Source organism: Luteimonas sp. FCS-9, assembly GCF_001014645.1.
Taxonomy (GTDB): Bacteria; Pseudomonadota; Gammaproteobacteria; order Xanthomonadales; family Xanthomonadaceae; genus Luteimonas.
Genome location: NZ_LASZ01000032.1, coordinates 1 through 42593, shown reverse-complemented (window position 1 = coordinate 42593; position 42593 = coordinate 1). Strand labels below are relative to the sequence as shown.

39 protein-coding genes and 5 tRNA genes are annotated in these 42593 nt (G+C 69.8%); 12 read left to right on the top strand and 32 right to left on the bottom strand.

Annotated elements, in window-relative coordinates; all coding sequences use genetic code 11:
* The 26 genes from WQ56_RS17020 to WQ56_RS16895 form a co-directional block, all read right to left on the bottom strand.
* On the bottom strand, positions 1-803 hold an 803-nt coding region (locus WQ56_RS17020; protein ID WP_047138330.1), incomplete at its 3' end, for an elongation factor Tu.
* Between the two features lie 96 nt (positions 804-899).
* Positions 900-2993, bottom strand: a complete 2094-nt coding sequence (gene fusA / locus WQ56_RS17015) for an elongation factor G (protein WP_047138329.1) — start codon at positions 2991-2993, stop codon at positions 900-902.
* A gap of 183 nt (positions 2994-3176) precedes the next feature.
* On the bottom strand, positions 3177-3644 hold the full coding sequence (gene rpsG, locus WQ56_RS17010) for a 30S ribosomal protein S7 (protein ID WP_047138328.1): 468 nt from the start codon (positions 3642-3644) through the stop codon (positions 3177-3179).
* A 10-nt stretch (positions 3645-3654) separates the two neighbouring features.
* Positions 3655-4029 (bottom strand): 30S ribosomal protein S12, encoded by a 375-nt coding sequence (rpsL, locus tag WQ56_RS17005; RefSeq protein WP_024891235.1) that lies wholly within the window; start codon positions 4027-4029, stop codon positions 3655-3657.
* A gap of 253 nt (positions 4030-4282) precedes the next feature.
* Positions 4283-8560, bottom strand: a complete 4278-nt coding sequence (rpoC, locus tag WQ56_RS17000) for a DNA-directed RNA polymerase subunit beta' (RefSeq protein ID WP_082132503.1) — start codon at positions 8558-8560, stop codon at positions 4283-4285.
* A gap of 136 nt (positions 8561-8696) precedes the next feature.
* Positions 8697-12872 carry a DNA-directed RNA polymerase subunit beta gene (gene rpoB / locus WQ56_RS16995; RefSeq protein ID WP_047138327.1) on the bottom strand — a complete coding sequence of 1392 codons (4176 nt, stop codon included), beginning with the start codon at positions 12870-12872 and terminating at the stop codon, positions 8697-8699.
* 243 nt (positions 12873-13115) lie between these two features.
* Positions 13116-13490, bottom strand: coding sequence for a 50S ribosomal protein L7/L12 (gene rplL, locus WQ56_RS16990; protein WP_047138326.1), 375 nt, complete (start codon positions 13488-13490; stop codon positions 13116-13118).
* 57 nt (positions 13491-13547) lie between these two features.
* Entirely contained in the window at positions 13548-14093 is a 546-nt protein-coding gene (gene rplJ, locus WQ56_RS16985) for a 50S ribosomal protein L10 (protein ID WP_047138325.1), read from the bottom strand.
* 376 nt (positions 14094-14469) lie between these two features.
* Positions 14470-15171 carry a 50S ribosomal protein L1 gene (rplA, locus tag WQ56_RS16980; RefSeq protein WP_047138324.1) on the bottom strand — a complete coding sequence of 234 codons (702 nt, stop codon included), beginning with the start codon at positions 15169-15171 and terminating at the stop codon, positions 14470-14472.
* Between the two features lie 4 nt (positions 15172-15175).
* On the bottom strand, positions 15176-15604 hold the full coding sequence (gene rplK / locus WQ56_RS16975) for a 50S ribosomal protein L11 (RefSeq protein WP_047138323.1): 429 nt from the start codon (positions 15602-15604) through the stop codon (positions 15176-15178).
* A 200-nt stretch (positions 15605-15804) separates the two neighbouring features.
* Positions 15805-16377, bottom strand: a complete 573-nt coding sequence (gene nusG / locus WQ56_RS16970; RefSeq protein ID WP_047138322.1) for a transcription termination/antitermination protein NusG — start codon at positions 16375-16377, stop codon at positions 15805-15807.
* 16 nt (positions 16378-16393) lie between these two features.
* Positions 16394-16762 (bottom strand): preprotein translocase subunit SecE, encoded by a 369-nt coding sequence (gene secE / locus WQ56_RS16965; RefSeq protein WP_197076517.1) that lies wholly within the window; start codon positions 16760-16762, stop codon positions 16394-16396.
* A 101-nt stretch (positions 16763-16863) separates the two neighbouring features.
* Positions 16864-16939: transfer RNA gene (locus WQ56_RS16960), tRNA-Trp, on the bottom strand.
* 140 nt (positions 16940-17079) lie between these two features.
* Entirely contained in the window at positions 17080-18270 is a 1191-nt protein-coding gene (gene tuf, locus WQ56_RS16955; RefSeq protein WP_047137646.1) for an elongation factor Tu, read from the bottom strand.
* Positions 18271-18367: 97 nt separating this feature from the next.
* Positions 18368-18443, bottom strand: a tRNA-Thr gene (locus WQ56_RS16950).
* A 37-nt stretch (positions 18444-18480) separates the two neighbouring features.
* Positions 18481-18554: transfer RNA gene (locus WQ56_RS16945), tRNA-Gly, on the bottom strand.
* Positions 18555-18613: 59 nt separating this feature from the next.
* Positions 18614-18699, bottom strand: a tRNA-Tyr gene (locus WQ56_RS16940).
* A 139-nt stretch (positions 18700-18838) separates the two neighbouring features.
* The gene (locus WQ56_RS16935; RefSeq protein WP_082132501.1) at positions 18839-19906 is read right to left on the bottom strand and encodes an isoaspartyl peptidase/L-asparaginase; all 1068 of its coding nucleotides are present in this window, start codon (positions 19904-19906) and stop codon (positions 18839-18841) included.
* Between the two features lie 254 nt (positions 19907-20160).
* Positions 20161-21252: a redox-regulated ATPase YchF gene (gene ychF / locus WQ56_RS16930; RefSeq protein WP_047138320.1), complete on the bottom strand. Its 1092-nt coding sequence runs from the start codon at positions 21250-21252 to the stop codon at positions 20161-20163.
* 73 nt (positions 21253-21325) lie between these two features.
* The gene (gene pth, locus WQ56_RS16925; RefSeq protein ID WP_047138319.1) at positions 21326-21910 is read right to left on the bottom strand and encodes an aminoacyl-tRNA hydrolase; all 585 of its coding nucleotides are present in this window, start codon (positions 21908-21910) and stop codon (positions 21326-21328) included.
* A gap of 52 nt (positions 21911-21962) precedes the next feature.
* On the bottom strand, positions 21963-22616 hold the full coding sequence (locus tag WQ56_RS16920; RefSeq protein WP_047138318.1) for a 50S ribosomal protein L25/general stress protein Ctc: 654 nt from the start codon (positions 22614-22616) through the stop codon (positions 21963-21965).
* Between the two features lie 150 nt (positions 22617-22766).
* A complete protein-coding gene (locus WQ56_RS16915) occupies positions 22767-23726 on the bottom strand; it encodes a ribose-phosphate diphosphokinase (RefSeq protein ID WP_047138317.1) in 960 nt (319 codons plus the stop codon).
* Between the two features lie 60 nt (positions 23727-23786).
* Positions 23787-23862: transfer RNA gene (locus WQ56_RS16910), tRNA-Gln, on the bottom strand.
* Positions 23863-23910: 48 nt separating this feature from the next.
* Positions 23911-24780, bottom strand: a complete 870-nt coding sequence (gene ispE, locus WQ56_RS16905; RefSeq protein WP_197076518.1) for a 4-(cytidine 5'-diphospho)-2-C-methyl-D-erythritol kinase — start codon at positions 24778-24780, stop codon at positions 23911-23913.
* 5 nt (positions 24781-24785) lie between these two features.
* On the bottom strand, positions 24786-25454 hold the full coding sequence (gene lolB, locus WQ56_RS16900) for a lipoprotein insertase outer membrane protein LolB (protein ID WP_047138315.1): 669 nt from the start codon (positions 25452-25454) through the stop codon (positions 24786-24788).
* On the bottom strand, positions 25451-27148 hold the full coding sequence (locus WQ56_RS16895; RefSeq protein WP_047138314.1) for a tetratricopeptide repeat protein: 1698 nt from the start codon (positions 27146-27148) through the stop codon (positions 25451-25453). Before WQ56_RS16895 ends, lolB begins: the two co-directional genes overlap by 4 nt.
* A 93-nt stretch (positions 27149-27241) precedes the next feature.
* Between WQ56_RS16895 and hemA the strand changes: the two genes are divergently transcribed.
* From hemA to moaB, 4 genes are all read left to right on the top strand, one after another.
* Positions 27242-28540: a glutamyl-tRNA reductase gene (gene hemA / locus WQ56_RS16890; protein WP_047138313.1), complete on the top strand. Its 1299-nt coding sequence runs from the start codon at positions 27242-27244 to the stop codon at positions 28538-28540.
* The gene (gene prfA, locus WQ56_RS16885; protein WP_047138312.1) at positions 28518-29600 is read left to right on the top strand and encodes a peptide chain release factor 1; all 1083 of its coding nucleotides are present in this window, start codon (positions 28518-28520) and stop codon (positions 29598-29600) included. Before hemA ends, prfA begins: the two co-directional genes overlap by 23 nt.
* A gap of 46 nt (positions 29601-29646) precedes the next feature.
* Positions 29647-30063 carry a hypothetical protein gene (locus WQ56_RS16880; RefSeq protein WP_047138311.1) on the top strand — a complete coding sequence of 139 codons (417 nt, stop codon included), beginning with the start codon at positions 29647-29649 and terminating at the stop codon, positions 30061-30063.
* A 588-nt stretch (positions 30064-30651) separates the two neighbouring features.
* A complete protein-coding gene (gene moaB, locus WQ56_RS16875) occupies positions 30652-31170 on the top strand; it encodes a molybdenum cofactor biosynthesis protein B (protein ID WP_047138310.1) in 519 nt (172 codons plus the stop codon).
* A 33-nt stretch (positions 31171-31203) separates the two neighbouring features.
* Here moaB and hda read toward each other — a convergent pair whose 3' ends face one another.
* From hda to WQ56_RS16860, 3 genes are read right to left on the bottom strand one after another with little or no spacing between them, the layout of a single operon-like run.
* Positions 31204-31908 (bottom strand): DnaA regulatory inactivator Hda, encoded by a 705-nt coding sequence (gene hda, locus WQ56_RS16870; RefSeq protein ID WP_047138309.1) that lies wholly within the window; start codon positions 31906-31908, stop codon positions 31204-31206.
* Positions 31905-33080, bottom strand: a complete 1176-nt coding sequence (locus WQ56_RS16865; RefSeq protein ID WP_047138308.1) for an AI-2E family transporter — start codon at positions 33078-33080, stop codon at positions 31905-31907. Before WQ56_RS16865 ends, hda begins: the two co-directional genes overlap by 4 nt.
* A 20-nt stretch (positions 33081-33100) precedes the next feature.
* Positions 33101-34186, bottom strand: coding sequence for a DUF2066 domain-containing protein (locus WQ56_RS16860; RefSeq protein WP_156170609.1), 1086 nt, complete (start codon positions 34184-34186; stop codon positions 33101-33103).
* A 148-nt stretch (positions 34187-34334) separates the two neighbouring features.
* Here WQ56_RS16860 and purM point away from each other — a divergent pair, with 148 nt between their 5' ends.
* From purM to WQ56_RS16835, 5 genes are read left to right on the top strand one after another with little or no spacing between them, the layout of a single operon-like run.
* Positions 34335-35378: a phosphoribosylformylglycinamidine cyclo-ligase gene (gene purM, locus WQ56_RS16855; protein WP_231583452.1), complete on the top strand. Its 1044-nt coding sequence runs from the start codon at positions 34335-34337 to the stop codon at positions 35376-35378.
* Positions 35379-35387: 9 nt separating this feature from the next.
* Positions 35388-35846, top strand: coding sequence for a hypothetical protein (locus tag WQ56_RS16850; protein ID WP_047138306.1), 459 nt, complete (start codon positions 35388-35390; stop codon positions 35844-35846).
* Positions 35843-36499 (top strand): phosphoribosylglycinamide formyltransferase, encoded by a 657-nt coding sequence (purN, locus tag WQ56_RS16845; protein ID WP_047138305.1) that lies wholly within the window; start codon positions 35843-35845, stop codon positions 36497-36499. Before WQ56_RS16850 ends, purN begins: the two co-directional genes overlap by 4 nt.
* Before the next feature lie 10 nt (positions 36500-36509).
* A complete protein-coding gene (locus WQ56_RS16840; protein WP_052773076.1) occupies positions 36510-37226 on the top strand; it encodes a DUF3108 domain-containing protein in 717 nt (238 codons plus the stop codon).
* Entirely contained in the window at positions 37227-37943 is a 717-nt protein-coding gene (locus WQ56_RS16835) for a DUF3108 domain-containing protein (protein WP_047138304.1), read from the top strand. It abuts the gene before it with no gap.
* Between the two features lie 364 nt (positions 37944-38307).
* Here the strand turns inward: WQ56_RS16835 and WQ56_RS16830 are convergent, their stop codons facing one another.
* The 3 genes from WQ56_RS16830 to WQ56_RS16820 are packed head-to-tail and all read right to left on the bottom strand — an operon-like array spanning position 38308 to position 40117.
* The gene (locus tag WQ56_RS16830) at positions 38308-38607 is read right to left on the bottom strand and encodes a hypothetical protein (RefSeq protein ID WP_047138303.1); all 300 of its coding nucleotides are present in this window, start codon (positions 38605-38607) and stop codon (positions 38308-38310) included.
* 2 nt (positions 38608-38609) lie between these two features.
* Entirely contained in the window at positions 38610-39869 is a 1260-nt protein-coding gene (gene murA / locus WQ56_RS16825) for a UDP-N-acetylglucosamine 1-carboxyvinyltransferase (protein WP_047138302.1), read from the bottom strand.
* Positions 39869-40117, bottom strand: a complete 249-nt coding sequence (locus WQ56_RS16820) for a BolA/IbaG family iron-sulfur metabolism protein (RefSeq protein WP_047138301.1) — start codon at positions 40115-40117, stop codon at positions 39869-39871. The genes murA and WQ56_RS16820 overlap by 1 nt, the downstream gene beginning before the upstream one ends.
* 236 nt (positions 40118-40353) lie before the next feature.
* Between WQ56_RS16820 and WQ56_RS16815 the strand changes: the two genes are divergently transcribed.
* The 3 genes from WQ56_RS16815 to lptC are packed head-to-tail and all read left to right on the top strand — an operon-like array spanning position 40354 to position 42439.
* Complete coding sequence (locus tag WQ56_RS16815) at positions 40354-41292, top strand: KpsF/GutQ family sugar-phosphate isomerase (protein ID WP_231583453.1); 939 nt, start codon at positions 40354-40356, stop codon at positions 41290-41292.
* Between the two features lie 35 nt (positions 41293-41327).
* Positions 41328-41879, top strand: coding sequence for an HAD family hydrolase (locus WQ56_RS16810; RefSeq protein WP_047138299.1), 552 nt, complete (start codon positions 41328-41330; stop codon positions 41877-41879).
* Positions 41876-42439 carry an LPS export ABC transporter periplasmic protein LptC gene (gene lptC / locus WQ56_RS16805; protein ID WP_047138298.1) on the top strand — a complete coding sequence of 188 codons (564 nt, stop codon included), beginning with the start codon at positions 41876-41878 and terminating at the stop codon, positions 42437-42439. Before WQ56_RS16810 ends, lptC begins: the two co-directional genes overlap by 4 nt.
* Positions 42440-42593: the final 154 nt, after the last annotated feature.

The following is a 42593-nucleotide window of genomic DNA, read 5'->3' as shown; positions in this document are numbered from 1 at the left end:
AGCAGCTTGCGGAACATCTCCACGCCCGTGACCGTCGTCTTCTGCGTGGCGCGGATGCCCACGATCTCGATTTCGTCGCCGACCTTGATGATGCCGCGCTCGATACGGCCCGTGACCACCGTGCCGCGACCCGAGATCGAGAACACGTCCTCGACCGGCATCAGGAACGTCTTGTCCACGTCGCGCTCCGGCTCCGGGATCCAGGTGTCCAGCGCCTCGACCAGCTTCAGGATCGCAGGCACGCCGATCTCCGACTGGTCGCCTTCCAGCGCCAGGCGCGCCGAACCCGAGATGATCGGGGTGTCGTCGCCCGGGAACTCGTACTTGCTCAGCAGCTCGCGCACTTCCATCTCGACCAGCTCGAGCAGCTCGGCGTCGTCCACCATGTCGGCCTTGTTCAGGAACACGACGATGTACGGCACGCCCACCTGACGCGACAGCAGGATGTGCTCGCGCGTCTGCGGCATCGGGCCGTCAGCGGCCGAGCACACCAGGATCGCGCCGTCCATCTGCGCCGCACCGGTGATCATGTTCTTCACGTAGTCCGCGTGGCCCGGGCAGTCGACGTGCGCGTAGTGGCGCGTCGGGCTCTCGTATTCCACGTGCGCGGTCGAGATCGTGATGCCGCGCGCCTTCTCTTCCGGCGCCGCGTCGATCGCGTCGTAGGCCTTGAACTCGCCGCCGAAACGCTCGGCGCCGATCTTCGTCAGCGCCGCCGTCAGCGTCGTCTTGCCGTGGTCGACGTGACCAATCGTGCCGACGTTGACGTGCGGCTTGGTGCGCTCGAACTTACCCTTTGCCATGGTGATAACTCCGTAATTCGTGATTGGTGATTGGTGATCGGTGAAAAGCGGGACCCGTGCTCTTTCGCATCACGGATCCCGCATCACCAATCACGCTTACTTCTTGGTGACGGTCTCGGCGATGTTCGCCGGCGCTTCCGCGTAGTGGTCGAACTCCATCGTGAAGGTCGCGCGGCCCTGCGACATCGAGCGCAGCTGCGTGGCGTAGCCGAACATCTCGCCCAGCGGGATCATCGCGTTGATGATCTTGCCCGACGGGCTGTCGTCCTGGCCCTGCAGGATGCCGCGGCGACGGCTGACGTCGCCCATCACGTCGCCGAGGTAGTCCTCGGGGCTGACGACCTCGACCTTCATGATCGGCTCGAGCAGCACCGGGCTGGCCTTGTTGAAGCCTTCCTTGAAGCCCATCGAGCCGGCGATCTTGAACGCCATTTCGGACGAGTCGACCTCGTGGTACGAGCCATCGACCAGCCGGACCTTGACGTCGACGATCGGGTAGCCGGCCATGATGCCGTTGGCCAGCACTTCCTGGATGCCCTTGTCGACGGCCGGGATGTACTCCTTGGGCACGACGCCGCCGACGATCGCGTTCTCGAACTCGTAGCCGGTGCCCGGCTCCTGCGGCGAGATCTCGAGCCAGACGTGACCGAACTGGCCCTTGCCGCCCGACTGGCGCACGAACTTGCCTTCGGACTTGACCGACTTGCGGATCGTCTCGCGGTAGGCGACCTGCGGCTTGCCGACGTTGGCCTCGACGTTGAACTCGCGCTTCATGCGGTCGACGATGATGTCCAGGTGCAGCTCGCCCATGCCCGAGATGATCGTCTGGCCCGACTCCTCGTCGGTGCGCACGCGGAAGGACGGATCCTCCTGCGCCAGGCGACCCAGCGCCAGGCCCATCTTCTCCTGGTCGGACTTGGTCTTGGGCTCGACCGCCATCGAGATCACCGGCTCGGGGAAGCTCATGCGCTCGAGCACGATCGGCGAATCCTGCGCGCACAGCGTGTCGCCGGTGGTGACGTCCTTCAGGCCCACGGCGGCGGCGATGTCGCCGGCCAGCACTTCCTTGATCTCCTCGCGGTTGTTGGAGTGCATCTGCAGCAGACGGCCGATGCGCTCCTTCTTGCCCTTGACCGAGTTGAGCACCTGGTCACCGGCGTTGAGCGTGCCCGAGTAGACGCGGAAAAACGTCAGCGAACCCACGAACGGGTCGGTCATGATCTTGAACGCCAGCGCCGAGAACGGGGCCTTGTCGCTCGACTCGCGCGACAGCTCCTTGGTCTCGTCGTCGACGTCCAGGCCCTTGACCGCCGGCACGTCGACCGGCGACGGCAGCAGCTTGATGACGCCGTCGAGCATCGCCTGGACGCCCTTGTTCTTGAACGCGGTGCCGCAGAACATCGGCACGATCTCGGTGCGGAGCGTACGCTCGCGCAGGCCGCTGACGATCTCGTCCTCGGAGAGCTCGCCGCTCTCGAGGTACTTGTCCATCAGCTCCTCGCTGGCCTCGGCGGCGGACTCGACCATGAAGGCGCGCGCCTCCTCGGCCTGGGCCTGCAGCTCGGCCGGGATGTCGCGGTACTCGAAGTTCAGGCCCTGGGAGGCGGTATCCCAGTGGATCGCCTTCATCTTCAGCAGGTCGACCACGCCCTCGAAGCCGTCCTCGGCGCCGATCGGCACCTGCATCGGCACCGGGGCCGCGCCCAGGCGCGCCTTCAGCTGGTCGCGGACCTTGAGGAAGTTCGCGCCGGTGCGGTCCATCTTGTTGACGAACGCGATGCGCGGCACGTGGTACTTGTTGGCCTGGCGCCACACGGTCTCGGACTGCGGCTGCACGCCGCCGACCGCGCACAGCACGAACACTGCGCCGTCGAGCACGCGCAGGCTGCGCTCGACCTCGATCGTGAAGTCGACGTGTCCGGGGGTGTCGATGATGTTGAAGCGATGCTCGGGGAAGGACTTGTCCATGCCCTTCCAGAACGCGGTCGTGGCCGCGGACTGGATCGTGATGCCGCGCTCCTGCTCCTGCTCCATCCAGTCCATCGTCGCGGCGCCGTCGTGCACCTCGCCGATCTTGTGGCTCTTGCCGGTGTAGAACAGGATGCGCTCGGAGGTGGTCGTCTTGCCGGCATCGATGTGGGCCATGATGCCGAAGTTGCGGTAGCGTTCGATGGGAGTCGTGCGAGCCACGTCAGTATTCTCGTTTGGATGGAAGGTCCCGGCAGGGCCTGGGCGCCTTCGCGATGGAATCGCTTGAATGGACGAATGCCGCCTTGCGGCGGCTTGTCGGTCCTGCGTGCGGTCGATGACCGCCTGGAGGCACCATGGATGGTGCCGGCGGGCCCCGGAATCAACCGGAGCCCGCAGGTCCGCTTACCAGCGGTAGTGCGCGAACGCCTTGTTGGCGTCGGCCATGCGGTGCGTCTCTTCACGCTTCTTGATCGCGCCGCCGCGGTTCTCGGAGGCGTCGATCAGCTCGGCGGCCAGCTTGCGCGGCATGCTGTTCTCGCCGCGCTTGCGCGCCGACTCGATCAGCCAGCGCATCGCCAGCGCCATGCGACGCGAGGCGCGCACTTCGACCGGCACCTGGTACGTGGCACCGCCGACGCGGCGGGACTTGACCTCGACGGCCGGCGACACGTTGCCCAGCGCCTTCTCGACCAGCTCGAGCGCGTCGGGGTTCTTCTCGCCGATGACGTCCATCGCACCGTAGACGATCTTCTCGGCGACCGACTTCTTGCCGCTCTTCATGACCATGTTGATGAAGCGGGCGATCGTCTCGCTGCCGTGCTTCGGGTCGGGCAGCACCGAGCGCTGCGGGGTGTTTCCTTTACGCGACATTCTCTATTCCTCAGCCCTTCGGACGCTTCGCGCCGTACTTCGAACGTGCCTGCTTGCGCTTCGCGACGCCGGCGGCGTCGAGCGAACCGCGAACGGTGTGGTAGCGGACACCCGGGAGATCCTTGACGCGACCGCCGCGGATCAGCACCACCGAGTGCTCCTGCAGGTTGTGGCCTTCGCCACCGATGTACGAGATGACCTCGTAGCCATTGGTCAGGCGGACCTTGGCGACCTTGCGCAGCGCCGAGTTCGGCTTCTTCGGGGTCGTGGTGTAGACACGGGTGCAGACGCCGCGGCGCTGCGGGCAGTTCGCCAGCGCGGGCGAAGTGCTCTTGTAGGTTTCGGGGCTGCGCGGCTTCCGCACCAGCTGGTTGATCGTTGCCATCAGGTCTCGGGTCTATGGTTCGGGCCGGAGCCCGGTGAAAACGAAGACAGACGGGATCGCCGCCTGTCAGACGAAAAAGTATAGCCCGCGCTGACGAATACCGTCAACGCGGGTCATACCGCCACCGACAGCTCCACCTGGGAACTGCCCGGCATACAACGTCTCCCGTCCGTCCTGGACCGAATACGAGCCGCGTCCTGCGCCTCATTTCGGAGTCTGGGCGGCCCCGCAGGGCCGCCAAAGGGTGCCTATCTTAGCCTGCCTTCTCGTCGCTGTCAGCCACCTGCGACGTCGGCGCGTCCTCGAGCATGACCTGCTCGGGCGGCAGCGTCGCCGGCGTAGCGGCCTCGACGGCCTCCTCGGCCACCGAACCGCCCGACAGCGTGTCCATCTCGGACTCGGTCAGGCCCGACGCCGCGCGGCGACGCTGGGTGTGGTACGCCAGGCCGGTACCGGCCGGGATCAGGCGACCGACGATCACGTTCTCCTTGAGGCCGCGCAGGCTGTCGCGCGTGCCGCGGACGGCCGCCTCGGTCAACACGCGGGTGGTCTCCTGGAACGAGGCGGCCGAGATGAACGACTCGGTCGCCAGCGAGGCCTTGGTGATGCCCAGCAGGACCGGATCGAACTTCGCCGGCAGCTCGTTGCGCGCGAGCAGCTTGGCGTTGTCCTCGATGACGCGCTGGCGCTCGGCCTGCTCGCCGTTGAGGAAGCGGCTGTCGCCGGCGTCGGTGATCTCGACCTTGCGCAGCATCTGGCGAACGATCACCTCGATGTGCTTGTCGTTGATCTTCACGCCCTGCAGCCGGTAGACGTCCTGGATCTCCTTGGTCAGGTACGACGCCAGCTCCTCGACGCCCTTCAGGCGCAGGATGTCCTGCGGGCTCGGCTCGCCGTCGACGACCGTCTCGCCCTTCTCCACGTGCTCGCCCTCGAACACGATGATCTGGCGGTACTTGGGGATCAGCTCCTCGTGGTCCTCGCCGTCGGCGCCCTTGATGATCAGGCGCTGCTTGCCCTTGGTGTCCTTGCCGAAGCTGACGATGCCCGACTTCTCGGCGAGGATCGCCGGGTCCTTCGGCTTGCGGGCCTCGAACAGGTCGGCCACGCGCGGCAGACCACCGGTGATGTCGCGGGTCTTGGACGCTTCCTGCGGCACCTTGGTCACCACGTCGCCCACGCCGACGGCGTCGCCGTCCTGCAGGTTGACGATCGAGCGCGGCGGCAGCAGGTACTGCGCCGGCAGGTCGGTGCCCGGGATGTTGAGGTCGTTGCCGGCCTTGTCGACGATCCGCACGATCGGACGCAGGTCCTTGCCCTGCGAGCCGCGGCGCTTGGGATCGGTGATCTCGCGCGAGGCCAGACCGGTCAACTCGTCGGTCTTCTCGATGACGGTCACGCCCTCGACGAAGTCCACGAAGCGGATGAAGCCCGCCACTTCCGAGACGATCGGGTGGTTGTGCGGATCCCAGTTCGCGACGGTCTGTCCGGCCTTGATCGCATCGCCGTCGTTGACGGTGATCATCGCGCCGTAGGGCAGCTTGTAGCGCTCGCGCTCGCGGCCGTGGCCGTCGAGCACCGACAGCTCGCCCGAGCGCGAGACCGCGACCAGGCTGCCGCTCTCGTGGGTCACGAACTTGAGGTTGTTGAACTTGATCGAGCCGGTGGTCTTGACCGTCACGTTGTCGATGGCGGCCGCACGCGACGCCGCGCCACCGATGTGGAACGTACGCATCGTCAGCTGCGTGCCGGGCTCGCCGATCGACTGCGCGGCGACCACGCCCACGGCCTCGCCCTGGTTGACCAGGTGGCCACGGCCCAGGTCGCGGCCGTAGCAGCTCGAGCACACGCCGAACGCGCTTTCGCAGGTGATCGTGGAGCGGACCTTGATCGACTGGACGCCGGCCTCCTCGAGGCGCACGACCCACTGCTCGTCGAGCAGCGTGTTGCGCGTGACGATCGGATCCTCGTCGTTGCCCGGCAGGAACACGTCCTCGGCCACGACGCGGCCCAGCACGCGGTCGCGCAGCGGCTCGACCACGTCGCCGCCTTCGACGATCGGGGTCATGGTCAGGCCGTCGAGCGTGCCGCAGTCGACCTCGGTGATCACCACGTCCTGAGCCACGTCGACCAGGCGACGGGTCAGGTAGCCGGAGTTCGCGGTCTTGAGCGCGGTGTCGGCCAGACCCTTACGGGCACCGTGGGTGGAGTTGAAGTACTCCTGCACGTTCAGGCCTTCGCGGAAGTTCGCGATGATCGGCGTCTCGATGATCGAGCCGTCCGGCTTGGCCATCAGGCCGCGCATGCCCGCCAGCTGGCGGATCTGCGCCTGCGAACCACGCGCGCCCGAGTCGGCCATGATGTAGAGCGAGTTCATCGACTTCTGCGCGACCGTCTCGCCCTTGGCGTTGGTCACGTGGTCAGTACCGATCGCGTCCATCATCGCCTTGGCGATGCGCTCGTTGGTGCGCGACCAGATGTCGACGACCTTGTTGTAGCGCTCGCCGGCGGTGACCAGGCCCGACTGGTACTGCTGCTGGATCTCCAGCACCTCGGTCTCGGCCTCGGCCAGGATGCCCTTCTTCTCGCCCGGGATCGTCATGTCGTTGATGCCGATCGACACGCCGGCGCGGGTGGCGTTGCCGAAGCCGGTGTACATCAGCTTGTCGGCGAACACGACCGTGTCCTTGAGGCCCAGGCGGCGGTAGCAGGCGTTGATCAGACGGCTGATGTTCTTCTTGTTGAGCTCGACGTTGGCCAGCTCGAACGGCAGGCCGTCGGGCATGATCTCGAGCAGCAGCGCGCGGCCGACGGTGGTGTCGACGATCGAGGTGACCTTCTCGCGCGAGCCGTCCTCGCCGATCACGGTCTGGCTGATGCGGACCTTGATCTTGGCGTGCAGGCCGGCGGCCTTGTTGTCGAACGCGCGGCGCACCTCGGCGATGTTGGCGAACACCATGCCCTCGCCCGGGATGTTCTCCAGCGCGCGGGTCATGTAGTACAGGCCGAGCACGACGTCCTGCGACGGCACGATGATCGGCTCGCCGTTGGCCGGCGAGAGGATGTTGTTGGACGCCATCATCAGCGCGCGCGCCTCCAGCTGGGCCTCGAGGCTCAGCGGGACGTGCACGGCCATCTGGTCGCCGTCGAAGTCGGCGTTGAACGCGGTGCACACCAGCGGGTGCAGCTGGATCGCCTTGCCCTCGATCAGCACCGGCTCGAACGCCTGGATGCCCAGACGGTGCAGCGTCGGCGCGCGGTTGAGCATGACCGGGTGCTCGCGGATGACCTCCTCGAGGATGTCCCAGACTTCCGCCTCTTCACGCTCGACCAGCTTCTTGGCGGCCTTGATCGTCGTGGCCAGGCCACGGCGCTGCAGCTTGGCGAAGATGAAGGGCTTGAACAGCTCGAGCGCCATCTTCTTCGGCAGGCCGCACTCGTGCAGGCGCAGCGTCGGGCCGACCACGATGACCGAACGGCCCGAGTAGTCGACGCGCTTGCCGAGCAGGTTCTGGCGGAACCGGCCCTGCTTGCCCTTGATCATGTCGGCCAGCGACTTGAGCGGGCGCTTGTTGGTGCCGGTGATGGCGCGGCCGCGACGGCCGTTGTCCATCAGCGCGTCCACCGACTCCTGCAGCATGCGCTTCTCGTTGCGCACGATGATGTCGGGCGCATTGAGTTCGAGCAGGCGACGCAGGCGGTTGTTGCGGTTGATGACGCGGCGGTACAGGTCGTTGAGGTCCGAGGTCGCGAAGCGGCCGCCGTCCAGCGGCACCAGCGGACGCAGATCCGGCGGCAGCACCGGCAGCACGGTCATGATCATCCACTCGGGGCGGTTGCCCGAGTCGATGAAGGCCTCGACCAGCTTGATGCGCTTGGTCAGACGCTTGAGCTTGGTCTCCGAGCCGGTCGCGGCGATCTCTTCCTTCAGGCGGGCCATCTCGGCCTGCAGGTCGATCGTGCGCAGCAGGTCGAACACCGCCTCGGCGCCCATCGCGGCGTCGAAGTCGTCGCCGTGCTCCTGGCGCATCTGCAGGAACTGCTCTTCGTTGAGCAACTGGCCGCGCTCGAGCGGGGTCAGACCCGGCTCGGTGACGACGAACGCCTCGAAGTACAGGATGCGCTCGATGTCGCGCAGGGTCATGTCCAGCATCAGGCCGATGCGCGAGGGCAGCGACTTGAGGAACCAGATGTGGGCGACCGGCGAGGCCAGATCGATGTGGCCCATGCGCTCACGGCGCACCTTGGCCAGCGTGACCTCGGTGCCGCACTTCTCGCACACCACGCCGCGGTGCTTCATGCGCTTGTACTTGCCGCACAGGCACTCGTAGTCCTTGATCGGACCGAAGATCGCCGCGCAGAACAGGCCGTCGCGCTCGGGCTTGAACGTGCGGTAGTTGATCGTCTCGGGCTTCTTCACTTCGCCGAACGACCAGGAACGGATCAGGTCCGGCGAGGCCAGCGCGATCTTGATCGCGTCGAAGTCCGGGATCTGGCGCTGCTGGTTGAAGAGGTTAAGCAGGTCTTTCATTTGAAATCTCCGGGAATCGGGAGTCGAGAATCGGGAATGGTCAGAAGCGGGGAATCGGGTGTCTTCGGGGTTCGTCGGCCGGCGCGGTGCGCGCGCTTCGACGATTCCCTACGCCCGGTTCCCCATTCCCGGCTCCTCAGTGCTCCTCGAGCTCCATGTTGATGGCCAGCGAGCGGATTTCCTTGACCAGCACGTTGAACGACTCGGGCATGCCGGCGACCATCTCGTGCTCGCCGTCGACGATGTTCTTGTACATCTGGTTGCGGCCCTGCACGTCGTCGGACTTCACTGTCAGCATCTCCTGCAGGGTGTAGGCCGCGCCGTAGGCTTCCAGCGCCCAGACTTCCATCTCGCCGAACCGCTGACCGCCGAACTGCGCCTTGCCGCCCAGCGGCTGCTGGGTGACGAGCGAGTACGGGCCGGTCGAGCGGGCATGCATCTTGTCGTCGACCAGGTGGTTGAGCTTGAGCATGTGCATGTAGCCCACGGTCACCTCGCGCTCGAACGCTTCGCCGGTGCGGCCGTCGAACAGGCGGGTCTGGCCGCTGGTCGGCAGGTCCGCCAGCTCCAGCATCGCCTTGATCTCCGACTCGGCGGCGCCGTCGAACACCGGCGTCGCCATCGGCACGCCGTCGGTCAGGTTGCCGGCCAGCGTCAGCAGTTCCTCGTCGCTGAACTGCGACAGGTCGACGCGCTGCGCGGCCACCGACTTGTCGTGGTTGTAGATCTGGTCGAGGAAGCTACGCAGCTCGTTGACCTTGGCCTGCGCATCGAGCATCCGCTGGATCTTCTCGCCGAGCCCCTTGGCCGCCAGGCCCAGGTGGACTTCGAGGATCTGGCCGATGTTCATGCGCGACGGCACGCCCAGCGGGTTCAACACGATGTCGACGGTGTTGCCGTTGGCCATGTAGGGCATGTCCTGCACCGGCACGATGGTCGACACGACACCCTTGTTGCCGTGACGGCCGGCCATCTTGTCGCCCGGCTGGATGCGGCGCTTCACGGCCAGGTAGACCTTGACCATCTTCAGCACGCCCGGTGCGAGATCGTCGCCCTGGGTGATCTTGCCGCGCTTGTCGGCGAACCGGCGCTCGAACTCCTTCTGGTGCGCGTCGATCTGCTTCTGCGCGCGCTCGATCGCGTCGGCCGCGTCCTCGTCCTTCATGCGGATCTGGAACCAGTCGGACTTCTTCAGGCCGTCGAGCACCAGCGAGGAGACCGTATCGCCCTTCTTCAGGCCCGGACCGCCGTTGGCGACCTTGCCCTGGATCTGCGAACGCAGGCGCGCGTAGATCGCCGACTCGAGGATGCGGAACTGGTCGTCGAAGTCCTTCTTGACGCGCTTGATCTCGGATTCCTCGATCTGCTTGGCGCGCTTGTCCTTCTCGATGCCGTCGCGGGTGAAGACCTGCACGTCGATGACCGTGCCGTCCATGCCCGGGGGCACGCGCAGCGAGCTGTCCTTCACGTCGGAAGCCTTCTCGCCGAAGATCGCGCGCAGCAGCTTCTCTTCCGGGGTCAGCTGGCTCTCGCCCTTCGGCGTGACCTTGCCCACCAGGATGTCGCCGGCGCGCACTTCGGCGCCGATGTACACCACACCCGACTCGTCGAGGCGGTTGAGCGCGTTCTCCGACACGTTCGGGATGTCGGCGGAGATTTCCTCCGGTCCCAGCTTGGTGTCGCGGGCGACCGCGGTCAGCTCTTCGATGTGGATCGTCGTGTAGCGGTCTTCCTTGACGACGCGCTCCGACAGCAGGATCGAGTCTTCGAAGTTGTAGCCGTTCCACGGCATGAACGCGACGAGCATGTTCTGGCCCAGCGCGAGCTCGCCGATGTCGGTCGAGGGACCGTCGGCCAGCACGTCGCCGCGCGCGACCACGTCGCCCACGTTCACCAGCGGACGCTGGTTGATGCAGGTGTTCTGGTTGGAGCGCGTGTACTTGATCAGGTTGTAGATGTCGACGCCGGCATCGTGCTCGCCGGAGATCTCCGCCTCGTTGACCTTGACCACGACGCGGCCGGCGTCGATCTGCTCGATCACGCCACCGCGGCGGGCGTTCACGGTCACGCCCGAGTCGCGCGCCACCGCACGCTCGATGCCGGTACCGACCAGCGGCTTCTGCGCACGCAGCGTCGGCACGGCCTGGCGCTGCATGTTCGCGCCCATCAGCGCGCGGTTGGCGTCGTCGTGCTCGAGGAACGGGACCAGCGCGGCTGCGACCGACACGGTCTGCATCGGCGAGACGTCCATGTAGTGGATCTCCGCCGGCGGCTTGAGCAGCGACTCGCCCTGGAAGCGGCAGTCGACGAACTGCTGCGTCATCGTGCCCTTCTCGTCCTGGACGGCATTGGCCTGCGCGATGACGTAGTCGTTCTCCTCGATCGCCGAGAGATACTCGATCTCGTCGGTGACGCGGCTGTCGACGACCTTGCGGTACGGCGTCTCGAGGAAGCCGTACTTGTTGGTACGCGCGAACGTCGCCAGCGAGTTGATCAGGCCGATGTTCGGGCCTTCCGGCGTCTCGATCGTGCAGACGCGGCCGTAGTGGGTCGGGTGCACGTCGCGCACTTCGAAGCCGGCGCGCTCGCGGGTCAGGCCGCCCGGGCCCAGGGCCGAGACGCGACGCTTGTGCGTGACTTCCGACAGCGGGTTGTTCTGGTCCATGAACTGCGACAGCTGCGAGGAGCCGAAGAACTCCTTGACCGCGGCCGCGACCGGCTTGGCGTTGATCAGTTCCTGCGGGGTCAGGCCGTCGGCCTCGGCCATCGTCAGGCGCTCGCGCACGGCGCGCTCGACGCGGACCAGGCCCACGCGGAACACGTTCTCGGCCATCTCGCCGACCGAGCGCACGCGACGGTTGCCCAGGTGGTCGATGTCGTCGACGACGCCGCGGCCGTTGCGGATCTCGGTCAGCACGCGGATGACATCGAGGATGTCGGACGTCTGGCCGTACTGCTCGCGCAGCCTGGCCGAATCCTCGTCCTTGCGCTCGGCGAAGTAGCGCGCGTCGTAGAGCACCGGCGCGCCGGTGACTTCCTTGCGGCCGAGGCGGCGGTTGAACTTCATCCGGCCCACGCCCGACAGGTCGTAGCGCTCGAAGGTGAAGAACAGGTTGTGGAACAGGTTCTGCGCGGCGTCCTTGGTCGGCGGCTCGCCGGGACGCATCATGCGGTAGATCTCGACCAGCGCATCGAGCTGGGTCTTGGTCGAATCGATGCGCAGGGTGTTGGACAGGTACGGGCCGCGGTCGAGGTCGTTGACCCAGATCGTGCCGATGGTCTCGATACCGGCCTTGCGCAGCGCCTCGAGCGTCTCGAGCGAGATCTCGTCGTTGGCGGTGGCGACCAGCTCGCCGGTCGACGGGTCGATGACGTCGTGCGACAGGATCTGGCCGACGAGGTAGTCGTCCGGCACCGCCAGCGCGGTGATGTTGGATGCCTCGAGCTGCTTGACGTGGCGCGCGGTGATGCGCTTGCCGGCCTCGACGATGACCTTCTCGCCGTCGAGCAGGTCGAAGTTCAGCGTTTCGCCGCGCAGGCGCTCGGAGACCAGCTCCAGCTGCACGCCCTCGCCCTCGGGCAGCACGTGGTAGCTGTTGATCTCGAAGAACTCGTTGAGCATCTCCTCGTTGGAGTAGCCCAGCGCGCGCAGCAGCACGCTGACCGGCAGCTTGCGGCGGCGGTCGATACGGGTGAACAGCGCGTCCTTCGGGTCGAACTCGAAGTCCAGCCACGAGCCGCGGTAGGGAATGATGCGCGCCGAGTACAGCAGCTTGCCCGAGCTGTGGGTCTTGCCGCGGTCGTGGTCGAAGAACACGCCCGGCGAGCGGTGCAGCTGCGAGACGATGACGCGCTCGGTGCCGTTGATGATGAAGGTGCCGTTGTCGGTCATGAGCGGGATCTCGCCCATGTAGACCTCCTGCTCCTTCACGTACTTGATGGCCTTGCTCGACGACTCGCGGTCGTAGATCACCAGGCGCACGGTCACGCGCAGCGGGGCGCCGTAGCTCAGGCCGCGGTTGCGGCATTCACGCTCGTCGAACACCGGTTCGCCGAGCTTGTAGCCGACGTACTCCAGTGCGGCGTAGCCGTTGTAGCTGACGATCGGGAACACGGACTTGAGCGCGGCGTGCAGGCCGCGGTCCTCGCGCTTGGCGGGGTCGCGGTCGGCCTGCAGGAACTCGCGGTAGGAGTCGACCTGGATGGCCAGCAGGAACGGCACCTCGAGGATCGAGCGGCGCTTGCCGAAGTTCTTGCGGATGCGCTTCTTCTCGGTGAACGAGTAGTTCGACTGGAGCTGGGACGTCGTCATGGGGAGTACGCCTCGATGGATCGGTGGATCGCGGCTGGCGATCCGGGAACATGAGCTGCCACTGGGTAGTCGCTGGTATTGCCGGCACCAGCACGCCATCTCCCGCTACTACCCACTGACAACTGCGTCAGTTGTCGTGTTGCATGTCGCAGGCCGTCCGGTTTCAGGAACGACCAAGGGCCGGGAGCTTTCGCCCCCGGCCCCGGCGCATCGTCAGCATGTGCTGCGATGCCATGGTGCCGCTTACTTGATCTCGACGGTCGCGCCGGCAGCTTCGAGATCCTTCTTGATCTTCTCGGCTTCTTCCTTGGTCGCGCCTTCCTTGATCTCCTTCGGCGCGCCTTCGACCAGGTCCTTGGCTTCCTTCAGGCCCAGGCCGGTGATGGCGCGGACGACCTTGATCGACTCGACCTTCTTCTCGCCGGCAGCCTTCAGGATGACGGTGAACTCGGTCTGCTCCTCGGCGGCAGCGGCCGGGCCGGCAGCGGCGGCGGCAGCGGCGACCGGGGCGGCGGCGGAGACGCCGAACTTCTCTTCGATGGCCTTGACCAGCTCCATCACTTCCATCAGGGACTTCTCGGCGATGGCGTCGACGATCTGCTCGGTGGTAAGGGACATTGTGATTACCTTTGGAAAGTTTTCTGGGATGGGGTTCGTTGGACCGGCAGGCCCGGCTTACGCCGTGGCTTCGGTCGCGCTTTCAGCCGCAGCGTCGACCGGCGCTTCCTCGCCACCGCCCTGCTTGTCGCCAACGGCCTTGACGGCGCGGGCGAACATCGCAGCGGGTTCGGACAGCACGCGGGCGAGCATCGACAGCGCCTGGTCGAGCGTCGGCAGCGACGCCAGCACGTCGACATGGCCGGCCGGATACAGCTGGCCTTCCACGACGACCAGCTTGGGCACCAGCTTGTCGTTGGTCTTGGCGAATTCCTTGATCAGGCGACCGGCAGCGCCGGGCTCCTCGGTCGAGAACGCGTACAGCAGCGGGCCGGACAGCGAGTCCTTGGCGCATTCGTACTCGGTACCTTCCACGGCGCGCGCGGCCAGGGTGTTCTTGACGACACGCAAGTACACACCGGTCTCGCGAGCCTTCTTGCGCATCGCGGTCAGCTGGCTGACCGAGGTGCCCAGGTACTCGACGGCGATCAGGGAGTGGGCGTTCGCGGCGACCTGTGCCAGCTCGGCGACAACTTCCTGCTTCTGGGACAGATTGAGAGCCATTCATCACTCCTCGTTGTGAACTCCGCTCACGGCTCCTGCCGCTTGCGGTCCTGAGCGGCCCCCTTCCGTGGAGACCGGGGATGCGCGAAGCATCCCGGTGGTGGCCTTTCCGCCTGGATGGACGACCGTCCGACCAGAAAACTCCAGAAAGGGCATCACCATCTACGCAGGCCCTTCGGTGCAATACCTCGGGATTAAGCGCTCTCGATCGCGGTGGCGGCGATTCCCTGCCAGTGGGCGCATCCGATGCCCGTCGCCACGTCGATCCAGACCGCGCCTGCGGTCTTTGACGGCGCCGCACGGAGTCGCCCCCGTTGCGATGCCCTCAAAAGCGCGTCGCCCCGCGAACGGAACGACGCGTTCAAACCGTGTTCGATCAGCGCGCGATGCTCAGCGTCGACTGGTCGACGATCACGCCCGGGCCCATCGTCGAGCTGAGCGAGATCTTCTGCAGGTACTGGCCCTTGGCGGTGGCCGGCTTGGCCTTGACCAGGTCGGCCAGCAGCGCCTGCAGGTTCTCCTTGAGCTTGTCGGCGTCGAAATCGGCCTTGCCGATCGTGCAGTGGATGATGCCGGCCTTGTCGGTGCGGTAGCGGACCTGGCCGCCCTTGGCGTTCTTGACCGCCTCGCCCGGGTTCGGCGAGACCGTGCCGACCTTCGGGTTGGGCATCAGGCCGCGCGGGCCGAGCAGCGTGCCGAGCTTGCCGACGACGCGCATCGCGTCCGGGGTGGCGATCACGACGTCGTAGTTGATGTCGCCGCCCTGCATCTTCTCGGCCAGGTCGTCCATGCCGACGACGTCGGCGCCGGCGGCCAGGGCCTCGTCGGCCTTCGCGCCGGCCGGCGCGAACACCGCGACGCGGACGCTCTTGCCGGTGCCGGCAGGCAGCACGGTCGAACCGCGGACCTGCTGGTCGGACTTGCGTGCGTCGACGCCCAGGCGGACGGCGACGTCCACGGCCTCGGCGAACTTGGCGTTGCTGTTGTCCTTGACGATCTTCAGCGCGTCATCGATGCCGTAGCTCTTGCCCGGCTGCACCGCGGCCTGCAGCCGCTTCTGTCGCTTGGTCTGTGCCATGGTCTCAGCCCTCCACCGTCAGGCCCATCGAACGGGCCGAGCCCGCGATGGTGCGCACTGCTGCATCCAGATCCGCTGCGGTCAGATCCGGCTCCTTCGCCTTGGCGATGTCCTCGAGCTGGGCGCGCGTGACCTTGCCGACCTTCTCGGTGTTCGGACGCTTGGAACCCGAACCCACGCCCGCCGCCTTCTTCAGCAGCACCGTGGCCGGCGTGCTCTTGGTGATGAAGGTGAACGTACGGTCGGAGTACGCGGTGATGATGACCGGGGTCGGCAGACCCGGCTCGAGCTTGGAGGTCGCCGCGTTGAACGCCTTGCAGAACTCCATGATGTTCAGGCCGCGCTGACCCAGCGCGGGACCGACCGGCGGCGAGGGGTTGGCCTGACCGGCCTTCACCTGCAGCTTGATGTAACCGACGACTTTCTTTGCCATTGTGTGCTCTCCGGGTGCGAACGCCTGGTGCTCAGGCTCCCCATCGGGCCGGGAAAATCACGTGTCCCGGCTTCACGTTGCCCATCCGCGACAAAGGCCGCCCATGCGGCGGCCTGTGCGCTTGCCCGGCTCGACCGGACAGTGAGCCGTGCACTATAGCAGGATATTGCGCGCCCGTCACATCCGGGCGCGGTCGCGGGTCAGGCCTTCTCGACCTGCCCGAATTCCAGCTCGACCGGGGTCGAGCGGCCGAAGATCAGCACGGCGACGCGCAGCCGGCTCTTCTCGTAGTTGACCTCTTCGACGACGCCGTTGAAGTCGTTGAACGGGCCATCGATGACGCGGACCATCTGGCCGGCCTCGAACAGCACCTTCGGACGGGGCTTCTCGACGCCTTCCTGCACGCGGTCGAGGATCGCGGCAGCTTCGTCGTCGCGGATCGGCAGCGGGCGGTCGGCGGTGCCGCCGATGAAGCCCATCACCTTCGGCGTCTCCTTGACCAGGTGCCAGCTCTCGTTGTCCATGCGCGGGATGCCGCCGTCGTCCGAGGTCAGGATCTGGACCAGGACGTAGCCGGGAAAGAACTTGCGCTCGGAACGGCGCTTCTGGCCGGAGCGCATCTCGATCACTTCCTCGGTCGGCACCAGGACGTCGCCGAAACGGTCCTGCATGCCGGTGCGCGCGATGCGATCGCGCAGCGCCTGCGCCACCGACTTCTCGAAGCCGGAATAGGCATGTACGACGTACCAGCGCTTGACGCCTTCGGTTTCCATCAGTTTCGTTACTCCGTCACTGCCGCAGGATGAGCTGGATGAGCCACTGGATGATCTTGTCGAAGCCGGCCAGCATCAGGCTGATCAAGATCACCGCGGCGATGACGATCCAGGTCAGCCGCATCGCCTCCTGGCGCGTCGGCCAGACCACCTTGCGCATCTCGAAGCGGGTTTCCGAGAAGAACTCGCGGGTCTGGTGCCCCTTGCCGGTGGTCAGGAAGACCGCCGCGGCGCCGACGACGCACAGGGCGACGATGATGCTGCGCACCGGCGTGGCCAGTTGCGTCTCGAACCAGTAGAAGGCGAACACGCCGGCCACGACCAGCAGCGCGGCCGCGACGTACTTGGCGAGATCCGTCGAGGACCCGCCCTTCGAATGTTCCACTCTGCTGTTCAAGTCCCGGCGACTCATCGGTTGCAACTGCTCGTTTGGCAGGCCAGGCCGCGCTGCGCCAGGGCCCGTGCGGAAGACGCTCCGCAAAAAAATGGCACGCCAGGAGGGACTCGAACCCCCAACCTGCGGTTTTGGAGACCGCTGCTCTGCCAATTGAGCTACTGGCGTGTGGCTGGTGAAGCACGTCGCCCAGGATACCCCGTAGACGACGAAGGCGGACCGGGTTGCCGGCCCGCCTTTTGTATCGGCGCCTCCGCTACGGAAGGCGCTTCCGGCCTACGCGCGCGGAGCGCGCGCGGGCCGTCGGATCACTTCAGGATCTTGGCGACGACGCCGGCGCCGACGGTGCGGCCGCCTTCGCGGATCGCGAAGCGCAGGCCTTCGTCCATCGCCACCGGGTTGATCAGCGTGACCTTCATCTTCACGTTGTCGCCCGGCATCACCATCTCCGTGCCTTCCGGCAGCTCCACCGCACCGGTGATGTCGGTCGTGCGGAAGTAGAACTGCGGACGGTAGCCCTTGAAGAACGGCGTATGGCGGCCGCCCTCGTCCTTCGACAGCACGTACACCTCGGCTTCGAAGTCCGTGTGCGGCTGGATCGAACCCGGCTTGGCCAGCACCTGGCCGCGCTCGACGTCGTCACGCTTGGTGCCGCGCAGCAGCAGACCGGCATTGTCGCCCGCCTGACCCTGGTCCAGCAGCTTGCGGAACATCTCCACGCCCGTGACCGTCGTCTTCTGCGTGGCGCGGATGCCCACGATCTCGATTTCGTCGCCGACCTTGATGATGCCGCGCTCGATACGGCCCGTGACCACCGTGCCGCGACCCGAGATCGAGAACACGTCCTCGACCGGCATCAGGAACGTCTTGTCCACGTCGCGCTCCGGCTCCGGGATCCAGGTGTCCAGCGCCTCGACCAGCTTCAGGATCGCAGGCACGCCGATCTCCGACTGGTCGCCTTCCAGCGCCAGGCGCGCCGAACCCGAGATGATCGGGGTGTCGTCGCCCGGGAACTCGTACTTGCTCAGCAGCTCGCGCACTTCCATCTCGACCAGCTCGAGCAGCTCGGCGTCGTCCACCATGTCGGCCTTGTTCAGGAACACGACGATGTACGGCACGCCCACCTGACGCGACAGCAGGATGTGCTCGCGCGTCTGCGGCATCGGGCCGTCAGCGGCCGAGCACACCAGGATCGCGCCGTCCATCTGCGCCGCACCGGTGATCATGTTCTTCACGTAGTCCGCGTGGCCCGGGCAGTCGACGTGCGCGTAGTGGCGCGTCGGGCTCTCGTATTCCACGTGCGCGGTCGAGATCGTGATGCCGCGCGCCTTCTCTTCCGGCGCCGCGTCGATCGCGTCGTAGGCCTTGAACTCGCCGCCGAAACGCTCGGCGCCGATCTTCGTCAGCGCCGCCGTCAGCGTCGTCTTGCCGTGGTCGACGTGACCAATCGTGCCGACGTTGACGTGCGGCTTGGTGCGCTCGAACTTACCCTTTGCCATGGCTGCCTTGTCTCGCTGAACGTTTGTGAATTGACTGCCTTTATGAAAAGTCCGGCCATGGATGGCCGGGCTCTTCGCGGAAGGATCCGCATATATGTGGTGCTCACGAAAGGAATCGAACCTTCGACCTCCTCCTTACCAAGGAGGTGCTCTACCGACTGAGCTACGTGAGCAACGATTTCAACCTCTGGATGCGGCCGGAGCCGTCAATGGAGCGGGAGACGGGGATCGAACCCGCACCATCAGCTTGGAAGGCTGAGGTTCTACCATTGAACTACTCCCGCACCGGGATCCAGCCTGCCGCACCAACCTGTCGCACTGCTTGTTGTCCCACCGGACGAAATGGTGGAGGGAGGTGGATTCGAACCACCGAAGGCGTAAGCCAGCAGATTTACAGTCTGCCCCCGTTGGCCGCTTGGGTATCCCTCCGGCGATTTCGCGTTGCCGGTGAAAACAGCCCGCGATTTTGGGGCCAGTTTCCTGTCCTGTCAACGCCGCGATGCGACGGATCCAGGCCGCCCCGCCCCGGTACCTGCGGTACGCGATGGCGGGGCGCGCATAGTACCGGTCATCGCGCCGGCGCGCCATCCTCCGCGACGGCATCGTCGCGCCCGATCGCCACGTGCGGCACGCCGTCGGCGCCGATCCAGCCGCGGTACATGCCCTCGGTGTTGAACGGCATGGCGATGTTGCCTGCGGCATCGAGGGCGATCGCGCCGCCATTGCCGCCCATCGCCGGGATCTCCTCGTCGATGACCGCGGTCGCCGCCCGGCCGATGTCCTCGCCCAGCAGCCCGACGCGACTGCAGATCTGGTGCGCGGCGGCGCTGCGGATGTAGAACTCGCCCCAGCCCGTGCCCGAGACCGCGCAGCGCGCATCCGCCCAGGTCCCCGCCCCGATCACCGGCGCGTCGCCGACGCGGCCCCAGCGCTTGTCGGTCATGCCGCCGGTCGAGGTCGCCGCGGCCAGCGCGCCCCGGGTGTCGAGCGCGACCGCGCCGACGGTCCCGAAGTAGCGCAGCGGATCGTCCGCGACGACGGTCGCCGCGCGCTCGGCCGCGGCGCCCTCGGCCCGGGCCTTCTGCAGCTGCTGCCAGCGCTTCTCGGTGCGGAACCAGGCCGGATCGACCAGCGCGACGCCCTGCGATTGCGCGAACGCCTCGGCGCCCTCGCCGACCAGCATGACGTGCGGCGAATCCTCCATGACCCGGCGCGCGAGCTGGATCGGATTGCGGATCCGCCGCACGCCCGCGACGGCGCCGGCGGCGCGCGTGGCGCCGTCCATCAGCGAGGCGTCGAGCTCGTTGTGGCCCTCGTGCGTGAACACCGCGCCGCGACCGGCGTTGAATGCCGGGTCGTCCTCGAGCACGGTCACCGCCGCGACCACGGCGTCGAGCGCCGGGCGCCCCTCGCGGAGCAGTGCATGTCCGGCGCGCAGGGCCTGTGCGAGCGCCGCGCGCGCCGAGGCCTCCTCCTCGGGCGAGAGGTTCCCGCGCACGACGCCGGCGCCGCCATGGATGGCCAGCACCGGGCCGGAAGGCGCGGCCTCGCCCGACGGATGCGCGGACGACGCGGCAGGCGCAGCGAGGACCAGCGACAGCAGCAAGGTACGGGCGGACAGCGGGATGGTGCGCATGGGCGGACTCCGGACGGGCGAAGCGGAGAGTGTATTGAGAAGCCGCCCCCACCCCGCCGCGGGCGCGCAATAGCGCTTCCCGCGCTCGTGCGCATGGCGCCTCTCCCCGCAGGAGCGCGCTGGCGCGCGATCGGGCTTTCCCGGGGAGGCTTCATCGCGCGCGAGCGCGCTCCTACAGGACGCGGCGATGCGGGCAGGAGGCGGAAACGCGAAAGGCGCCCTTGGGCGCCTTCCGGTCGAACAGGATCGCTGGATCAGACGTTGAAGCGGAAGTGCATCACGTCGCCATCCTTGACGATGTACTCCTTGCCCTCCAGGCGCCACTTGCCGGCCTCCTTGGCGCCGGATTCGCCGCCGTAGCGGATGAAGTCGTCGTAGCCGACGACCTCGGCACGGATGAAGCCCTTCTCGAAGTCGGTATGGATGACGGCCGCGGCCTGCGGCGCGGTCGCGCCGATCTTCACCGTCCACGCCCGCACTTCCTTGACGCCCGCGGTGAAGTAGGTCTGCAGCGTCAGCAGGCCATAGGCCGCGCGGATCACCCGGTTCAGGCCCGGCTCCTCGAGCCCGAGGTCGGCCAGGAACGCGTCGCGGTCGGCGTCGTCGAGCTGCGAGAGCTCCTCCTCGATCGCCGCCGACACCGGCACGACCTCGGCACCCTCGCCCGCCGCGCGTGCGCGCACCGCATCGAGGTGCGGGTTGTTCTCGAACCCGTCCTCGAGCACGTTGGCGATGTACAGCACCGGCTTGCCCGTCAGCAGGAACAGGTCGCGGATCGCCGCGCGGTCGTCGTCCGACAGCTGGAGCGAACGCACCGGCCGGCCGTCGGCCAGGCCCTTGTGCACACGGCCGAGCACCTCGGCGCGGACCTTGGCGTCCTTGTCGCCGGTCTTGGCCGAACGCTCGGCGCGCTGCAGCGCGCGCTCGACCGAATCGAGATCCGCCAGCGCGAGCTCGGTGTCGATCGTCTCGATGTCGGCGATCGGGTCGACCTTGTTGTTGACGTGGATGACGTCGGGGTTCTCGAAGCAGCGCACGACGTGCGTGATCGCGTCGACCTCGCGGATGTGCGACAGGAACTTGTTGCCCAGGCCCTCGCCGCTGGCCGCGCCGGCCACGAGGCCGGCGATGTCGACGAACTCGACCGCCGTCGGCAGCACCTTCTGCGGCTTGACGATCGTCGCCAGCGCGTTCAGGCGCAGGTCCGGCACCGGCACGATGCCGACGTTCGGCTCGATCGTGCAGAACGGGAAGTTGGCCGCGGCGATGCCCGCCTTGGTCAGCGCATTGAAGAGGGTCGACTTGCCGACGTTCGGCAGGCCGACGATGCCGCATTTGATGCCCATGTGGGAATCCGGGATTGGGAATTCGGGATTCGGGATTCGAAAGCTGCCGCCCCGAATCCCGAATCCCCAATCCCTAATCTCGGCTGGTGTGCAGCCTCGTCATCGCGTCCATGAAGTTGCCGTCCAGCGCGAGCGGGAGCGCATCGATCGCGGCGTCGACGGCGCGGCCGATCAGGATGTCGTCGTCGGCGCCCGGTCGGCCGAGCACCCAGGGCGTGACCTTGTCACGGTGGCCGGGATGGCCGATGCCGATGCGCAGCCGGTGGAACCGGCCGTGGCCGAGCAGCTTCATCGTGTCGCGCAGGCCGTTCTGGCCGCCGTGGCCGCCGTCGAACTTGAACCGGGCCACGCCGGGCGGCAGGTCGAGCTCGTCGTGGGCGATCAGCGTGCGCTCGGGATCGATCTTCCAGAACCGCTGCGCGGCCAGCACCGACTTGCCGCTGAGGTTCATGAAGGTGGCCGGCTTGAGCAGGCGCACGTCGTGGCCGCCGATCCGCACCCGCGCCGTCTCGCCGAACAGCTTGGCGTCGATCCGGAACGCCTCGCCGGCACGCGACGCGAGCTCGTCCACGACGCGGAACCCGGCGTTGTGCCGGGTCCGCGCGTGCTCGGGACCGGGATTGCCCAGCCCCACGATCAGTTGCAGACCGGTCGTCATCGCGACGCCGCCGGGACGCGCGCCCGGGCAGGCGCGCGCGTCCGCGACGGGATCACTCGTCCTTGGCGGCCTTGGTGGCCGGCACTTCGGCCGAGGCGTCCTCGCCCTCTTCCGGCTCGGCCTCGACACGGCCGTGCTTGGCGACAACGACGGCGACGTCGTGGTCGGCGCCGAGCGCCAGTTCGGGAATCTCCACACCCTTGGGCAGCTTGAGCGCCGACAGGTGGATGATGTCGCCGACCGCCAGATCGGCCAGATCGACCTCGATCGACGACGGGAGGTCCTTCGGCAGGCAGGTCACGGTGACTTCGGTGAGCTCGTGCATGACGATCACGTCGGCGGCCTTGCCGGCAGGCGAGGTGTCTTCGTTGAGGAAGTGCAGCTGCACCGCCGTCTTGATCACCTCGTTGTCGTTCACGCGCTGGAAGTCCAGGTGCAGGATCTGCTGCTTGAACGGGTGACGCTGCATGTCGCGCAGCAACACCTTCTGGACGTCGCCGTTGAGGCTCAGGTCGAGGATCGACGCGTAGAACCACTCGTGCTGGCTGGCGAGCCAGACGTCGTTGTGGCTGAGCTTGATGCTGACGGGCTTGAGGTCGCCGCCGTAGACGACGGCAGGCACTTCACCGGCGTGACGGAGGCGGCGGCTCGCACCCTTCCCCTCGTCCTCGCGGCGCTGCACCTTGATTTCATGCGTGGTAGCCATTTGATTCTTTACCTAGGTTGAGAAAGGACCGCCTCACGGCGACCCGGGTCAGCTCCCCCGCGACCAGAGGAGCTGGTTGAAGGACCAGGACCGGTTTCGGCGACCGGGCATCCGCGTGCGGACCCCACTGCCGACTCCCGAATCCCGCCCTTAATCCACGTATAGCGAGCTGACCGACTCGCCGAACGCGATCCGGCGGATCGTCTCGGCGAGCAGTTCGGCGACGCTGAGCTGGCGGATGCGCGCGCAGTTGCGCGCGGCCTCCGACAGCGGAATGGTGTCGGTGACGACCATCTCGTCGAGCTGGGACTTCTCGATGTTGTCGATCGCCGCGCCCGACAGCACCGCGTGCGTGCAATAGGCGACGACCTTGGTCGCGCCCTGCGCCTTGAGCGCGGCGGCCGCGGCGCACAGCGTGCCGGCGGTGTCGACGATGTCGTCGACCAGCACGCAGGTCTTGCCGCGCACGTCGCCGATGATGTTCATCACCGTGGCGACGTTGGCGCGCGGACGGCGCTTGTCGATGATCGCCAGGTCCGCATCGTCGAGGCGCTTGGCGATCGCGCGCGCGCGCACCACGCCGCCGACGTCGGGCGAGACCACGACCATGTTGTCGGTGCCGTGCGCGCGCCAGATGTCGGCCAGCAGCAGCGGCGAGGCATAGACGTTGTCGACCGGGATGTCGAAGAAGCCCTGGATCTGGTCGGCGTGCAGGTCGACGGTCAGCACGCGGTCGGCGCCGGCGGCGGTGATGATCCGGGCGGCGACCTTGGCGGTGATCGGCACGCGGCTCGAACGCAGCCGGCGGTCCTGGCGCGAATAGCCGAAGTACGGGATCACCGCGGTGACGCTGGACACCGACGCGCGCTTGAGCGCGTCGATCAGCACCAGCAGTTCCATCAGGTTCTCGGCCGACGGCGCGCAGGTGGGCTGGATGACGAACACGTCCTGCCGACGCACGGTCTCCTCGATCTCGACCTGCACTTCGCCGTCGGAGAACGTGGACACCAGCGCCCGGCCCTGGCGCACGCCCAGCTCGCGGCAGACGGACTTGGCCAGCGGGCGATTGGCGTTGCCCGAAAAGATCAGGAGATTGCGTTCTTCTTTCATGTCGGAGATTCCGCGTCGCTCTGACCGAGCGGATGGAGGGACCGCGCACATGCGCGGGCATGGCAGGGGCGGCAGGATTCGAACCTGCGAATGCCGGGATCAAAACCCGGTGCCTTAACCACTTGGCGACGCCCCTTGAAACGGGATTCGGGATTCGGGAATGGGAAGGCGCTGGCCTCGATCCCTAATCCCGAATCCCCGTCTCCAGTGCCTCGAGCAGCGGCGAGCGGGCGGCGCCGGCGACGACGCGGGTGTCGACCCGCGACGCGATCTGCGCCTGGGCCGCCTCGGCGGACTCGCGGGAGGCGAATTCGACGAAGCAGCCGCTGCCCGTCCCGGTCAGGCGTGGCGTGCCGATCGTCGCGAGCGCGGCGAACACCGCCTCGACGGCCGGTTCGCGACGCCGCAGGACCGGCTCGAACGCGTTGCCGAGCGATGCACCTGAAACGAAGTCGGCCATTGTCGCGGGCCGGGCATTTCGCGTCAATTCAGCGGCCTGGAACAGGCCGGCGGTGTTCACGTGCACGCCGGGGTCGGCGAGCAGGTACCAGGCCGGGGGCAACGCGACCGGCGTCAGCGTTTCGCCCACGCCCTCGGCCCAGGCATTGCGGCCACGCACGAACACCGGCACGTCGGCCCCCAGCGCCAAGCCCAGCGCGGCCAGCCGGTCCTCCCCCAGCCCGGTCCGCCACAGGCGGTCGAGCGCGCGCAGCACCGTCGCCGCATCCGAGGAGCCGCCGCCGAGCCCGGCGCCGGTCGGAATGCGCTTTTCGACGACGATGTCCGCACCATGACCGCAGTTTGCGGCCTCCTGCAACGCACGCGCCGCCCGGACAACGAGGTCGTCCTCCTCGGCCAGCCCCGGGACCGAGGCGCCGATCCGGCAGATGCGGCCGTCGTCGCGGCATCGCAGGCGCACCGTGTCGCCCCAGTCCAGGATCCGGAACACCGTCTGCAGCGCGTGGTAGCCATCCGGGCGTCGGCCGGTGATGCGCAGGAACAGGTTGAGCTTGGCCGGGGCCGGCCAGCTCGACCAGCCGGCGCCCTCATCCACCCCGGTCACGGCGCGGCGGGCGCGGTTTCGGGCAGTGTCCAGGCGTCGACCACCAGCCGCACCCGCGCGGTGCCGCGCTCGGCGTTGATGCGGGTCGGCAACGCCAGCGCGCCGGCCGTGTCGGGCTGCCAGTCCAGATAGTCGATGGTCCAACCGTCCTGCCGCAGGCGCGCCAGGCGCCCCGCGGCGTCGTAGTCGACCTCGGCCTCGCCCGACAGCGCGGCGTCGGCGCGCGTGCCGGCGGCCCAGGCCGCCATCGCCGCGACCGGGACCTCGAACCCGGTCGCCTCCCACAGCAACTGCCCCACGTCGGCGCCCTCGCGGGGGCCGTCGTCGAGGCCGTCGAGCCGCGCGCCCTCCGGCCCGCCCTCGAGCTGCCAGCTCTGGCGCGTGACCGGCGCGCCGAGCACGACCCGGTAGCGCGGGCCGGCCTGCTGCCATTCGATGCGGCCGCTGCCGCCGTCGCGGCCGTTGGACATCGCGACGCGTCCGGCGAATCCGAGCTCGGGGAGGCCGCGCACCGCGGCCTCGCGGGCGGCGAGCCGGGCGTCGGCGGCAGCCTGCGCGCCGGCGTCGAGCCGGGCGACCTGCGCCGGCGGCCGGACCGGCACGCTGGTGCAGGCCGACAACACGGCGACCAGCGCGAGCACCGGCATTCCCGTCCACCGCCTCATGCGCCGGTGACCTCCAGCGCGCGCAGCAACGACCGGTTCTCCGGGTCGATCGCGCGGGCCTCGTCGAAATACTTGCGCGCCTCGTCCTGGCGGCCCAGCGCCCACAGCACCTGGCCGATATGCGCGGCAACTTCGGCGTCCTTCATCATCGAATAGGCGCGGCGCAGTTCCACCAGCGCCTCGGCATGCCGGCCGAGCCGGTAGAGCACCCAGCCGTAGCTGTCGACGATCGCGGCATTGTCGGGCTCGGCCACGCGCGCGCGGTCGATCAGCTCCAGCGCCTCGGTGTAGCGGTTGGTGCGGTCGGCGAGCGTGTAGCCCAGCGCATTGAGCGCGGCGACGTTCTCCGGGTCGGCGACCAGGACGCGGCGCAGGTCGGCCTCGGCGCGCGGGATGTCGTCGCGGCGCTCCCACATCAGTGCGCGCGCGTAGAGCAGCGCCGGGTCGTCGGGCATCGCCGCCAGGCCGCGGTTGTAGGCGTCGAGCTCGGCCGGATCGTCGGCCGACTGGCGCAGCTCGGCCTCGAGCAGATAGGCGCTGCGGCGGAATTCGTCGTCGGCCGCGCCGTCGGACTGCAGCGCGCGCAGCCGGGACCAGGCCTCGTCGCGCCGGTCGAGCTCGTGCAGCACCCGGGCGCCGCGCAGCCGCGCCTGGAAGCGCTCGGCACCGCCGGGCACCGCCTCGTACCACTCCAGCGCCTCGTCGTACTGCTCCAGGTACTCGGCCATCTGGCCCAGCAGCAGCCGCTGCGCGGGATTGGGCGCCAGCGCCACGGCCTTGACCTCGTCGTACAGCGCCGCCAGCCGCGCCTTGTCCTGGGCCCGCGCCAGCAGCGAGGCCCGCAGCACATAGCTCCGGCCGTCCTGCGGCCCGGCGGCCAGCGTGGCCTCGGCGGCGTCGAGGTCGCCCATCGCCTCGTATTCGCCGGCGATCGCCAGGCGCAGGTCAGGCGCGGCCAGCGCGGCGTCGGCCATCGCCGCCAGCGCAGCGCGGGCCTCGTCGGTGCGCCCGGATTCGCGCAGCTGGCCGGCGCGCAGCAGTGCGACCCGCGGCTCGCCGGGGAACCGGGCGACGATGTTGTCGAGGATGCGCTCGGTCAGGTCGGGGCGGTCCAGTCGCTGGGCGAGCCCGCCGAACGCCATCCAGGCCTGCAGTTCGTCGGGAATCGCGCCGTCGGCGACGATCCGCTCGAGCAGCCGCGCGGCCTGCACCGGGTCGCGACCGCCACCCGAGAGCACCGTGAACGCGTGGCGCCAGCCGGTCGCGTCGCCGCTGCGCAGCAGGTCCTCGAGCTGGCGGCGCGCGGCGCGGTCGCGGCCGTTGCGCAGCGACAGCGTCGCCTCGGCGGCACGCATCGGCAGCGAGTCGGGGGCATTGCGCCGCCACAGGTCCAGCGCCTGGCCGGCGCGGCGGTCGTCGCCGGCCAGCAGCGCAATGCGGGTCGCGCGCTCGGCCAAGCCCGCGTCGCCGTCCGAATGGCGGGCCGCGTCCAGGTACCAGTCGGCCGCTTCGTCCAGCCGCCCGGCCTGGACCGCGAATTCGCCGGCCAGCGTGGCGCCCAGGACGTCGCTGCTGAGCGGATCGGCGGCGGCGTCGGCCGGGCGCTGCGCCTGCGCCGCGCAGGCGATGCCGAGCAGCGGCACCAGCAGGGCCGCGCGCAGCCGCGCGACCGGGACGGAATCGAAAACGGGCATCTGGGGCAACCGGGCCGTAAAATGGGCGCTTCACCGGAAGCTTATCGCAAGCGCCTGAACGGGATGAGGCATCCCTGGAGGGCCCGCCAGCCCATGAGTCTGTACGCCCTCGGCATCAACCACCAGACCGCGCCGGTCGCCCTGCGCGAGCGCGTCGCGTTCTCCGGGGACGCGCTGCAGACAGCGCTGGCCGAACTCAAATCGCTGCCCCCGGTGCGCGAGGTCGCGCTGCTGTCGACCTGCAACCGCACCGAACTCTATGCGGTGGCCGACGACGACGGCAGCGCGCTGGCGCACTGGCTGGCCGCCCATCCCGACCAGGACGGCGGCACCAGTGGCGGCTCGCTCGACGCCTATCTCTACCGCCACCGCGACGACGATGCGGTCCGCCACCTGTTTCGGGTCGCGACGGGGCTGGACTCGCTGGTGCTCGGCGAGCCGCAGATCCTGGGCCAGGTCAAGCAGGCCTGGGCCACCGCGCGCAGCGCCGGCACGCTCGGCGGCGAGCTCGACCGCGTGTTCCAGCACGCGTTCGTGACCGCCAAGCGTGCGCGCAGCGAGACCCGGATCGGCAACAGCCCGGTCTCGGTCGCATCGCTCGCCGTGCGGCTGGCGCAGGAGTCGTTCGCGCGGCCGTCGGATTCGGCGGTGCTGCTGGTCGGTGCCGGCGAGACCATCGAGCTGGCGGCCCGGCACCTGGCGCAGGCCAAGGTCAAGCGGCTGCTGGTCGCCAACCGCACCTACGCCCACGCCCAGGAACTGGCCGCGCGGCACGGCGGCATCGCGCTGCCGCTCGACGAGATCGACCGCCACCTGTTCCTGGCCGACATCGTGTTCTCGGCGACCGCCAGCCGCGAGCCGGTGCTGACCCGGCCGCAGGTCGCCGCCGCGCTGGCCGCGCGCAAGCACCGCCCGATGCTGCTGATGGACCTGGCGGTGCCGCGCGACATCGCGCCCGACGTCGCCGACCTGCGCGACGTGTTCCTGTACACCGTCGACGACCTCGAACGCACGCTCGACGACAACCGGCGCAGCCGGCGCGAGGCCGCCGGCGATGCCGAGGCGATCATCGACCTGCAGGTCAGCCGCTACGGCGAGACGCGGGCGGCGAGCGCCCGGCTGGCGCCGGTCAAGCGGCTGCGCGCGCATGGCGATGCGATCCGCAGCGAGTCGCTGGCGCGCGCCCGCCAGCAACTGGCCGCCGGCCAACCGCCCGAGGCGGTGCTCGAACTGCTCGCCCACACGCTGACCAACCGGCTGCTGCACCTGCCCACCGCCGCCCTGCGCGAGGCCGCGCTGCGCGGCGACGATGCGCTGGCCGACAGCCTCGACCGGCTGCTGCCGCCCGCCCCCGCCCGGACCGATGCCGATGCTGCCGACCCTGCGCGTTAAGCTCGAGGCCCTGGCCGAGCGCCGCGACGAGGTCGAACGCCTGCTCTCCGATCCGGCCACGGTCGCCGACCAGGGTCGCTACCGCGCGCTGTCGCGCGAGTTCGCGCAGCTCGAGCCGCTGTCGGCGGCGCTGGCGAAGGAGCGGGCCACCCACGCCGACCTTGCCGCCGCGCGCACGATGCTCGACGACGCCGACATGCGCGAGCTCGCCGAGGAGGAGATCGCCGCGGCGACCGCGCGGCTCGAGGCGCTGGAGGCCGAACTGCTGGCGCTGCTGGTCCCACGCGACGCCCGCGACGAGGGCGGCCTGTACCTGGAAATCCGCGCCGGCACCGGCGGCGACGAGGCCGCGATCTTCGCCGGCGACCTGTTCCGGATGTATCAGCGCTTCGCCGAACGCAACGGCTGGCGGGTCGAGGTGGAATCGGCCAGCCCGGGCGAGCACGGCGGCTTCCGCGAGATCGTCGCCAGCGTCGACGGCGCCGGCGCCTACGCGCGGCTGAAGTTCGAGTCGGGCACCCACCGCGTGCAGCGCGTGCCCGAGACCGAATCGCAGGGGCGCATCCACACCTCGGCCGCGACCGTGGCGATCATCCCGATCGAGGACGAGGCCGCCGACATCGTGCTCAGCCCGGCCGACCTGAAGGTCGACACCTTCCGCTCCTCGGGCGCCGGCGGCCAGCACGTCAACAAGACCGACTCGGCGATCCGCATCACCCACGTGCCGACCGGCACCGTGGTCGAGTCGCAGACCGAGCGCAGCCAGCACGCCAACCGCGACAAGGCGATGAAGCGCCTGCGCGCGATGCTGGCCGAGGCCGAGGCCGAGCGCCGCGCGGCCGCGACGGCGCAGATCCGCCGGCTGCAGGTCGGCAGCGGCGACCGCAGCCAGCGCATCCGCACCTACAACTATCCCCAGGGCCGGATCACCGACCACCGCGTCGAGGGCCTCACGCTCTACGACCTTCCCAACGTGCTCGAAGGCCAGCTCGAACCGCTCGTCGACCGGCTGTCGCAGGAACACCAGGCCGACGCGCTGGCGCAACTGACCGCGCAATGACGGCGCGTCACGCCCCGTGCGTGTCGCGGATGCGGATGGGAGCCCCGTGATCGGCCCGATGCTGGGCGAGCTGCTGCGCGGCCTGATCGGCGGGCTCTGCGGGCCTCCGATCTTCTGGCTGGCCTGGCCCGGCATGCTGCTGTGGACGCGTTGGTCGCTGGCGCGCTTCGGGTCCGGCGGCCTGATGACCGTACTGGGATTGGCCGAGATCGTCGCGCTCGGCATGCTGGTCGTGGGCGGCGGCGCCGCGATCTCCGACCTGGTCGCCAACCGGCTCGGCGTCCCGACGCTGGCCTACGACGCCACTCACCTGACCGCGCGCCGCCACTGGTCGGCGGACGTCGTGCTCTACGGCATCGGCATGCTCGTCGGCATGGGCGCGATGACCGGACTCGCGTGCTCGCCGCCGTTCCGCCGCTCGCGCCTCGCCTGGCAGGCGCTGGTGGCCCGACTCGAACCCTGACGAACGGACCGGCCGCGGGACCGTGCGCCAAGCCCGTGCCCCCACCCGACGCGTGCGGGGGAGGTGCGCTCGACGCCTCGGGCAGCGTGGACGGTTGCCCGACCTCTCCCCGCGCGCGGGGGAGGTGTGTTGCGCCCCCGCACCGGTCGAGCAGATCTGATCCGCCACGGCGTTGCGTGCCGCCACATGCGGGATCGTGTCCGGAACCACGGCGACCCACATGCCGGCGCATCGACCGCACCGGATCCTGTCGTCAACCTGCCCTCTTTCGCCCTCTTCCCGCGTCCCGGCGCTCTTCGTTCCGCCACGGGGCAGCTTCCAGTGCCCGCCGGGTGCCGGGCCGACCAAGCGGATATCGGGCCGCGACTCGGCACGGTACCCGGCGGGCACACGCGCATCACCTCTGCGCTCTGCGCCGTGCGCTCCTCGTTTCGGCAAGCGCGGCGTCCTAGCGCCCGCCGGGTGTCGGACCGGCCAGGCGGACGTCAGGCCGCGACGCGGCACGGTCCCGGCGTGCCCGTCGCGCAGCGACAATCCGCCGCGCCCGGCCGCCGCCGGGCGGGTGCATGCCGGTGGTAATCTGGCCGCATGAGCGCACTGAACGAACGTATCCCGCTGTCCATCTGCGTGCTGACGGTGTCCGACACCCGCACGTCCGCCAACGACACCTCCGGCGACTACCTCGCCGACGCCCTGCGCGCCGAGGGCCACCGCGTCGCCGAGCGCGCCCTGCTGCCCGACGACCGCTACGCCATGCGCGCGCTGGTCTCGAAATGGATCGCCGATCCCGACGTCGATGGCGTCCTGGTCACCGGCGGCACCGGCTTCACCGGCCGCGACTCGACGCCCGAGGCGCTGCTGCCGCTGCTCGACAAGCAGATGCCCGGCTTTGGCGAACTGTTCCGCGCGGTGTCGTTCGAGGAGATCGGCACCTCGTCGCTGCAGTCGCGCGCATTCGCCGGCCTGGCGAACGCAACCTTCGTCTTCGGCCTGCCCGGTTCGACCTCGGCATGCACGACCGCCTGGGAGCGGATCATCCGCCACCAGCTCGACTCGACCACCAAGCCCTGCAACCTGGCCACGATCCGCCCCCGCCTGAAGGAATGACGCCGCACCGGCGCCATTCCGGTCCGGCCGAGACTACGACGCCTCGGCCAGCACCTGGCGCACGAACGGCACGGTGAGACGACGCTGCGAGGCCAGCGAGGCGTGGTCGAGCCGGTCGAGCAGCGCGGTCAGCGCCGGCAGGTCGCGGTCGACCCGGCGCAGCAGCCAGTCGATCGTCGCCGCATCCACCTGCAGGCCGCGCCGCTCGGCGCGCAGGCGCAGCAACGCGTGCCGGCCATCGTCGTCGAGCGGGGCCAGCGCGATGTGCACGCTCTGGGCCAGGCGCGAGCGCAGGTCGGGCAACGTCAGCGCCAGCGCTTCGGGCGCCTGGTCGGCGGTATAGAACACGCTGCGGCCGGCATCGTGCAGCCGGTTGTGCAGGTCGAACAGCGCGACCTCGTCGTCGCGATCGCCCGCGATCGCCTCCAGGCCGTCGACCGCGACCAGGTCGTGCCCCTGCAGCGACTCGGCGGCCGCGCGCACCCGCCCGGCCAGGCTGCGCAGCGGCAGGTAGACCGCGCGGCGTCCCAGGTGCTCGGCCTCGGCGCACAGTGCGATCGCCAGGTGAGTCTTGCCGGTGCCCGACGGACCGGCGACGTACAGCGCGCGCCGCGCCCCCGCCAGCGCGAAGTCGCGTAGCTGCGGCAGCAGCGCCGGATCGTCGGCGACGAACGTCTCCAGCCGCTGGTCCGGCGGGTAGCGCAGCGCCAGCGGCAGTTGCGGCGACGGCGCGCTCATCGCGTCGGATCGACCGGCTCGTCGTTGCGGCCGTCGGGCACGACGATCGTGCGGCCCGACAGCGCGATCTCCGGCTTGTCGCCCGCGTACAGCCTGCTGTGGGTGTAGCGCTCGTGCGCGTAGCGCAGCAGCACGTTGGCCACCGCCGCCATCGGCAGCGCCAGCAGCATGCCCAGGAAGCCGAACAGCTGACCGCCGGCCAGCACCGCGAAGATCACCGCGGCCGGGTGCAGGCCGATCCGGTCGCCGACCAGGCGCGGGGTCAGCACGTAGCTCTCGACCAGCTGGCCGATCGTGAACACCACGCCGATCAGGATCAGCAACGTCCAGTCGAAGCCCTGGACCTGGACGATCGCGGCGATCAACGCCATCGCGATGCCGACCGTCGCGCCCAGGTACGGGATGAAGCTGATCAGGCCCGCGATCATGCCGATCAGCAGGCCCAGCCGCAGGCCGACCAGCGACATGCCGACCGCGTAGATCGCGCCCTGCCCGAGCATCACCAGGAATTGCCCGCGCAGGAAGCCGCCGAGCGATTCGCTGGTCTCGCGGGCGAGGCGGGTCGCGGTGGCGATGTGGTCGCGCGGCACCAGCGACGCGCAGCGCTCGACCAGCAGGTCCCAGTCGCGCATGAAGTAGAACGTCAGGATCGGCACCAGCACCAGGTTGATGACCACCGCCAGCAGCGCGAAGCCCGAGCGCGACAGATACCCCAGCACCGCCGCGGCGATGCCGCCGGCCTGCTGCCAGTGCTCGCGGATCAGCTGGATCAGCCGGTCGGTGTCGAGCCAGGCCACGACCTCGTAGCCGGTGCGCTGCTCGATCCACGGCAGCGCGGTTCCGATGATCCAGTCGCGGTAGGCCGGCAGGCTGTCGACGAGGGTGACGATCTGCCGCTCGATCATCGGCACCAGGATGATCAGCACCAGTGCCAGCAGCAGCGTCATCAACGCGAAGACCAGCGAGACGGCGAGCGTACGCGAGTGGCCGCGGCGCTCGGGGCGGTCGACCAGCGGGTCGCCGAGCCAGCCCAGCAGCGCGGCGAGCACGAACGGCGTGAGCACCGGCCCGAGCTGTCCGATCACCCAGGCCACGGCGACCAGCACCAGGCCCCACTGCAGCCGCCGGAGGAAACGCGCGATGTCGGCGTTCGCGGGATCGTGCTCGGTCATGGCGGGCGGTCCTGGCGCGGTCAGCGCAGGTGGAAGACGGGGGTGACGCCCTCGAGATTGCCGTCGGCCTCGACCAGCACGTTCTCGTCGGCCATGCGGCGGAATCCGCTCAGTCCGGTCAGCAGGTCGAGCTGGACCTCCAGTCCGCGCGGCGTCGCGCGCACCGGCCGGATCGCGCGGACCACCGACATGCGCTGCAGCTGCGCCGACAGGCGCACGAAGTCGGCGCTGCTGTTGATGCCGGTGAACAGGATCGCCTGGGTCGACGGCGCGCCGGCCGGGCTGGCCTTGGCGTAGCGGCGGGTCAGCGCGTCGGCAGCGCCGTCGGCGCCGGTCGGCAGGATCCGCCGCGCATCGTCGCCGCTCTCGCTCCAGCGCGAGAGCACGCGGCCGCCGTCGACGAAGATCCAGTCGGCCTTCCAGCCGCTGCCGTCGCGGTAGAGCTTGCCGACCAATTGCATCGGCGGGTTGTAGCGCGCCGAGATGCGCGCGATCGCCGCGGTGTCCCCGCGCCAGATCGCGCCGACCGCGGCCTGCTCGGCGGCGCTGCCGCCCGGCAGGCCGAGCCGGTAGCCGCGCTCGATCGCGCGCTGCAGCACCGGCCGGGCCACGTTGTTCTGCTGCAGGCCGACCAGACGCGGGCCGGAGCCGTCGTCGATCGCCAGCCACAGCACCGGCTTGGGCCGCGGGTCGGGCCAGACCGGCAGGCCGAGCGCGGCGGCCACGCCGTCGACGTCCTCGGGGCGGAAGCGCACGACCAGCGTCGTGGTGAAGGTCGGCGAGCCGCGCGAGGACACGCCCTCGTCCTGGCGGTAGTCGTAGCCCTCGACGTACTGCTCGGCGCGGCGCAGCTCCTGCGCCACGCCCGGACGCTGGGCGACGCCGCGGTCGCCAGACAGCTTGCCCAGCACCTGGGCGAGCGCGCGCGAGAAGCCGGCGGTGCGCTCGCCTTCGCCCTGGCTGCGCACCGGGATCTCGGACGAGTACAGCCCGGTGCCTTCAGCGCGGTCGCCTTCCACGCGCTGCGCCGCGGCATTGCCGGCGGCCAGCAGCAGCGCGGCGAGCAGCCACGCGATCATTCCCAACGAGCGCTTCGGGCGGTGCATCCGGTTGATCCTGGGTCGGGGGGACATCGACGCGGGATGGTGCCACAAACCGCGCGACCGGTCCGTGGCGACGCGTCCCCGCCGGCACCGCGAGCGGCCCGGCGCGGCTGCTAGAATCCCCGGTCCTCCCCGCTTCGCGACGGCCGCCGTGACCGCCCCAACCCCCCTGACCTACCGCGATGCCGGCGTCGACATCGACGCGGGCAACGCACTCGTCGAACGCATCAAGCCGCTGGTCAAGCGCAGCTTCCGGCCCGAGGTCATGGGCGGCCTGGGCGGATTCGGCGCCCTGTTCGACCTGTCGGGCAAATACCGCGAGCCGGTACTGGTCTCGGGTACCGACGGCGTGGGCACCAAGCTCAAGCTTGCCCAGCAGTTGGGCCGCCACGACACCATCGGCATCGACCTGGTGGCGATGTGCGTCAACGACGTGCTGGTGCAGGGCGCCGAGCCGCTGTTCTTCCTCGACTACTTCGCCACCGGCAAGCTCGACATCGACACCACGGCCGCGGTCATCGGCGGCATCGCCCGCGGCTGCGAGCTGTCGGGCTGCGCGCTGATCGGCGGCGAGACCGCGGAGATGCCGGACATGTACGCGATCGGCGAGTACGACCTGGCCGGCTTCACCGTCGGTGCGGTGGAGAAGGCGGAGCTGCGCGACGGCGGCAAGGTGCAGGCCGGCGACGTGCTGATCGGCATCGCCTCCAGCGGTCCGCATTCGAACGGCTATTCGCTGATCCGGCGCATCTTCGAGCGCGCCGGGCGGCCGGCCGACGTCGAGGTCGGCGGCGTGCCGCTGGTCGATGCGCTGATGGCGCCGACCACGCTGTACGTCAAGCCGGTGCTCGAGCTGCTGCGCGGGCCGCTCGGCCCGCAGCTGCACGCGATGGCCCACGTCACCGGCGGCGGCCTGACCGAGAACATCGTCCGCGTGGTTCCCGACGGCCTGGGCCTGACCATCGACGCGTCGTCGTGGCCGCTGCCGCCGGTGTTCGAGTGGCTGCAGCGCGAAGGCGCGGTGGCCGACCACGAGATGTGGCGCACCTTCAACTGCGGCATCGGCTTCGTGCTGGTGGTGCCGCCCGGGGCGGCCGCCGCGTTCGGCGAGGCGCTCGACGCGCTGGCGCTCGCGCACTGGACGATCGGCGAGGTCGTCGCGCACGGCGACGGCGAGCGCGTGCGCATCGGCTGAGCCGGCCGCGTGCGCGTGGACCTCGACAGCACGCCCTACGCCCCGCCCCGGGCGGCGGGCCCGGCCGCGCCGGCGCCGACGTCGGCGCAGCTCGACGCGCAGCTGCGCACGCTCTCGATTCTGTACCACGTCCTCGGCGCGCTGTCGCTGGCCGGCAGCCTGCCGCTGGTGGCGCTGCTGGTGTTCGGTGTCGGCAACGAGGCCGCCGACGACTTCGCCGACCCGGCCGGAATGGGCATGATCGCGATGGTCGGCGTCCTGGTGCTGGCTGCGCTGGCCGGCGGTGCGCTGTGCATCCGCGCGGGCCTGGACCTGGCGCGCCGGCGTCGCCACGGGCTGTGCGTGGCGGTCGCCGGGCTCGCCTGCCTCAACATCCCGCTCGGCACCGCGCTCGGCGTCTACGCGCTGAACGTGCTCTCGCGCCCGGACGTGCGCGCCGCGTTCGCCGCCCCCGGACCGGCGCGGTGACGCTGCGCATCGCGGTGCTCGCCTCGGGCCGGGGCAGCAACCTGCAGGCGATCCTCGACGCGGTCGCCGCCGGCACGCTCGACGCGATGGTCGCCGGCGTGTGGTCGGACCGCGGCGATGCCGGCGCACTGTTCCGCGCGCGCGACGCCGGCCTGCCGGCGCAGCTCGTGCGCCCGCGCGACCACGCCGACCGCCGTGCGCACGACGCCGCGCTGTTCGCCTCGATCGACGCCGCGGCCCCCGACCTGATCGTATGCGCCGGCTACATGCGCCTGATCTGCGCCGAGGCCGTCGAACCGCGCCAGGGCCGCATGATCAACATCCACCCGTCGCTGCTGCCGGCGTTCAAGGGCCTGCATACCCACCGCCAGGCGCTCGAGGCCGGCGTGGACGAACATGGCGCGAGCGTGCACTTCGTGACCGCCGACCTCGACGGCGGGCCGGTGATCGCCCAGGCGCGGGTGCCGGTGCGCGCGGGCGACGACGAGACCGCGCTCGCCCAGCGGGTGCTGGCGCGCGAGCATCCGCTGCTGCTCGAGACCCTGCGCTGGATCGCGGCCGGACGGGTCCGGCTGGAGGCCGGCACGGTACGGGTCGACGGCCGGACCGGGGCGGCGCCGCTTCAGCTGGCAGCCAACCAGCGCTTCGCATGATGGCCGCCGGATGCGCCTTTTCCTCGCCCTCGTCGCCGGCCTGCTGATCGCCTGGGTGCCCGCCGGGCGGGCGGCGACGCTGCAGCCGTTCGTCGCCACCTACGAGGCCTGGTACCAGGGCCGCCACGCCGGTGCGGCGACGATGCGTCTGCAGCCCGAGGGGGCGCGCTGGCGGATCGACCTGGGGATCCGCGGCAACCGCGGCTTCGCCGGCATCCTGGGGCTCAACGTCGAGCAGGGCACCACGTTCGACCTCGTCGGCGAGACCTTCCGCCCGCTGGCCCAGCACACCCTGCGCAAGGCCGCGGTGCTGTTCAACCGCCGCACCGAAGGCGTCTACGACTGGTCGCGCGGCGTGGCGACCTGGACCGGCGACGTCAGCAAGCGCCGTCGCGCGCCGGTGCCGCTGCAGCCGGGCGACATGAGCGCGCTGCTGATCAACCTGGCGATCGTCCGCGACGCCGCGCCCGGTGCCGCACTGCAGTACCGATTCGTCGATGGCGGCCGCGTCCGCGACCACGCCTACCTTGCCGCCGGCGAGCCGGAGACTGTTCAGGTCGCGGACGTCAGCTATTCCGCGCTGCGGGTTTCACGGACCAACGGCGGCAATGACGAGATGATCGTGTGGATCGCCGACGGCGTTCCCACGCCCGTGCGCATCCTGCAACGCGAAGACGGCGAGGACGCAGTCGACCTGCGTCTCGTCGAATACCAAGGAGTCCCCTAGATGCCCCAGCCGACCCGTCGTCCCCGTCTGCTCGCCGCCTGTGGCGCCGCCCTGCTGTCGCTCGCCGCGCTGCCGGCGCTCGCGCTCGAGCCGTTCACCGCGACCTACCAGGCCAACTTCATGGGCATGCGGGCCCAAGCCAACATGAAGCTGGCCCGCGAGAGCGGCGATCGCTGGAAGTACGGGCTGGAGGTCGCCGGCGCCGGGGCGCGGCTCGAGCAGAGCACGGTGTTCGAGGCCAACGGCGAGCAGTGGCGCCCGGTCAGCAGCACCGACTCGCAGCGCGGCGAATCGGGCCTGGCGGCGATGCTGGTCAAGCGCCGCAACGTCAACGCGACCTACGACTGGAACGCCGGCGAGGCGCGCTGGACGGGCGACGTCAAGGACGACCAGGGTGGCCCGGTGAAGCTGCAGGCCGGCGACCTCGACGGCATGCTGATGAACCTGGTGCTGGTGCGCGACGTGCAGGCGGGCCGGTCGCCGCTGCGCTACCGCCTGGTCGAGGACGGACGCAGCAAGCGCCAGGTCTTCGAGCGCCAGGGCACCGAGTCGGTGACAGTCGGCGACCGGACGCTGCAGGCGACGAAGGTGGTCCGCACCGACGGACGCCGCCAGATCGTGGCCTGGATTGTCGACGACCTGCCGGTGCCGGCGCGGCTGCTGCAGCGCCGCGACGGCAAGGACCACATCGACATGCGCCTGCAGTCGGTGAACTGAGCGCCGCTGGCGACCGAATGAAAAGGGCCCCGCATCGCGGGGCCTTTTTCTAGACGCTTGGTTAAAGCCAGCGGAACCTTTGCTTTTGCTACGCACTGAGGCTGACAGTGCGCGACTTCCTCCAGCCGGCGACTCTGCGTCCACTCGAAGTCGGGTTGCAAACGTCTATGGCAGCGGACTGACGGCCGGTGGCCGCGTCGAGCGCGCCATGGATGGTGCGCGCCCGAGTCAAGGCAGGATGCCTTGCCGAGGGGGGAGCGGCTTCCGGCTGGCAGGCCGCTGCCGATCCGAAGCGGACGACCCATTCCTGCCCCTGGCAGCGAGACCTTTCCCTTCTTCGGAGGCGAAGACCGGCGTCGCGCACCTACGGCGCGGCGGGCGTGGTCCGGCACTCGACGCGGATCGACTCGCCCGAGCCGCGGCGGCGGTAGTCGACGCAGCTGCGGTTGCCGTCGGTCGTGCGCACCGCGACGATCGTGAAGAAGCCCTGCAGCACCTCGCCGCGGGTCAGTTCGCCGTCCTCGTTCCAGTCCATGTCCTTGAACTCGATGCCGCTGAGCGCCGCCGCGCCGGTATAGCGCATCCAGCCCAGCGCCAGCAGCACCACGGCGAGCGTGGCGAACAGCGCGACCCGCCGGCTCGACATCCGTCCGCGGAAGGCCATCGTCAGCGGACCCGGCGGATGTTCGCCCCGAGCCCGCCGAGCTTGCGCTCGATGTGCTCGTAGCCGCGGTCGAGGTGGTAGATGCGGTCGATCGTGGTGTCGCCGTCGGCGACCAGGCCGGCCAGGATCAGCGAGGCCGACGCGCGCAGGTCGGTCGCCATCACCGGCGCGCCGCTCAGGCGCGGCACGCCGGTGACCGACGCCCGCGGTCCGTCGATGTCGATCTCCGCGCCCAGGCGCATCAGCTCGTTGACGTGCATGAAGCGGTTCTCGAAGATCGTCTCGTCGATCGTGCCGCGGCCTTCCGCGATGCAGTTGAGCGCCATGAACTGCGCCTGCATGTCGGTCGGGAAGCCGGGATGCGGCGCGGTGACGATGTCGACCGCGCGCGGCCGCCGGCCCTGCATGTCCACGGTGATGCGGTCGTTCTCGACGGTCACCTCCGCGCCGGCCTGGCGCAGCTTGTCGAGCACCGCGACGAGCGTGTCGGGGCGCGCGGCGGTCGCGGTCACCCGGCCGCCGGTCATCGCCGCGGCAACGAGGAAGGTCCCGGTCTCGATGCGGTCGGCGACGACCGCGTGGCGCGCACCGTGCAGCGCCTGCACGCCGCGGACCTCGATGCGCGAGGTGCCCGCGCCGCGGATCTCGGCGCCCATCGCGACCAGGCACTGCGCCAGGTCGACGATTTCCGGCTCGCGCGCGGCGTTGTCGATCACCGTGTCGCCATCGGCCAGCGTCGCGGCCATCAGCACGTTCTCGGTGGCGCCGACGCTGATCGTCTCGAACGCGACGTGGCCGCCGCGCAGGCGCTCCGCACGGGCGCGGATGAAGCCGTGCTCGACGGTGATCGTCGCGCCCAGCGCCTCGAGCGCCTTGATGTGCAGGTCCACTGGCCGGGCGCCGATCGCACAGCCGCCCGGCAACGCCACCTCGGCCGCGCCGAAGCGCGCGAGCAGCGGGCCGAGCACCAGCACCGAGGCGCGCATCGTGCGCACCAGTTCGTACGGCGCGACGTGGCTGTGCACGCTCCGCGGGTCGACGATCACGCGCGCGCCGTCGACGTCGTGCTCGACCCCGGCGCCCAGGCCGGCGAGCAGCTTGGCGGTGGTCAGCACGTCGTGCAGGTGCGGCACGTTGCCGATCTCGACCGGCGCGTCGGCCAGCAGCGTCGCGCACAGGATCGGCAGCACGGCGTTCTTGGCGCCGGAGATGCGGACCTCGCCCCGCAGCGTCGCGCCGCCGGACACGATGATGCTGTCCATCAGCCCTGCCCCGTCTGCCGCGCGTGCTCGTCGGGGGTCAGTGTGCGCAGCGCCAGCGCGTGGATCTCGCCGCCCATGCGCGCGCCGAGCGTGGCGTACACCATGCGGTGGCGGGCCAGCGGCAGCTTGCCGGCGAATGCCGGCGAGACGACCAGCGCCTCGAAGTGGACGCCGTCCGCGCCCTCGACGTGCACCTGGGCCTCGGGCATGCCCTGCTGGATGAGTGCGGTGATGGTCCGGGTATCCAAGTCTTCGATCCTGTGGGCGCCGCCGCACGGGGGCCCTGGCGCCGCCTGCGTGAAGCGGGGATGAGCCGTCTTCGACGCCGCCGACGGTCGCGGGGCATTCACGCCGGGAAGCGCATAAAATGAACCGCTTAGCCTAACGGAAAAGACCCTTGCCGGATACGCTCGACGACGCGGCCCAGGCCGCCTCCGCCCCCCCTGCCCCGCGCGCGGCGGCGTTCGCCGACAGTGGGCGGCAGGTGTTCGACGTGGAGGTCCAGGGCCTGCACGCGGTCGCCGCCCGCCTCGACGGCGCGTTCGCGCAGGCCTGCGCGCGGATCCTCGAGTGCCGGGGCCGGGTCGTGTGCACCGGCATGGGCAAGTCGGGCCACGTCGCGCGCAAGATCGCCGCCACGCTGGCCTCGACCGGCACCCCGGCGTTCTACGTGCACCCGGGCGAGGCCGGTCATGGCGACCTGGGCATGATCACCGACGCCGACATCGTGCTGGCGCTGTCGTACTCGGGCGAGTCGGACGAGATCCTGATGCTGCTGCCAGTGCTCAAGCGCCAGGGCAACGGCCTGATCGCGATGACCGGCCGGCCGGCGTCGACGCTGGCCACGGCCGCCGACATCCACCTCGACATCAGCGTGCCGGCCGAGGCCTGCCCGCTGGCGCTGGCGCCGACCAGCAGCACGACCGCGTCGCTGGTCATGGGCGATGCGCTGGCCGTGGCGCTGCTGGAGGCGCGCGGCTTCACCGCCGACGACTTCGCCCGTTCCCACCCGGCCGGCGCGCTCGGCCGCCGCCTGCTGCTGCACATCCGCGACGTCATGCACGGCGGCGACGAGGTCCCCGCCGTGCGCGCGGACGCCTCGCTGGCCGACGCGCTGATGGAGATGAGCCGCAAGCGGCTGGGCATGACCGTGGTCGTCGACGAGGCGCGGCGACTGATCGGCCTGTACACCGACGGCGACCTGCGGCGCACGCTCACCGACCCCGGCATCGACGTGCGCGATGCGCGCATCGCCGACGTCATGACCCGCGACCCGATCGCGATCGATGCCGACGCGCTGGCCGTCGAGGCCGCGCGGCTGATGGAGACGCGCAAGATCACGATGCTGCCGGTGCTCGACGCCGACCGCCGGGTCGTGGGCGCCCTCAACATTCAGGACCTGTTGCGCGCCCGCGTGGTGTAACCGCACTCTTCTCGTTCATGGACCGATCGCCCGCGATGCCCGACGCCCTCTTCGACCACGTGCCGCCCGACGTGCTCGCGCGCGCTGCGCGCGTGCGGCTGGCCTGCTTCGACGTCGACGGCACGCTGACCGACGGCGGGCTCGGCTTCGACAGCGACGGCCGCGAGATCAAGACCTTCCACGTCCACGACGGCCAGGGCCTGGTGCTGCTGCGCAAGGCCGGCATCGCCGTGGCGATGGTCACCGCGCGCCCGGGCGGCATCGTCGAGCGGCGCGCGGCCGACCTGGGCGTGCAGGCGCACGTGCACGTCGCCGACAAGCGCGAACGGGTCGCGGCGCTGTGCGCCGAACTCGGTCTCGACGGCGACGAGGTCGCGTTCATGGGCGACGACCTCGCCGACGTCGGTGCCATGCGTGCCGCGGGCCTGGCCGTCGTGCCGGCCGACGCCAACGCCTGCGCGGTCGCCGCCGCCCACTGGCGCACCCGCGCGGCCGGCGGCCGCGGCGCGGGCCGCGAGTTGTGCGATCTGATCCTGCACGCGCAGGGCCGGCTGGCGACGATCCACGCCGACGGACGGGTGTCGTGAACTGGCGCCTGGGACTCACGCTGCTGCTGCTCGCCGGCGCGCTGGTGTCGGGCTGGTCGGCCTGGCGCCAGAAGGACACGCTCGCGGTCGAGGGCCCCGCCGACGACCGCACCGACTACCTGCTGCGCGACTTCGACCTCGTCGCGCTCGACAGCGACGGCCGCGAGGCGTTCGCGGTGCAGGCGCCGGAGCTGCAGCAGACTCCCGGTGCGCGCACGCTGGAGCTGACGACGCCGGTGTTCAACATCCCCGCCGAGTCCGGCGGCCACTGGCAGGTACGTTCGAAGACCGGCTGGGTGTCGGACGACAACGAGCAGGTCCGGCTGCGCGGCGCCGTCACCGCGACCAGCCCCGACGGCGCGCCGCGGCCCACGACGATGCGCACCGAGGCGCTCGACGTGTTCCCGCAGCGCAACCAGGCCGCTTCCGACGCGCACGTGGACGTGGTCCAGCCCGGTTCTACAATGCAGGGCACCGGCATGCGCGCCGATCTCGAGTCGGGGCGGATCGAACTCCTTTCCCAGGTCAAATTCCGCAATGAACCCAATTCCCGCCGCTAGCCTGCTCCTCGTCCTGGCGCTCGCGCCCGGCGCCGTCCTGGCCAAGGCCTCCGACCGCAACCAGACGCTGTCGGTCGATGCCGGCGGCAGCGACTGCTCGGTCAGCAACGAGCAGTTGCCGTGCCTGTTCACCAACGGCGTAACGATCAGCCAG

Bases quoted from the DNA above. Each gene is read 5' to 3' on its own strand.
- WQ56_RS16935 (WP_082132501.1), bottom strand. From the start codon at position 19,906: ATGCGCACCATCCCGCTGTCCGCCCGTACCTTGCTGCTGTCGCTGGTC.
- WQ56_RS16810 (WP_047138299.1), top strand. From the start codon at position 41,328: ATGCCCGACGCCCTCTTCGACCACGTGCCGCCCGACGTGCTCGCGCGC.
- rpoB (WP_047138327.1), bottom strand. From the start codon at position 12,872: ATGACGACGTCCCAGCTCCAGTCGAACTACTCGTTCACCGAGAAGAAG.
- tuf (WP_047137646.1), bottom strand. From the start codon at position 18,270: ATGGCAAAGGGTAAGTTCGAGCGCACCAAGCCGCACGTCAACGTCGGC.
- WQ56_RS16895 (WP_047138314.1), bottom strand. From the start codon at position 27,148: ATGCCCGTTTTCGATTCCGTCCCGGTCGCGCGGCTGCGCGCGGCCCTG.
- rpsG (WP_047138328.1), bottom strand. From the start codon at position 3,644: ATGTCGCGTAAAGGAAACACCCCGCAGCGCTCGGTGCTGCCCGACCCG.
- rpsL (WP_024891235.1), bottom strand. From the start codon at position 4,029: ATGGCAACGATCAACCAGCTGGTGCGGAAGCCGCGCAGCCCCGAAACC.
- ychF (WP_047138320.1), bottom strand. From the start codon at position 21,252: ATGGGCATCAAATGCGGCATCGTCGGCCTGCCGAACGTCGGCAAGTCG.
- rplJ (WP_047138325.1), bottom strand. From the start codon at position 14,093: ATGGCTCTCAATCTGTCCCAGAAGCAGGAAGTTGTCGCCGAGCTGGCA.
- rplA (WP_047138324.1), bottom strand. From the start codon at position 15,171: ATGGCACAGACCAAGCGACAGAAGCGGCTGCAGGCCGCGGTGCAGCCG.
- WQ56_RS16920 (WP_047138318.1), bottom strand. From the start codon at position 22,616: ATGGCTACCACGCATGAAATCAAGGTGCAGCGCCGCGAGGACGAGGGG.
- WQ56_RS16835 (WP_047138304.1), top strand. From the start codon at position 37,227: ATGCCCCAGCCGACCCGTCGTCCCCGTCTGCTCGCCGCCTGTGGCGCC.
- rpoC (WP_082132503.1), bottom strand. From the start codon at position 8,560: ATGAAAGACCTGCTTAACCTCTTCAACCAGCAGCGCCAGATCCCGGAC.
- hemA (WP_047138313.1), top strand. From the start codon at position 27,242: ATGAGTCTGTACGCCCTCGGCATCAACCACCAGACCGCGCCGGTCGCC.
- pth (WP_047138319.1), bottom strand. From the start codon at position 21,910: ATGACGACCGGTCTGCAACTGATCGTGGGGCTGGGCAATCCCGGTCCC.
- WQ56_RS16860 (WP_156170609.1), bottom strand. From the start codon at position 34,186: ATGCACCGCCCGAAGCGCTCGTTGGGAATGATCGCGTGGCTGCTCGCC.
- hda (WP_047138309.1), bottom strand. From the start codon at position 31,908: ATGAGCGCGCCGTCGCCGCAACTGCCGCTGGCGCTGCGCTACCCGCCG.
- prfA (WP_047138312.1), top strand. From the start codon at position 28,518: ATGCTGCCGACCCTGCGCGTTAAGCTCGAGGCCCTGGCCGAGCGCCGC.
- moaB (WP_047138310.1), top strand. From the start codon at position 30,652: ATGAGCGCACTGAACGAACGTATCCCGCTGTCCATCTGCGTGCTGACG.
- WQ56_RS16840 (WP_052773076.1), top strand. From the start codon at position 36,510: ATGCGCCTTTTCCTCGCCCTCGTCGCCGGCCTGCTGATCGCCTGGGTG.
- WQ56_RS16830 (WP_047138303.1), bottom strand. From the start codon at position 38,607: ATGGCCTTCCGCGGACGGATGTCGAGCCGGCGGGTCGCGCTGTTCGCC.
- nusG (WP_047138322.1), bottom strand. From the start codon at position 16,377: ATGGAAACCGAAGGCGTCAAGCGCTGGTACGTCGTACATGCCTATTCC.
- lolB (WP_047138315.1), bottom strand. From the start codon at position 25,454: ATGAGGCGGTGGACGGGAATGCCGGTGCTCGCGCTGGTCGCCGTGTTG.
- murA (WP_047138302.1), bottom strand. From the start codon at position 39,869: ATGGACAGCATCATCGTGTCCGGCGGCGCGACGCTGCGGGGCGAGGTC.
- rplK (WP_047138323.1), bottom strand. From the start codon at position 15,604: ATGGCAAAGAAAGTCGTCGGTTACATCAAGCTGCAGGTGAAGGCCGGT.
- WQ56_RS16865 (WP_047138308.1), bottom strand. From the start codon at position 33,080: ATGACCGAGCACGATCCCGCGAACGCCGACATCGCGCGTTTCCTCCGG.
- rplL (WP_047138326.1), bottom strand. From the start codon at position 13,490: ATGTCCCTTACCACCGAGCAGATCGTCGACGCCATCGCCGAGAAGTCC.
- WQ56_RS16915 (WP_047138317.1), bottom strand. From the start codon at position 23,726: ATGAAAGAAGAACGCAATCTCCTGATCTTTTCGGGCAACGCCAATCGC.